Consider the following 40,757-nt stretch of genomic DNA (forward strand, 5'->3'; position numbering starts at 1 on the left):
TCTCTGACTGTGACTGTGGCGCACTACCTCGTCCTGCGCCTCTGTCTTCTGTTGTATGCTGCTGCTACGTCCCCTCTCTTCCCTCTTTTTTTTTTTGAGTTCGTCGGCAGCGTCAGATGTGTATAAGAGACAGTCCCCCTCCTCCGCCGCCTCCCCTGCCCCATAAACCAGATCCAGCGCGAGAAACCAGATTCCGCATGAGAAACCAGCGCAGCGGTGGGTTCTCACGCAGGAAGAGGTTTCTCACGCACGAAGGGGTTTCTGCTTCGGCCGCACTCACCCTGCACAGCCAGCGCTTCCGTCCGAATGCTCCACAGATCGCCGGATTCGTCTGCGCGGCCAGAGCCAACCAGGCATCCTCGAGTCGTATGACCATCACCCTCGACCACCGAGCGATCAATCAGTCGCCACTCGCTCTTCTGACGGCGTCGGAGGCGCGGATGCTCGGCATCGGCCTCGGCGTGCGACAGTACGCACGCGTGCGCGCCGGGATCTACGTCGCACGCGCGGCGTACGAGAAGCTTCCCGGTTGGCAGCGATACGCCGTTCGGGTCCACGCGTTCGTCCGCAAGCATCCCGACGCCGTCCTCTGCCTCGAGTCCGCCGCCGTGCTGCTCGGGCTGCCCTACTTCAACGAACCCAAAGACATCCACGTCTACGACGCGGACCGCTCGGCGTCCCGGCGCTTCGGCGACGTCGCGGTGCACACCGGCGCAGACCCGCGTGCGGTCGGCGACGTCCGCGGCGTGCTGACCACCTCTCCAGTCGACACCGCCATAGACCTGATGCGCGTGCTCCCCCTCGCGCAGGGGCTCGCGGTCGCCGACGCGGCCATCTCGCCCAAGCAGCAGGGGTTCACCAGCGTCAGGGGGATGCGGGATCTCGGGCTGTCACAACGGAACCGGCGCGGCCGCGGTCGGATGAACTGGGTACTCGACCACGCCGATGATCGTGCGGAGTCTCCGGCGGAGAGCGTGAGCCGAGCTGTCATCGGCTGGTGCGGTTTCGAGCATCCGGAGCTGCAGCGGGAGTTCCACTATGAGGGCGAAGATGACCGCGTCGACTTCCTGTTCCCCTCGGTGGGCGCCATAGGTGAAGCGGACGGGTGGGGGAAGTATGACTTCGACGACCCGAGGAAGGCGGAGCAGCACCTGCGAAACGAGAAGCGCAGAGAGGACAGGCTGCGGCGACATGGACATGCCTTCGCGCGTTGGGACCTGAGCGATGTCTGGAAGATCACGCCGCTCGTCACGGCGCTGCGTGCGGCTGGTGTGCCTCTCAAGCATCCGCGCGAGACGGCGAAGCTGGCCAGCCTCAAATCCCGGCCGCGCGAGAAACCATATCGAGCGCGAGAAACCACTTGAGACGCGGTTTCCCACGCTGGATGTGGTTTCCCACGCGAGAAGTGGTTTCTCAGCCCAGCCGGCGACGCGAAGCCGGGCCCCGAGCCGACAGGGTTCGGGGCTACGGGATGGGGACGGGGGTCACGCCGAAGGGCGCGAGGCCGGCGGCGCCGCCGTCGGGCGCGGTGAGCACCCAGATGCCGCCCTCGTGACGAGCCACGCTGTGCTCCCAGTGCGATCCGTCGGAGCCGTCGATCGTCGAGACCGTCCAGTCGTCGTCCTCGATGAACGTCGCCTCTCCCCCGGCCGTGACCATCGGCTCGATGGCGAGTACGAGTCCGGGGCGGATCTCGGCCCCGGCATCGGGGGTGCGGTAGTTGAACACGCTGGGCGCCTCGTGCATCTTGCGCCCGATGCCGTGCCCGACGTACTCGCGCAGGATGCCGTAGGTCTCTCCCGACACCTCTGAGGGTCCCTGCGCCTCGATGTAGTCCTGGATGGCCGCTCCGAGGTCGCCGAGATGGGATGCGGATGCCATGGCGGCGATGCCCGCCCACATGGACCCCTCGGTGACCCGGGAGAGCTCCTCCCGGCGCGCCACGAGCTCCGGCCGGGACGCATCGGGAACCACGAAGGTCACCGCGCTGTCGCCGTTCCAGCCCTTGAACTGGGCGCCGCAGTCGATCGAGACGATGTCGCCCGGCTCGAGCACCCGCTCACCAGGGATGCCGTGCACGACCTGCTCGTTGACCGAGATGCACGTCGTGTGGCGATACCCGCGCACGAGCTGGAAGTTCGATTCCGCACCGCGATCGAGGATGGTGCGCTCGGCCACGGCATCCAGCTCCGCGGTCGTCACCCCCGCCCGCGCCAGCGGACGGATCGCGTCGAGAGCCGCCGCGGTGATCAGCCCCGGCTCGAGCATCGAGCGCAGCTGGGCGGGTGTCTTGTAGATCGACTTGCGGAACATCGACGGGTCAGACCAGCTGCCCGATGCCGCGCGCGGCGAGGGCAGCCGAGATGCGCGCGGTGATCTCGTCGAGGGAGCCGACGCCGTCGATGCGATCGACGATGCCGCGCTCCTCGTACACCGAGATGATCGGAGCGGTCTCGTGCTCGTAGATGTCGAGACGGTGCGCGATGGCCTCCTCCGTGTCATCGGAGCGGCCCTGCTCCACAGCACGCAGGCTGAGGCGCGCGATGCTCTCCGCGCGGGGCACGTCGAGCAGGATGACCGCGTCGAGCGACGCGTCGTGCTCGCCGAGGAACGCGTCGAGGTGATGCACCTGCGCGGTGTTGCGGGGGTAGCCGTCGAGCAGGAAGCCGCCCTGCGCGTCGTCCTGCGACAGGCGGTCGCGGACGATCTCGCTGGTCAGCTCGTCGGGCACCAGGTCGCCGGCGTCGAGGATCGCGGTGACCTTCTGCCCCAGCTCGGTGCCCTCCTTGATGTTGGCGCGGAAGATGTCGCCGGTCGACACGACGGGGATGTTCAGCGCCTCGGCGACGCGGATGCCCTGGGTGCCCTTGCCGGAGCCCTGCGGGCCGACGATCAGAAGACGAGCGGAAGCGAGGTCGTCCTGAGCCTGTCGAAGTGTCATCGGAGGAGCCCTTCGTAGTGGCGCTGCTGCAGCTGCGCGTCGATCTGCTTCACCGTCTCGAGGCCGACACCCACGATGATGAGGATCGAGGCGCCACCGAACGGGAAGTTCTGGTTGGCCTGCACCGTCGCCAGCGCGATCAGCGGAATCAGCGCGACGAGGCCCAGGTAGAGCGAACCGGGGAACGTGATGCGGGTGATGACGTAGTCGAGGTACTCCGCGGTCGGACGCCCGGCGCGGATGCCGGGGATGAACCCGCCGTACTTCTTCATGTTGTCGGCGACCTCGACCGGGTTGAACGTGATCGCGACGTAGAAGTACGTGAAGCCGATGATCAGCAGGAAGTACGCGGCCATGTACAGCGGCTGGTCGCCGGATGCCATGTTCGCCAGGATCCACGCCACCCACGCGGGCGGCTCGCTGCCGTCGGCAGGGGTGTTGAACTGCGCGACGAGCATCGGCACGTACAGCAGCGACGAGGCGAAGATGATCGGGATCACACCCGCCATGTTGACCTTGATCGGGATGTACGTGTTCGTGCCCCCGTAGGTGCGGCGGCCGACCATGCGCTTGGCGTACTGCACGGGCACGCGGCGCTGCGACTGCTCGACGTACACGATCAGCGACATCACGACGATGCCGATGATCATCACCAGCAGGAACGTCTCGAAGCCCTTCGCCTCCCAGATCGCCCACATCGACGACGGGAAGGTGGCGGCGATGGAGGTGAAGATGAGCAGCGACATGCCGTTGCCGATGCCGCGCTCGGTGACGAGCTCGGCCATCCACATGATCAGACCCGTTCCCGCGGTCATCGCGATGATGATGAGCGCCTGCGCCCACCACACGTCGTTGGTCAGCAGATTGTTGCAGGCTGCGACGTCGGTCTGACCGAACAGCTGCCCGCTGCGCGCCACGGTCACCACGGTCGCGGACTGCAGCAGTGCGAGCGCGATCGTGAGGTAGCGGGTGTACTGGGTGAGCTTGCTCTGGCCCGCCTGGCCCTCCTGGTGGAGGGTCTCGAAGTGCGGGATGACGACGCGCAGCAGCTGCGTGATGATCGTCGCGGTGATGTAGGGCATCACGCCGAGGGCGAAGATCGACAGCTGCAGCAGCGCACCGCCGGAGAAGAGGTTGACCAGTCCGAGCAGTCCGTCGGTGCCGGCGTTGGCCGCGAGGCACTGCTCGACGTTCGGGAAGTTCACGAAAGGAGCCGGCACGTTCGAGCCCAGACGGTACAGAGCGATGATGCCGATGGTGAAAAGGATCTTCTGCCGCAGGTCAGGCGTGCGGAAGATTCGCGCGATGGCGCTAAACAAGGGCGTTCCTCCTGAAGGGATTGCCGAACGTGGAAGGACGGCCGAAAGTCCAGGGTAACGCAAAGGAGGGGCCGGATGATCTCCGACCCCTCCCAGCGTTCACTGCAGCCTGATCAGTTGACCGAACCGCCGGCGGCGACGATCTTCTGCTCGGCGCTGCCGGAGACCTTGTCGACCGACACGGTCAGCTTGACCGAGATGTCGCCGTCGCCGAGGACCTTGACCTTCTCGTTCTTGCGCACGGCACCCTTGGCGACCAGGTCGCTGACGGTGACATCGCCACCCTGCGGGTACAGCTCCGCGAGCTTGGCCAGGTTCACGACCTGGTACTCGACGCGGAACGGGTTCTTGAACCCGCGCAGCTTCGGGGTGCGCATGTGCAGCGGCATCTGCCCACCCTCGAAGCCGGCGCGCACGGTGTTGCGCGCCTTGGTGCCCTTGGTTCCACGACCGGCCGTCTTGCCCTTCGAGCCCTCACCGCGACCGACACGGGTCTTCGCGGTGTGAGCGCCGGGGACCGGACGCAGGTGGTGCACCTTCAGGACAGACGGACGCGCGGCCGGAGCCTCGGCATCCTTCTTGGCCGGAGCCTTCTTGTCGGCAGCCTTGGCCGGAGCGGCCTTGGCGGCAGCCGGCTTCTTGGCGGCGGACTTCGGGGCCTTCTCGGCCTCGACGGTTTCGTTCTTCTCAGCCATTAGTCGATCTCCTCAACCTTGACGAGGTGCGCGACTGCGCGGACGTAGCCGCGGGTCTGAGCGTCGTCGGGACGAACGACCGAGTCGCCGATCCGCTTGAGACCGAGCGAACGCAGCGTGTCGCGCTGGTTCTGCTTCTCGCTCACCTTGGACTTGATCTGCGTGACCTTGAGGCGCTCAGCCATCAGGCACCTACCTTCTGCGCTGCGGCGGCGGCAGCGGCCTTCGCCTCGTTGCGGATGATGATCTCCGGCACGACGGCGTCGTAGTCGAGACCACGACGGGCGGCGACGGCGCGCGGCTCCTCGAGGCCCTTGAGCGCCTCGACCGTGGCGTGCACGATGTTGATCGTGTTCGACGAGCCGAGCGACTTCGACAGGACGTCGTGGATGCCCGCGCACTCGAGCACGGCGCGAACCGGACCGCCGGCGATGACACCGGTACCGGCAGCGGCCGGACGAAGCAGCACCACACCTGCGGCGGCCTCACCCTGCACGGGGTGCGGGATGGTCGAGCCGACGCGCGGAACGCGGAAGAAGTTGCGCTTGGCCTCTTCGACGCCCTTCGAGATCGCCAGGGGGACCTCGCGGGCCTTGCCGTAGCCGACGCCGACCAGACCGTTGCCGTCACCGACGACCACGAGAGCGGTGAAGCTGAAGCGACGACCACCCTTCACGACCTTCGAGACGCGGTTGATGGTGACGACGCGCTCCAGGAACTGGTTGTCCCCGCGGTCGCGCGAGTTGCGGTCGCGGCTCTGGCCACGGTCGCGACCGCCACGGCGGTTGTCGCGCTGCTCACGCTGCGGCTCGGCCTGAGCCTCGGCAGGAGCGGTTTCGGTCACTTCGTTCTCCTTGATGTCACTCACAGTGCCAGCCCCCCTTCACGGGCGCCTTCGGCGATGGCTGCGACACGACCGGCGTAGCGGTTGCCGCCACGGTCGAACACTGCCTCGGAAACGCCGGCGGCCTTCGCGCGCTCAGCGACGAGCTCGCCGACCTTGCGGGCCTTGGCGGTCTTGTCACCGTCGAAGGAGCGCAGCTCGGTCTCGAGCGTGGAAGCGGAAGCCACCGTGTGGCCCTTGGCGTCGTCGACGAGCTGCACGAACACGTGGCGCGCGGAGCGGTTGACGACGAGACGCGGGCGGACGTCGGAGCCGACGATCTTCTTGCGAAGACGTGCGTGGCGACGCGCGCGGGCGGCGGACTTGGACTTGACAGCCATGGTTACTTACCAGCCTTTCCGGCCTTGCGACGCACGACCTCGCCGGCGTAGCGCACACCCTTGCCCTTGTACGGCTCGGGCTTGCGGATCTTGCGGATGTTGGCAGCGGCCTCGCCGACAGCCTGCTTGTCGATGCCACTCACGGTCACCTTGTTGGTGCCCTCGACCGTCAGGGTGATGCCTGCGGGCGGGTCGACCAGGACCGGGTGCGAGAAGCCGAGAGCGAACTCGATCGAGTTGCCCTTCTGCTGCACGCGGTAACCGGTGCCGACGACCTCGAGACCCTTGGTGTAGCCCTGGGTGACGCCGATGATGTTGTTGCTGATGAGGGTACGGGTCAGACCGTGCAGCGAGCGCGACTCGCGCTCGTCGTCCGGGCGGGTGACGAGAACCTGGTTCTCCTCGACCGTGACCTCGATGGGGTTGGCCAGGGTGAGCGACAGCTCGCCCTTGGGGCCCTTGACTGCGACCTCGCGGCCGTCGACCGAGACGGTCACGCCGGAGGGGATGTCGATGGGAAGTCGTCCGATTCGCGACATGTCAGATCACCACACGTAGGCGAGAACTTCTCCGCCCACGCCCTTCTGCTCAGCCTGACGGTCGGTGAGGAGACCGGAGGAGGTGGACAGGATGGCAACGCCCAGGCCGCCGAGGACCTTGGGCAGCTCGGTCGACTTCGCGTAGACGCGCAGACCGGGCTTCGACACGCGCTTGATGCCGGCGATGGAGCGCTCACGGTTGGGACCGTACTTGAGCGAGAGGGTGAGGTTGCTGCCGACGCGGGCGTCGGTGACCTCGAAGCCGGCGATGTAGCCCTCCTGCTGGAGGATCTCGGCGATGTTCGTCTTGAGCTTGCTCGACGGCATGGTCACGGAGTCGTGGTGGGCCGAGTTCGCGTTGCGCAGACGGGTCAGCATGTCTGCGACCGGGTCTGTCATCGTCATATCTGGTTTCCTTCGATCATGAGGTTCCGGCTGCCGTTACACGGCAGACGGCCTTCGATGAGAGTCGCGCCCGAGCGGACGCACAATCTTCAATTGTACGGGATGCGGGGAGGGATGCCGTGCAGCATCCCTCCCCGCATCCCGAAGCGCGCGGCGCTTCGATCAGGCGGGGGCGTCGGCGGCCTTGAACGGGAAGCCGAGCGCGCGCAGGAGTGCGCGACCCTCGTCGTCCGTCTTGGCCGTCGTGACCACGGTGATGTCGAAGCCGCGGACGCGGTCGATCTTGTCCTGGTCGATCTCGTGGAACACGCTCTGCTCCTGGAGGCCGAAGGTGTAGTTGCCGTTGCCGTCGAACTGGTCGGCCGACAGACCGCGGAAGTCGCGGATGCGCGGCAGCGCCAGGTTGACGAGGCGGTCGACGAACTCCCACGCACGGTCGCCACGGAGGGTGACGTGCGCACCGATGGCCTGGCCCTCGCGCAGCTTGAACTGCGCGATGGACTTGCGGGCCTTGGTGACGATCGGCTTCTGACCGGTGATCTTGGTGAGGTCGTCGATGGCGCCCTCGATCACCTTGGAGTCACGAGCCGCCTCACCGACACCGGTGTTGACGACGACCTTCACCAGGCCGGGGATCTGCATGACGTTCGCGTAGCCGAACTGCTCCTGCAGAGCCTTCTTGATCTCGGTGTTGTACTTCTGCTTCAGGCGAGGCTGGGTCTTGCCAGTCTCAGCAGCAGTTGCCGTTGCCATCAGAGGTCCTTACCTGACTTCTTCGCGTAGCGCACGCGGACCGTGCGCTTCACGCCGTCCTTGACCTGCTCCTCGACGCGGTGGCCGACGCGGGTCGGCTTCTTGGTCGAGGGGTCGACGAGAGCGACGTTGGAGATGTGGATCGGGGCCTCGACGGTCTCGATGCCACCGGTCTTGGTGCCGCGCTGGGTCTGGTCGACACGGCTGTGGCGGGTGACGAAGTTGACACCCTCCACGACGACGCGGTTCTGCCCGACGAGGACCTCGAGGACCTTGCCCTGCTTGCCGCGGTCGCCGCCCTTGTCCTGCTTGCGGCCGCTGATGACCTGAACCAGGTCACCCTTCTTGATTTTCGCCATGATCAGATGACCTCCGGGGCGAGCGAGACGATCTTCATGAACTTCTTGTCGCGAAGCTCACGACCGACCGGTCCGAAGATGCGGGTGCCGCGGGGCTCCCCGTCGTTCTTCAGGATCACGGCGGCGTTCTCGTCGAACTTGATGTACGAACCGTCGGGACGACGCGTCGACTTGACGGTGCGGACGATGACGGCCTTGACCACATCGCCCTTCTTGACGTTGCCGCCGGGGATCGCGTCCTTGACGGTCGCGACGATGGTGTCGCCCAGACCGGCGTAGCGGCGGCTGGAACCACCGAGAACGCGGATTGTGAGCAGCTCCTTGGCGCCGGTGTTGTCGGCGACCTTGACGCGGGACTCGGTCTGGATCACTTTGCCTTCTCCAGGATCTCCACCAGACGCCAGCGCTTGGTGGCGCTCAGCGGGCGGGTCTCGTTGATGAGAACGAGGTCGCCGATGCCGGCGGTGTTGTTCTCGTCGTGCGCCTTGACCTTCGAGGTGACGCGGATGACCTTGCCGTAAAGCGGGTGCTTCACGCGGTCCTCGACCTCGACGACGATGGTCTTGTCCATCTTGTCGCTGACGACGTAGCCACGGCGCGACTTGCGGTATCCGCGCGCGTCTGCGTCGCGGACGTCGTGCTCGCCGTGCTCGACGGCGTCAGCAGCCTTCTTCTCAGCCATTACTCGGCCTCCTCCTTCGGCGCCTCAGCCTCGTCGGCCTTCTTCGCCTTCGCCTTGGACGCCTTCTTGGCCGGAGCCTCGACCGGAGCGGGCGTCGCACGGATGCCCAGCTCGCGCTCGCGGATCACGGTGTAAAGGCGCGCGATGTCGCGCTTGACGGCGCGGATGCGGCCGTGGCTCTCCAGCTGGCCGGTGGCCGACTGGAAACGGAGGTTGAACAGCTCCTCCTTGGCCTTGCGCAGCTCCTCGACGAGGCGCTGGTCTTCGAACGTGTCGAGCTCGCTCGGTGCGAGCTCCTTGGTGCCGATCGCCATTACGCGTCGCCCTCCTCGCGCTTGATGATGCGTGCCTTGAGCGGCAGCTTGTGAATGGCCCGGGTGAGCGCCTCGCGAGCGAGTTCCTCGCTGACGCCCGCGACCTCGAAGAGGACGCGGCCCGGCTTGACGTTGGCGACCCACCACTCGGGCGAGCCCTTACCCGAACCCATGCGGGTCTCAGCGGGCTTCTTGGTGAGCGGGCGGTCGGGGTAGATGTTGATCCACACCTTTCCACCACGCTTGATGTGACGGGTCATCGCGATACGAGCGGACTCGATCTGACGGTTGGTCACGTAGGCGGGGGTCAGCGCCTGGATGCCGAACTCACCGAACGACACCTTGGTGCCACCGGTGGCCTGGCCCGAACGCTTCGGGTGGTGCTGCTTGCGGTACTTGACCTTGCGAGGGATAAGCATCAGGCAGACGCTCCTTCTGCGACGGGAGCCTCGTTGCGACGGTCACCGCGGTCGCCACGGGGGCCACGACGGTCGCCACGCTCGCGCGAAGGCTTCTGGTTGGCCTGCTCGCGAGCAAGCTCCTTGTTGGTGAGGTCGCCCTTGTAGATCCAGACCTTCACGCCGATGCGGCCGAAGGTGGTCTTCGCCTCGTAGAAGCCGTAGTCGATGTTCGCGCGCAGCGTGTGCAGCGGCACACGACCCTCGCGGTAGAACTCCGAGCGGCTCATCTCCGCGCCGCCGAGGCGGCCGGAGACCTGGATGCGGATGCCCTTGGCGCCGGCGCGCTGAGCGCCCTGCAGACCCTTGCGCATCGCGCGACGGAACGCCACACGAGCAGAGAGCTGCTCGGCGATGCCCTGCGCGACGAGCTGAGCGTCGGCTTCGGGGTTCTTGACCTCGAGGATGTTCAGCTGGATCTGCTTGCCGGTGAGCTTCTCGAGGTCACCGCGGATGCGCTCGGCCTCGGCGCCACGGCGGCCGATGACGATGCCCGGACGCGCGGTGTGGATGTCCACACGCACGCGGTCGCGGGTGCGCTCGATCTCGATGTTCGAGACGCCGGCGCGGTCGAGCTGCGTCTGCAGCAGACGACGGATCTTGATGTCCTCGGCGACGTAGTCGGCGTAACGCTGGCCCGGCTTCGTCGAGTCCGAGAACCAACGCGACACGTGGTCCGTGGTGATGCCGAGGCGGAAGCCGTACGGGTTGACCTTCTGGCCCATTACTTGCTCGCCTTCTTCGTCTTGGCCGCCGGTGCGGCCGCGTCAGCGGCCTCCGGGGTGGCTAGCACGACCGTGATGTGGCTCGTGCGCTTCTTGATCTGCGAGGCACGACCCTGAGCACGGGGGCGGAAACGCTTGAGCGTGGTGCCCTCGTCGACGTACGCGTTCTTCACGTACAGGTCCTGCTCGTCCAGGAATTCGCCGTCACGGTCGGCCTTGACCGACGCGTTGGCGATGGCGGAGTGCACGAGCTTGTAGATCGGCTCGCTGGCACCCTGCGGTGCGAACTTCAGAATGGCCAGTGCTTCCTGCGCCTGCTTGCCCTTGATGAGCGCGACGACACGACGAGCCTTCTGAGGGGTCACGCGAATGTGCTTGACGCGTGCGATGGATTCCACCATTGTTCTCCTCCTCTGTTTCTGTCCAGAGCGTCACCGCGTCAGCGGCGACGGCCCTTCTTGTCGTCCTTCTCGTGGCCGCGGAAGGTGCGGGTGGGCGCGAACTCGCCCAGCTTGTGGCCGACCATGGTCTCGGTCACGAACACAGGGATGTGCTTGCGACCGTCGTGCACGGCGATGGTGTGTCCCAGCATTGCGGGGATGATCATCGAGCGACGCGACCAGGTCTTGATGACGTTCTTCGTACCGGACTCGTTCTGTCCGACCACCTTGCGAAGCAGGTGCTCGTCGACGAAGGGGCCCTTCTTGAGACTGCGTGGCATCTTCCTCTACTCCTACTTGCGCTTCTTGCCAGCGTTGCGGCGGCGGACGATGTACTTGTCACTTTCCTTGTTGGCGTGACGGGTACGACCCTCAGCCTGACCCCACGGGGAAACCGGGTGACGACCACCGGAGGTCTTGCCCTCACCACCACCGTGCGGGTGGTCGACCGGGTTCATGGCGACACCGCGGACGGTCGGGCGGACGCCCTTCCAGCGCTTGCGGCCGGCCTTGCCCCAGTTGATGTTCGACTGCTCGGCGTTGCCGACCTCGCCGATGGTCGCGCGGCAGCGCGCATCGACGTTGCGGATCTCGCCCGAGGGCAGACGCAGCTGGGCGTAGGGGCCGTCCTTCGCGACCAGGCGCACCGAGGCGCCGGCCGAACGAGCCATCTTCGCTCCGCCGCCGGGACGCAGCTCGATGGCGTGGATCACGGTACCGGTGGGGATGTTCTTCAGCGGCAGGTTGTTGCCGGGCTTGATGTCAGCGCCGGCACCCGACTCGACGACGTCGCCCTGCTTCAGCTTGTTCGGGGCGAGGATGTAGCGCTTCTCGCCGTCGAAGTAGTGCAGCAGCGCGATGCGCGCGGTGCGGTTGGGGTCGTACTCGATGTGCGCGACCTTGGCGTTGATGCCGTCCTTGTCATTGCGACGGAAGTCGATGACACGGTACTGGCGCTTGTGGCCACCACCGATGTGACGGGTCGTGATGCGGCCCTGGTTGTTGCGACCACCGGTCTTCGAGAGCGGGCGCAGCAGCGACTTCTCAGGCGTCGATCGGGTGATCTCGGCGAAGTCAGCCACCGACGAACCGCGGCGACCCGGGGTCGTGGGCTTGTACTTGCGAATAGCCATTATCTGTCCTTATCCCCCGGTCAGCCGACTGCCGTGAAGATGTCGATGGAACCCGACTTCAGAGCCACGATCGCGCGCTTGGTGTCCTTGCGCTTGCCGGTGCCGAAGCGGGTGCGGCGGGCCTTGCCGACGCGGTTGATCGTGTTGACCGAGGCCACCTTGACGCCGAAGATCTTCTCGATGGCGAGCTTGATCTCGGTCTTCGAGGCGCGCGGGTCGACGAGGAAGGTGTACTTGCCCTCGTCGATCAGGCTGTAGCTCTTCTCGGACACGACCGGTCCGAGAATGATGTCGCGCGGGTCCTTGTTCAGGGCCGTGGCGAGAACGTTCTGCTCGGTCATGCCGAGACCTCCTCTGCGGTCGCGCCCGTCTTCGAGGCGATGAAGCCCTCGAGTGCGGCCTTGGTGAAGACGATGTCGTCGGAGACGACGACGTCGTAGGCGTTCAGCTGGTCGAAGCTGATCAGGTGAACGTTCGCGAGGTTGCGCACGCTCTTCGTGGTCAGCTCGTCGGAGCGCTCGATGACGACCAGCACGTTCTTCGACGGAGCGACGGAGGCCAGCAGGCCGGCCGCAGCCTTGGTCGAAGGAGTGCTGTCGGCGACGAAGGCCTCGACCGCGTGCAGACGCTCGCCGCGCAGACGATCGCTCAGCGCGCCACGGAGGGCGGCGGCGATCATCTTCTTGGGGGTGCGCTGCGAGTAGTCACGCGGCTGCGGGCCGTGGACCGTGCCACCACCGCGGTGCTGCGGCATGCGGATCGAGCCCTGACGGGCGTTACCCGTGCCCTTCTGCTTGAAGGGCTTGCTGCCGGAGCCGGACACGTCGCCACGAGTCTTCGTGGCGTGGGTGCCCTGACGCGCGGCGGCGAGCTGCGCGACGACGACCTGGTGGATCAGCGGGACGTTGGTCTCGACGTCGAAGATCGAGGCGGGCAGCTCGACAGAGCCGGCCTTCTTGCCGTCGACCGACAGGACGTCGATTGCCAGAGTGGAGTCAGCCATGAGATCAGGCACCCTTCACTGCGTTGCGGACGTACACGATACGACCACGCGCACCGGGGACGGCGCCCTTGACGAGCATGAGTCCCTTCTCGGCGTCGATGGCGTGCACCGTGAGGTTGAGGACGGTCACGCGCTCGCCACCCATGCGGCCGGCCATGCGCATGCCCTTGAACACGCGACTCGGGGTCGACGAGGCGCCGATCGAGCCGGGCTTGCGGTGGTTGCGGTGCGCACCGTGGGAGGCCGAGACGCCGGCGAAGTTGTGACGCTTCATGACACCGGCGGTGCCCTTGCCCTTGCTGGTGCCGACGACGTCGACCAGCTGGCCTGCCTCGAACACGCCGTCGAGCGTGAGCTCCTGGCCGAGCGAGTAGTCAGCGGCATCCGCGGTGCGGATCTCGGTGACGTGGCGACGCGGGGTGACGCCGGCTGCCTCGAAGTGGGCGGTCAGCGGCTTGTTGACCTTGCGTGGGTCGATCTGGCCGTAGGCGATCTGGATGGCGTTGTAGCCGTCCTTCTCGGGGGTGCGAACCTGGGTGACCACGTTCGGAGCCAGCTCGATGACGGTCACGGGGATGAGCTTCCCGTTCTCGTTCCACACCTGGGTCATGCCGAGCTTCGTGCCGAGCATGCCCTTGGAAATCTTTGCGTTGATGTCAACCATGGCGGACCTCAGAGCTTGATCTCGATGTTGACATCGGCGGGCAGGTCGAGACGCATCAGCGAGTCGACAGCCTTCGGCGTCGGGTCGACGATGTCGATCAGACGCTTGTGGGTGCGCATCTCGAAGTGCTCGCGGCTGTCCTTGTACTTGTGGGGCGACCGGATGACGCACACCACGTTCTTCTCGGTCGGAAGCGGCACGGGGCCGACGACGGTCGCGCCCGCACGGGTCACGGTGTCGACGATCTTTCGTGCCGACGTGTCGATGACCTCGTGGTCATACGACTTCAGGCGAATGCGGATCTTCTGTCCCGCCATTGTCTGCTCTCTCTCTATAGGCGTCGTACCATCCGGGACCGGGTGACCCTGGGGCATTGGACGCTCGATGGCGCTGATCGCGCCTTCGGCACTTGCGCACCGCTGTTCTCTTTTCACCATGAAGACGCCAGCATCGGATGCTCGCGTCTTCGAGTGGGATTCGCACGTCGTCTCGGGCATCGCCCTCGCTCAGTGCACGTTCTGCTGTCCGCGGCCTAGAACCCTGCAGCATCCTTGGGATGTCGCCGTCTATGCACTGTCGTGACAGTGATTCCGCGCATCATGAAGCGCGCAGAAATGTGGAACTTGACTATTCTGCCACGCGGATTCCGGCACCGCAAACCCGGGCGTGTCGCGCATGATCCCGCGGCTCAGGCCCCGCGCCGCGGACACGCGAAGAGGGGCCGGACCCGAAGGTCCGACCCCTCTTCCGAGAAGCAGATGCTTACGCGAGCACCTTCGTCACCGTGCCGGCGCCGACGGTGCGGCCACCCTCACGGATCGCGAAGCCGAGGCCCTCTTCCATGGCGATGGGCTGGATGAGGTCCACCTTCATGTCGGTGGTGTCACCGGGCATGACCATCTCGGTGCCCTCGGGCAGCGTGATGACGCCGGTGACGTCGGTGGTGCGGAAGTAGAACTGCGGGCGGTAGTTCGTGTAGAAGGGGTTGTGACGGCCACCCTCGTCCTTCGACAGGATGTACGCGGTGCCCTCGAACTCCGTGTGCGGGGTGATCGAGCCCGGCTTCACGACGACCTGGCCGCGCTCGACGTCCTCGCGCTTGGTGCCGCGGAGCAGCAGACCGCAGTTCTCGCCGGCCCAGGCCTCGTCGAGCTGCTTGTGGAACATCTCGATACCGGTGACCGTGGTCTTCTGCGTCGGGCGGATGCCGACGATCTCGACCTCGGAGTTGATCGCGAGGGTGCCGCGCTCGGCGCGGCCCGTGACGACCGTTCCACGACCGGTGATCGTGAAGACGTCCTCGATCGGCATGAGGAACGGCTTGTCGCGGTCACGCTCGGGGTCCGGGATGGCGTCGTCAGCGGCCTGCATGAGCTCGAGGATCGAGTCGACCCACTTCTCTTCGCCGTTGAGGGCGCCGAGAGCCGAGACCTTGATGACGGGAGCGTCGTCGCCGGGGAAGCCCTGCGACGAGAGCAGCTCGCGAACCTCGAGCTCGACGAGCTCCAGGATCTCCTCGTCGTCGACCATGTCCGACTTGTTCAGCGCGACCATCAGGTACGGCACGCCGACCTGCTTGGCGAGCAGAACGTGCTCGCGGGTCTGAGCCATCGGGCCGTCGGTGGCGGCGACCACGAGGATCGCGCCGTCCATCTGAGCAGCACCGGTGATCATGTTCTTGACGTAGTCGGCGTGGCCGGGGGCGTCGACGTGCGCGTAGTGACGCTTCGGGGTCTCGTACTCGATGTGCGAGATGTTGATGGTGATGCCGCGCTGACGCTCCTCGGGAGCCGAGTCGATCGAGGCGAAGTCACGCTGGACGTTGGTGTCCGACGGGTACTTGTCGGCGAGCACCTTCGAGATCGCGGCAGACAGGGTGGTCTTGCCGTGGTCGACGTGACCGATCGTTCCGATGTTGACGTGCGGCTTGGTCCGCTCGAACTTGGCCTTGGCCACTGGGTCCTCCTCAGGACGTTCGTGTAGAGATCGCCGGGCACTGGATTGTGACCGGCTCCCTACGGATTTCGGTTTCTCAGTTTAGTAGAGAGTGAATGTGAAGTTGTGGGGTACCGGATGCCAGGGCCGAGACCCCGGCATCCGGTGAAGGGCTTACTCGCCCTTGGCCTTCTGGATGATCTCATCCGCGACGGCGCGCGGAACCTCAGCGTAGCTGTCGAACTCCATGGAGTAGACGGCGCGGCCGGAGGTCTTCGAGCGCAGGTCGCCGATGTAGCCGAACATCTCGGACAGCGGCACCGAAGCGCGCACCACCTTGACGCCCTGTGCGTCCTCCATCGACTGGATCTGCCCGCGGCGCGAGTTCAGGTCGCCGATGACGTCGCCCATGTACTCCTCCGGAGTACGGACCTCGACGGCCATCAGCGGCTCGAGCAGCACCGGGTTGGCGCGACGTGCGGCCTCCTTGAAGCCCATCGAGCCGGCGATCTTGAACGCCATCTCCGAGGAGTCGACGTCGTGAGCGGCACCGTCGACGATGGTCGCCTTGACGCCCACCATCGGGTAGCCCGCCAGCACGCCGACGTTCATCGCGTCCTGGAAACCGGCATCGATCGAGCCGATGTACTCGCGCGGGATGCGACCGCCGGTGACGGCGTTGACGAACTCGTACGTCTTGTCGCCGTCGAGGTCGAGCGGCTCGATGTTGAACTGGATCTTCGCGAACTGGCCCGATCCACCCGTCTGCTTCTTGTGGGTGTAGTCGTGCTTCTCGACGGTCTTCTTGATCGTCTCGCGGTAGGCCACCTGGGGCTTTCCGACGTTCGCCTCGACGCGGAACTCGCGCTTCATGCGGTCGACGAGGATGTCGAGGTGCAGCTCGCCCATGCCCTTGATGGTCGTCTGACCGGTCTCGGGGTTGAGCTCGGTGCGGAACGTCGGGTCCTCCTCAGCGAGCTTCTGGATCGCGAGACCCAGCTTCTCCTGGTCGGCCTTCGTCTTCGGCTCGATGGCGACCTCGATGACCGGCTCCGGGAACGTCATCGACTCGAGCACGACCGGGGCGGCCGGGTCGGCGAGGGTGTCACCGGTGGTGGTGTCCTTCAGGCCGATGACGGCGTAGATGTTGCCCGCGGTGAGCGAGTCGACCGGGTTCTCCTTGTTGGCGTGCATCTGGAAGATCTTTCCGATGCGCTCCTTCTTGCCCTTGGTCGAGTTGACCACGGCAGAGCCCGAGTCGAGGTGTCCCGAGTACACGCGCACGTAGGTCAGGCGACCGAAGAACGGGTGCACGGCGACCTTGAAGGCGAGGGCCGAGAACGGGTCGTTGGCGTCGGGGTGACGCTCGATGACCTTCTCCTCGTCCTTCGGGTCGTGCGCCTCGATGGCACCGACGTCGAGGGGGTTCGGGAGGTAGTCGACGACAGCGTCCAGCATCGGCTGCACACCGCGGTTCTTGAACGCCGAGCCGCAGAGCACCGGGTAGATCTCGTTCGCGACGACCATCTTGCGGATCGCGCCCTTGATCTCGGCGATCGAGAGCTCCTCGCCGCCGAAGAACTTCTCGAGCAGCGCGTCGTCGGTCTCGGCGACGGTCTCGAGCAGGTGCTGGCGGTACTCCTCGGCCTTCTCCTGAAGGTCGGCGGGGATCTCCTGCACCTCGTACGAGGCGCCCATGGTCACGTCACCCTTGGAGTCACCGGGCCACACGAGCGCGCGCATCTCGATGAGGTCGACGACACCGATGAAGTCGCTCTCGGAGCCGATCGGAAGCTGCAGCACGAGCGGCTTGGCGCCCAGGCGGTTCACGATCGTGTCGACGGTGTAGTAGAAGTCGGCGCCCAGCTTGTCCATCTTGTTGACGAAGCAGATGCGGGGCACGTCGTACTTGTCGGCCTGACGCCAGACGGTCTCGGACTGGGGCTCGACGCCCTCCTTGCCGTCGAAGACGGCGACAGCGCCGTCGAGCACGCGCAGCGAGCGCTCGACCTCGACGGTGAAGTCCACGTGACCGGGGGTGTCGATGATGTTGATCTGGTTGTTGTTCCAGAAGCAGGTCACGGCGGCAGACGTGATCGTGATGCCGCGCTCCTTCTCCTGCTCCATCCAGTCCGTCGTCGACGCGCCGTCGTGGGTCTCGCCGAGCTTGTGGTTGACACCCGTGTAGAACAGGATGCGCTCGGTCGTGGTGGTCTTGCCGGCATCGATGTGCGCCATGATGCCGATGTTGCGGACCTTGCTCAGGTCGGTGAGCACTTCTTGTGCCACGGGGGTTCCTCCGGGATGGTTCAGGAACGAACAGAGAGTGGGAGCGGATGCCGCGGTGGCGGCATCCGCTCAGCCCTTTACCAGCGGTAGTGGGCGAAGGCGCGGTTCGACTCGGCCATCTTGTGGGTGTCTTCGCGGCGCTTGACCGCGGCACCCAGACCGTTCGACGCGTCGAGGATCTCGTTCTGCAGACGCTCGGTCATCGTCTTCTCACGACGGCCCTTGGCGTAGCTGACCAGCCAGCGCAGCGCGAGGGTGTTCGCACGGTGCGGCTTGACCTCGACGGGAACCTGGTAGGTCGAGCCGCCGACGCGGCGACTGCGGACCTCGAGGGTGGGGCGCACGTTGTCGAGCGCCTTCTTGAGGGTGGCGACGGCGTCCTGGCCGTTCTTCGCCTCGACACCGCGGAGGGCGCCGTAGACGATGGACTCGGCGAGCGACTTCTTGCCGTCGACGAGGATCTTGTTCACCAGCGAGGTGACGATCGGGGCGCCGTAGACCGGGTCGTTGACGACGGGGCGCTTGGGTGCGGGACCTTTACGAGGCATCTGACTCAGCCCTTCTTCGCGCCGTAGCGGGAACGAGCCTGCTTACGGTTCTTGACTGCCTGGGTGTCGAGCGCACCGCGGACGATCTTGTAGCGGACACCGGGGAGGTCCTTCACACGACCACCGCGGACGAGCACCAGCGAGTGCTCCTGGAGGTTGTGGCCCTCACCGGGGATGTAGGCGGTCACCTCGGTGCCGTTGCGCAGCTTCACACGAGCGACCTTGCGCATCGCCGAGTTCGGCTTCTTCGGGGTGGTGGTGTACACGCGGGTGCACACGCCGGCCTGCTGCGGGTTCGCCTTCAGGGCGGGCGCCTTGGTCTTGGTGACCTTGGGCGAGCGTCCCTTGCGAACCAACTGCTGAATAGTTGGCACGTTCTCTCCTCATAGTGCTGCACGGTGACAGCGTGATGGGTTTCACATCATGACCCACCGGCTCGACAGAGAAGTCGGGCTTTTGGTGTGATGGGTATGCCGTGGGGGCGAACCGACGGTGCCGGCGCCCTGCGTGCGCACAGTGATGCACACACCCGATCAAGTGTACGCGCCACGGGCGGCGGCGGTCAAATGAGCACCGGATGCTGTGCTACGGCGTGTCCGGGTCGAAGGGCGAGTCCAGTGCTTCGCTGAGCTCGGCCAGCATCGCCTCGATCTGCGGCTCGACGTACTGCGAGATCGCCGCCTGCACGTGCAGTCGGTGCCGCAGCAGCAGGCCGCAGATCTCTCGTCCGACCATGTTGGCGTACTCGTCAGCGAGCGCGACTTCCTGACGCAGCGCGGCCTTGGCCTCGTCGGAGAGCGGGGGCAGAGGCGGCAGCTGGGCAGCCGCCTCGTCGGCCAGGCCCGCGACGGTGAACAGGAACGGCGCGCCCGGAACGGGGTCGGGATCGAGCGGCATCCCCTCGTACTCGGGATCGAGACCGTCGGCCGGCCGGTAGGCGCGCGACCGGTTCCTCGCCGCCTGGTGGTCGAGCTCGGCCTGGAGCATCGGCAGGTTGCGCGCGGTGTACTCGGCGACGGCCTGGTCGACGATCGACTTGATCCGCGTCGAGAGCCCGTGCTGCACCCCGTGCGGCACGTTGCCGCCGATGCCGACGGCGGAGAGCACGGGAGAGCCGAGGCAGCGACGACAGGGCGCCACCCGGCCCCGGTGCGTGGCCGGAGCCCAGCGCGGCACCCAGCGCAGCCAGGCCTCGACGGCCTGGTCGACGAGGGATTCCAGCGACCTCTCCACGAATACAGAGTAGGGCCGGGATGCCCTCCAGGCGCGCTTTCCTGCCAGTGGCGGCGCGTCCGCCGTCACTCGTCGTCGTCGCGCTCCCACGGCCACCGCGGCGTGCCCGACCGCGAGCGGCGCAGCGCCACGGCGATCCATCCGGCGATCAGCGCGGCGACGATGATGACGACGCTGGAGCCGCGGACGACGATCTGCGATGCGGCTGCCGACGCGTGCGCGAGTCCGGAGCCCCCGGCCATGGCCGACAGCCAGACTGCCGCGAGATGCGCGAGCGCCGTGGCCAGCGCCACGAGGACCATCGCGCCGTAGGGCGGAAGCCGCCTTCGCAGCAGCGGTGCCAGCAGCAGCGCGAAGACGGCGATCGCGACCGCCATGCCCGCTACTCCCGGCCAGAGGGTGAGTCCCTCGACGGAGATGATGTCGACGTCGGCGAAGTACGACAGCATCCCCAGTCCGGGAATGGCGAAGGCGGCGAAGCAGACCCCGCCCACCACCCCGGCGAGAAACGCAGAGACCCCCTCCGGCACGGGGCCGCGGGGGTCTCTGAGGCTCATGCCGTCAGACTACGCTCATCGCAGTGCGGCAGGACCCGCTTCGAGCGTGCGCTCGTACTCCGCCTGCGCCTCGGCGTTGAGCGCCTTCTTCTTGGCTCCGCTGCGGGCGACCCAGGCGCCGAACCAGATCGTCAGCTCACGGGCGAAGATGAACGAGGCGATGGCCAGCGGTGCGAGCAGCTGCTCGTTCACCAGCTGGACCGACTCGGTGGCGGTGACACGCCAGAACGGCGCCTGGAAGAGCTGGCCGAGGATGTATCCGCCGTAGGTCGCGATGGCCACGAACAGGCCGAAGATGACCCACGTGCCCCAGCGAGCACGGTTGACGAAGGCGCCCAGCAGCCAGAACGACAGGAAGAACACGACGACCGGAACCCAGAACGACCACGTCATCAGCGTCTCGAGCGCGGCGGTGCCGACGTTCTCGAGGGTGACGTCGCCGCCCAGTGCGCCGAAGCCGAGGATCGCGGCGAGGTAGAGGATGGCGAAGGCGACCGTCGCCACCAGGCCGATGGCGCCGGCGGCGCCGCGGTTGCCCAGCTCGCGGGGCGGCTCGGGGGCCTGCACGAAGATCGGCTGCGGCGCCGCAGGGGGCGCCACCGGCTCGGCGGGCACGACCTGGGTCTCGGCGGCGGATGGGGAGTGGGGCGCATAGGCCGTATCGGCGACCGTCGGGTGGTGCTCGCGGTCGGCGTGGGTCGCGCGGTGCGCATCGGCGTCTGCGGACGCGGTGCCGGACACGGCGTGGTCTGCCGACGCCTCGCGGTGGGAATCGACGCGGTCGGCATCGGCGGCTGCGGCCTCAGCAGCGGCAGCATCGGCCACGTCTGCACGGCGGTCGGCGTCGGCTCGGGCATCGGCATCGGCATGGCGGTCGCGGTCGGCGTCGATGTGGCGGTCGGCGTCGGCCGGCTCGGATGCGCCGAAGGTACCCGGGTAGTCGCGCTCAGCAGCCGCGAACGCCTCCATGTCGGGGTCGGCGGGCTTCGCCTCGGCAGCCGGGTTCGACGCGTCCGCGCGAGCAGCGGCGGCGGCGTCGAGTCCCTCGTTGGCACGGCCGACGACGTCGTCCACGTCGTGGTGCTGCTCGTTCTTGGGAACTTCGGGGTCGCTCATGTGGTCGCCTCTCGTGATAGATGCACACCGAGGCTAGCGCCGCGCGTGATCCGCACGGCGCAGGCGTGCCGATGTGTCCCGGATATCGGGCGGCCGCCGTCTCAGGACTGACGCTGTCTCGGGCCTGTCGCTATCTCGGCACAGTCCCGTCGAGCAGCTGGCCGACCACGAACAGCAGCCCGGGGCCAGCCGGAAGCGACAGCCAGAGCAGAGCGGTCACGACACCTGCGCACAGCGCGCCGACGATCCAGCTGATCGCCAGATTGCGCCCTCCGACCCGTGCTGCCATATGCACACCGTACGCCCGGCACTCGCCCTGCTTCGGGACCCTCGGGTCGTGTCGCCGTCCGCTCCCCGCTGTCCTACTCCCAGCCGAGCCTCGCCGCCACGGCATCCGCCGCCGCGCTGGGGAACTGCGGCCAGCCGGGTTCGAGACGGCGCAGCATCCCGAACAGAGTCCTGGCCGCGTCCTCCTCGGGCGCGGCGAGCGCGTCCGCGATCTCGGCGGCCCAGTCCGGGAAGTCGTGCTCGAACCGCCGCACCGGGTCGATCGCGTCGCGCAGCGCGGTGGATCGCCCCGATTCGCGCCCTCGGATGGTTCGCACGAGCATCTGCACGGCCCATTGCCGGATGAACGACCCGCCGTTCAATCGCTCGCCGCGGCGCACCCGCCCGACCCCGATCAGCAGCTTCACGAGGACGATTCGCGCGTCGTTGGCCGGGTCGAACCGGTCGAGATCGTCCGCGCGGCGGCGCGCGGCGTCGAGCAGCATCGCCGTGGTGCCCGCCGCGTCGTCGACCACCACCGTCGCGTCGCCCGCGACAGCCCCGCCGAGTTCCGTGGCCTCGGAGAGCGCGAACTCGAACACGTGCCCGTCGTCGTACACGGCGACGAAGCCGATCTCGCCCTCCCGGGCGGTCAGCACGATCCGCTCCCGGTCCGGCAGCCAGGACAGGTCAGGCCGGACCTCGTGCCCGCGGCCCTGCTCGATGAGGGCGAAGAAGTCGTGATCCGACCACTCGTCGCGCCGGAACCGGGCCTGCTCGGAGGCCGATCCCAGCATCACCAGTCCGATCAGATCGTCGTGTCGCCGGACCCCGTCGGCGAGTCCGGCGCTGAGCGCCTCGAACCGCTCCGGTGCGGTCACGCGCGCGCCTCGCTCCGGTCAGCACCACGCGACGCGGCCGGCACGGCCACTCCGGGCAGTGCCCAGGCGGCGAAGGCGGGGCCATCCGCGGCGAGCGCCACTCCGTCATGCGTCACGGCCAGCGCCGCATCGCCGTACCGCCTCTCGGCCGACGACGCCCCCGCAACCGCGCCGGGAGCCAGCACGAGGTTTGCCCCGCCGCGGGTCGCCAGCACCAGCACGCTCTCGTCCTCACCCTCTCGCACGAACACGACGGTCTCGTCATCGACATGCAGCCAGCGCATTCCGCCGTCGCCGAGCACGGGGTGCGCGCGGCGCAGTCCCACCAGCGCCTGATAGGTCCTGAGCGTCTCAGCGGGAAGGGGATCGTCCTGCCGCGACCATGGCATCGGCGTGCGGCTGACCTCGCCGTCGGCGCCGGTGAGCCCGAACTCGTCGCCGGCGTAGACGACCGGCAGACCGGGCAGAGTCATCGACAGCCCCACGGCGACCTGCACGCTTCCCGGCGCCGCGTGCGTGGCGAAGCGGCCGGTGTCGTGCGTGTCGAGCGGCTGCATGTTGGCGATCCGGACCCGCCACGGGATGCCGGCCGTGAATCGCGTCACCGCGCCTGCGAACTCCGCTGCCGTGTACGACGGGATGCCGCCGATCGGCTGCCCGAAGAACCACGGCTCGGTGCGCTGCTCCCCCTCCGCCGTCAGATACGGCTCACGAGTCGGCGCGCTCAGCCATCCCCACAACGGGCGGGTGAACGAGGGATAGGTCATGGCTCCGTGCCATCCGTCGCCCTGCAGGTCGCTGGTGGCATCATTCGTGGATTCGGCGAGCAGGACGGCATCCGGGGCGACGCGCAGCATCGTCTCGCGCAGCAGCTGCCGCACCTCGGCGTTGAGATCGATGTCTCCGAGACGCCCGGTCATGTTCGCGACGTCGATGCGCCATCCGTCGATCGAGTAGGGCGGCTTCAGCCACTTCGCGACGACCGAGTCGTCCGCGGTGATGAACCGCTCGCGCAGCGCCGCGGAGGCCCAGTTGAACTTGGGCAGCGTGGGGGTCCCCAGCCACTTCTCGTAGTCGGTGTTGCTCTCGTCGGTGAAGTAGTAGAACGTCTCGGTGGCCGCTCCGGGACTGCCCAGGGCCTCCTGGAGCCACTCGTGGCGGTCTCCGGAGTGGTTGCTGGTGAGATCTCCGATCACCCGGATGCCGCGGGCGTGGCACTCCTCGATCAGGCGGATGTACGCGTCATCGCCGCCGAGCAGCGGATCGATCGAGTCGAAGCTCGCGGCGTCGTAGCGGTGGTTGGACCGGGCGGGGAACACCGGCGTCAAATACACGAGGTTCACCCCGAGCGACACCAGGTGGTCGAGGTGCTCGACGATGCCAGGCAGGTCGCCGCCGTAGAACTGCTGCGAGCGTCCGGGAAGCACGGGGTCGACGGGTTCGTTCCACGCGGCGGGGATCGCCCACTCCGGTGCCGGATGCTCATCGGCCTGAGCCGAGCGGGCGAACCGGTCCGGGAAGATCTGGTACATCACAGCCTCCCGCAGCCACGCGGGAGGCGCCGGGTGGGCGACGAGCGCGAAGTCCTCGGCATCCAGCGTCTCGAGTCGGTGGAGGCCGCTCTGGTTCAGCCACTCGACCCGGCCGTCCTCGTGAACCAGGACGAAGCGGTAGCCGTGTCGTCGGTTGCCGACGGTGACGGGCGCCTCCCACCAGTCCCAGCCGTCGCCGGAGCCGATGCGCACGGCATCCGTCCACACCGGCTCGTGATCGGGGTTGGAGCGCGTGCGCACGGCCGTCAGCGGGCCGTATCCGGCAGGGACGCGCAGCCGGACCGTGACGGTCTCTCCGAGCTGCGGTGCGTCGTTCGAGACGTACAGGGGCGAGCCGTCGTGATGAGGAAGCGGAAGCGACATGGGTGGGCCTTTCATGGGTGCGACGGTGCAACCCGTCGGAAGCGACGTGGTTGCACGGCCGGCTGCCATGACAGAGCCCTTGAGTTTTCAGTTCGAGAGGAATTCTCCCACGGGCGCGGCGCCCGCCGCCTGCTCTACTTCACGCTGCCGGCGGTGAGACCGCCGACGATGTACTTCTGCAGCGCGAGGAACAGTGCGACCGGCAGGATCGCGGCGAGCACCGCTCCGGCGGCGAACACGCTCCAGTTCTTCGAGAACTCGTCCGCCACGAATCGGTACAGACCGACCGCGAGGGTCTGCTTGTCGGGGTCGATGAGGATGACGCTCGCCAGCACGAACTCACTCGAGGTGCCGATGAAGCTGAGCAGGCCGACGACGGCGAGGATGGGCGCCACCAGGCGCAGGATGATCGTGAAGAAGATGCGGGCGTGACCGGCGCCGTCGATCTTCGCCGCCTCGTCGATGGATGCGGGGACGGTGTTGAAGAACCCGTACATGAGATAGGTGTTCGCGCCGAGTGCGCCACCCAGATAGACCATGATCAGGCCGATCTGCGTGTTCAGCCCGATGGCCGGGAAGATGTCGCTGATCGTCACCATGATCAGGAAGATGGCGACCATCGCCAGCATCTGCGGGAACATCTGCACGACGAGCAGCGAGGTGAGCGTGAAGCGTCGGCCCTTGAAGCGCATCCGCGAGAAGCTGTAGGCCGCCAGCGCTCCCAGCAGCACGGTCAGCACCGAAGTCGTCAGGCCGATGACCAGCGTGTTCATGAACCACGCACCGTACGGCTGCGACGGGTTCTGGAACAGCTGGATGTAGCTTCCGAAGTCCCAGCTGCTGAACAGCGAGTTGGCGGTGAGCAGGGTTCCGCCGGGATTCAGCGAGGCACTGAACACGTACAGCAGCGGGAACAGGGCGAACACGGTGGCGACGATGCCGACCAGGTGGCGCCAGCCCGTCTCGCGGAAGTACTTCCTGAACGGTCGGCGCGGTTCGGGGCTGTCGCCGCGCACGCCGGCTCCGGTGACGATCGTGCTCGTGCTCGTGGACGGCGGGGTGATCTGCGTGGTGCTCATGTCAGTTCAGATCCTCCAGGGCCTTGGTCCGCCGGAAGGCGATGACCGAGATGGTTGCGACGAGGATGAAGATGATGATCGAGAAGGCGCTGGCGAGTCCGTAGTCGGAGGTGGATCCGACGAACGCGACCTTGTACACCATGGTGATCAGGATGTCTGTGGCGCCGACGTTCACCCCGGCGGTGACATCTCGAGGACCGCCGCCGGTCAGCATGTAGATGAGGCTGAAGTTGTTGAAGTTGAACGCGAACGACGAGATCAGCAGCGGGGCGACCGCGACCAGGAGCAGCGGCAGCTTGATGGAGCGGAAGATCTGCCAGGCGCTCGCTCCGTCGACGCGTGCGGCCTCCTGCACGTCATCCGGGATCGACTGCAGCGCTCCCGTGCAGATCAGGAACATGTAGGGGAAGCCCAGCCACAGGTTGACGAGGATGATGCTGGCCTTCGCCAGCCACTCGTTCGTGAGCCACGGGATGTCGGCGCCGCCGAACACCACCACGTTCAGGAACCCGAACTCCTGGTTCATCATGCCGGCCCAGACGAGCGCGGACAGGAAACCGGGGAAGGCGTAGGGCAGGATCATCAGCACCCGGTAGTACTTCTTCGACTTCATGCGCGGGTCGTTGAACACGATCGCGAGGAAGAGGCCGAGCGCGAAGCACGTGAGCACCGACAGGATGGCGAAGGCGAAGGTCCACACGAGCACCTGCAGGAAAGGCCCGCGGATGGACTGCTCTGCGAATGCGCGCGCGAAGTTGTCGAAGCCGACGTTGATCTGCCATCCGGGCGTGAGCTCGGTGCCGTCATCCGCCGTGAATGCGCCTGTGCCGATGTCGCGATAGACGACCCCGCTGCTCGTGTCGGTCATCGTGCCGACGTTCTCGTCGTAGACGAGCCTGGAGGTGTAGACATAGGCCGACGAGCCGTCCGGCGTGCGCAGCACGCCGTCATTGGGGTCGTCGCTGAGCGGAACCGCCATGTCTGCGATCTGCTCCTGCTTCGCGACGATGTCGCCGAACTTCAGGGTGGTGTAGCCGGCGACGCCGACGGCCTCGCCGCCGTCCATCTCGGCTCCGGAGACCTCTTCGAGCGGGCGGTCCTGACCGCCGATGCTCACGTCGCCGTCGGGGTCTGTGACGAGGAACGACAGCTCGCCCAGCTGGTCGAGAACGGTGAGCCGGTAGGCCGGCGAATCGGGCACCCGCTCCTGCGCCGACAGCATGAGAGCGTTGACGGCGCTGTCCTTATCGGAGTTGTGGCCGGTGCCGTAGTTCGTGAATGCGACGTAGCCGGTGTAGAGGGCGGCGAAGACCTGGAAGATGAAGAGGAACACCAGGCCGGGCATCAGATACTTGCCCGGGAGGCGCCCGCGCCCCATGTACACCCAGACAGCGAGCAGCGCCGCCGCGACCACGACGACGGCGGGCACCCACAGGTCGGTGCGCAGGAGCACGAAGGCGGCGAAGACCGCGAGGGCGAGGATCAGTCCGAGCAGGACGATCTTCATGAGCACCAGCCCCCAGCCGCCGGCGGCGGCCTCGGCGATGCGGGCGGCGCGGCGCTGGCGCGCCGTCCGGGGAGCGACGACCCCGTGCTCGGGGTCCTGGGTGATCGTCATAATCCGTCCTCGTCGAGAATCGTCGATGCAGGGACGGGGACGGCATCCGTCGCGGGATGCCGTCCCCGTCGACTGATCACTTGCTGATGGCGCCCTGGATGTCGGCGGTCATCTTCTCCCAGAGAGCGGTCGGGTCGCCGCCCTTGTTGTTGATGAGGGCAGCCTCGGTGACGCCCCAGAACTGCCAGACCGAACCCATCTCGGGGATGCTCGGCATCGGCACGGCATTGGCGCCGACCTCGCCGAAGCCGGCGGTGATCGGGTCGTCCTTCACGGCGGACTCGAACGCGGCGGTCAGGGCGGGTGCGCGTCCTCCGACCTCGTAGAGCGCGGTCTGCACCTTCTCGGAGCCGACGTAGTTGAGCAGGAACTCGTTCGCGGCGAGCTTGTTCTTGCTCTCGGCGCTCAGGAAGAAGCCCTGCACGCCGGCGAACGGCTGCGCGTCCTCGCCACCGGCCGACGGGATCGGGTCGATCGCGATGTTCAGCCCCTTCTCGGTGGCTGCCGGAGCGTTCCACGGACCGGTGAGGAAGAACGGGGACTTGCCCGCGAGGAAGTTCTCCTTGGCCAGGTCACCGGTGATGTTGGTGTTGAACACCCCGGCCTTGCCCTGCTCGGCCAGCCATGAGGCGAACTTCTTGCCGCCGTCGTTGCCGACCTGCAGGTCTTCGGCGTTGTAGCTGCCGTCGGAGTTCTGTCCGAAGACGGGGGCGCCGAAGGAGGTCTGGAACGGGTACAGGTGGTACGGGTCGGACTGCTCAGGGTCGAGACCGACGAGGAAGGGGAACTCCGTGCCTGCCGCCTTGCCCTTCGCGATCATGTCGTCGAAGTCGGTGGGCGCCTCGGAGACCAGGTCGGTGTTGCGCATGAGGCCGATGTTCTCGATGGCGTACGGCACGCCGTAGAGCTGCCCGTCGTAGCTGAACGCGTCGCGGGCGATCTGCTGGAACTCCTCGGCGCGGTCGCCCAGTTCGACGGGGGCGACGACGCCGTTGCTGACGAGGATGCCGAGCCAGTCGTGGGCGCCGACGACGACGTCCGGACCCTTGCCCGTGGGCGCCTGCTGCACCAACTGGTCGCGGATCTCGCCGAACTCCTTCTGCACGAACGCCACCTTCACGCCCGTGTCATCGGTGAACTCCGCCGCCGCCTCCTTCATGACGTCCGCGCGGTCGGCGTCGACCCACACGGTGATCTGGCCCGAGAGCTCGGCGCTGTCACCGGAGTTGTCGTCGCCGGCGGGAGTGGATGATGAGCAGCCGGCCAGGGCCAGTGCGGAAGTTGCGGCGAGTGCGCCGAACGCGAGGATGCTCCTCTTTGTCACCTTCATTGGTGCGTGCCTCTCTGGATGCGGGTGGCCTGCGGAAACTGCAAGCGCTTACAGTATGCATCCCTCCCAGGACGGTGCGCAATGGGCGAGATCACCGAGACCAACATGTGATCCACACTCACTCCCTGGCGCTGCCATGGAAACGCTTTCAAGCTCGCCCTCTATTGCACGTCTGCCGCACATCGTCAAGGCGCAAGACGATCGGGCGCACGACACCTAGCGTGAGCAGGGTCACGGCGTCCCGAGCCGTGCCGGATTGCGGAGTTGCGATGGACACGATCGACGACGAGGCCACTGCTCCCCTCCTCGACGGCCGATACCGACTCGACGGCTGCGTGGGCAGGGGCGGAACCTCGATGGTGTACCGCGCCAACGACACCCTGCTGCGCCGCACGGTCGCGATCAAGCTGCTGCGCGCCGACGACGAGATGCCCCTGGAGTCCGAGCGGGTGCACAGTGAGACCGCGCTGCTGGCATCCCTCTCCCATCCTTCCCTCGTCGCCCTTTACGACGCGAGCCTCGACCTGCCCCACCCTCGCTACCTGGTGATGGAGTTCATCGACGGGCCGACGCTCGCCACCCGTCTCCTGCAGGGCCCCCTCAGTCGGCGCGAGACGGCCGCGATCGGTCGCGACCTCGCGGACGCGCTGCGGGTCGTGCACCGGCGCGGCATCGTGCACCGGGATGTCAAACCGTCGAACGTGCTGCTGGCGCGCTCCGACGCGAACGACGGCTGGACGGCGAAGCTCACCGACTTCGGCATCGCCTTCCACCCCGACGAGGCGCGACGCACCTCACCGGGGATCGCCATCGGCACGGCCGCGTACATGGCACCCGAGCAGGTGCGGGCCGATCCGATCACCCCTGCCGCCGACATCTACTCCCTCGGCCTGGTGCTGCTCGAATCGCTCACGGGTGAGCCGGCCTTCCCGCGCACCCGCGACGTGCAGACCGCGCTCGCGCGTCTGGTCAGCGAGCCGAGCATCCCGGATGAACTCGGCGTCGAGTGGGTGCGGCTGCTGCGTCGGATGACCCACAGCGAGCCAGACCAGCGCCCGACAGCCGCCGAGGTGGTGCACGAGGTGTCGATCATGTCGACGGATGCCCGTGATGACACCGCCGGAGTGACGACCGCCCCCACTGCGGTGACGAAGGCGCTGCCGGCGGTCGCCATCGCGACCCCGGTGGCGCCGAAGATCGCGTCGGCGACCACGCCCGATGTGCAGGAGCGTCGCCCGATGCGCCGTCGGACGATGGGACTGTTCGCCGCTTCTGCCGCCGCGGCCGCCGTGCTCGTCGGCGGATGGATGGCCTGGCCGGCCGGCTCCGACCCGACGCCGACCGTCACCCCCGCGCAGGTCGCGGAGACGCCAGCCGCTCCGGATGCCGAGCAGCCGGTCACCACGCCGATCGCCGAGACACCGGTCGAGCCCGTCGAGCCGGCTCAACCGGCTCAACCGGCTCAGACCGAGGTGAAGACCGCGGGCAGCACGGTGGCGGAGAACGCGAGCGGGAATCCGAACGCGGGCCCGGGGAACAACTCGGGAAGCTCGCCGCAGACGAACTCCGGCAAGGCCGCGGGCAAGAGCGACTCCTCGCAGGGCAAAGGAAAAGGCAAGTGATGCGGAGCCCCCGGCTGTGGGGGGCAACGCTCTATGGTGGTAGTCATGGCTGACTCTTCGTTCGACATCGTCTCCAAGGTTGATCACCAGGAGGCCGACAACGCTCTCAACCAGGCACGCAAGGAGATCGAGCAGCGCTACGACTTCAAGGGCACCGGCGCCTCGATCTCGTGGAGCGGCGAGCAGATCGTGATCGTCGCGAACTCCGAGGAGCGCGTGAACGCCGTGCTCGACGTGTTCCAGTCGAAGCTGATCAAGCGCGGCATCTCTCTGAAGAGCCTCGAGTCGGGTGAGCCGGTCGCGAGCGGCAAGGAGTACCGCCTCACGTCGAGCCTGAAGGACGGCATCTCGAGTGAGAACGCGAAGAAGATCGGCAAGATCATCCGCGACGAGGGCCCCAAGGGCGTGAAGAGCCAGATCCAGGGCGACGAGCTGCGCGTGCAGTCGAAGAGCCGCGACGACCTGCAGGCTGTGATCGCCCTGCTCAAGAGCAGCGACCTCGACATCGACCTGCAGTTCATCAACTACCGCTGACACGCTCCTGTCTCAGCCGAGAGCCGCGCTCACCGGGTGAGCGCGGCTCTTGTGCTCCCTCCCCCTGACGAGCGCCGTGCGCGTCGCCTGACGGTCGCGTCGCGACGGCGCGGACAGCGCCGCCGGAACCATGTCGGACCCGCTGAGTAGAATGCCGGTGTATGGGTTGTATGGGGCAGCCCGGGGACGCCGTGAGGCGTATTGGGGAGAGATACATGGTCGACGTCGAACGACCGCCGAGGGTCGATATCGCGGCAAGGAAGCAGCTTCTCGCCGAGGGTCTGTTCCATCTGATCGGTGAGCGCATCGTGAGCGGCGAGCTCGCCCCGGGGGCGCGGATCCGCGACAGCGAGCTGGCCGCCGAGCTGTCGGTGTCGCGCACGCCCGTGCGCGAGGCGCTGCAACGGCTCGAGCGCATCGGCCTGGTCATGATGTATCCGAGCAGATACACCGAGGTGTCGTCGGTCACGCCAGATCAGGTCGAGACGGCGCACATCTTCGCCGGTCTGCAGGCGAGTCTCATCGTGCGCCTCGCCTGCCCGCGTCTCAAGCCCGGCGAGGTGAAGACGGTCGGCCGGCTCATCCGCGCCGTGGCCGCCGACGTGTCGGATCCGGTCTCGACCTCGAGCGCACGGCGCGCCGTGATCGAGTACCTGGCCGCCCGCACGGACAACGCCCTGCAGCAGGCGGTGATCGACGAGGCCAGCCTCGCCCTCGCACGTGCGCTGAAGACGCACGAGGTGCCGGTCGAACGACGCCCGTCGGTGATCAGCGCGTGCGCAGAGCTGGAGGACGCGCTGCAACGGGGCGAAGCGGATGCCGCCGAGCAGGCGTGTCGGCGGATGTACTGGCTCGTCTGAGCGCGGCGTCGGCGTGCGCCCACCCGCGCACCCAGCGGTCGAGGCGCGCGTACGCGTCGGCGCGCGCGTCTGGGCGCGACAGGAAGACGTCGTGCAGTGCGCCATCGATCCGCTCGACGGTCACCGAGGGACCGAGCTTGAGCGCGGCTCGGGCGATGTCGTCGACCACGAGCACGCTGTCCGCCGACGTCAGCTCATCGGACCATCGGGTGGGCAGCGCCGACCGCGCCGAGAGGAGCACGCAGATCGGCGCCTCGATGTTCAGGCCCCGTGACACGGCGGCGTGCCCGGCGAGCACCGCCCGCAGCCAGGCGGCGTGCACGGTCATCGCCTGCTCCGGCCGCCACAGCGGATTCACCTCGACCGGATCGTCCGGATCCGCCACTTCGCGCTGCGCCCTCGTGTAGAAGCCGAGGTCGACCTGAGGCGCCGCCTCCATCGGACGCAGCCGGGCCTGCAGCTCGACCACCGGGGTGATCGCCGCGCGAGCAGCGCCGAGCTGGAACTCCAGCCACGGCGCATTGAGCACGACGGCGTCGACCTGACCCGGATGACGCGATGCCCACAGGCTGAGGATGAGCCCTCCTGTGGAGTGACCGAGCAGCACGAGACGCCGGCCACCGGCATCCCCCCTCGCCTCGAGCGCGGCCGCGATGTCGGCGTCGTACTCGTCGAGATCCGTCACGTATCCCGGTGTCTGCCCGGGGCGCAGGCTGCGACCGTACTTGCGCAGGTCGAGAGCGAAAAACCGGGCACCGCGATCGTTCCAGAACCGCGCGAGCCGCTTCTGGAAGAAGTAGTCCGACCACCCGTGCACGTAGAGCACGTCGACGTCGGCCAGCGGACGGCGGTCGCCACCCGGCCGCCACCACGGGACGGGACGGGGCAGAGCGCGCACGACGGTCGCGACGATCTCCCCCTCGACGTCCTCTCCCAGCGGGAGGGTGAGCTGCTGGAAGCCCTCACCGAGCACATCGGGAACCCAGTCGGCCATGCCTTCAACCTACCGGGCGCGGAGATCTCACTCCCCGCGCGAGACGCGCACCATCTCGTCGCGCGGCACGAGCTTCACCCGTGCACGCTCGTGCGGCGCGCCGAGCTCGATCTCGTGCGCGTCGAGACGGTGCCAGCCCTCGAGGTCGGTCCATGCCACGCCGCGCTCGGCGAGCAGTGCCGGGATCGCCTCGTCGGACGGATCCTCGGGCTGCCACCACGAGCCCTGGTCGTTGATCAGATGCCGCACCGTCTCCATGGCATCCGACTTGGTGTGGCCGATCAGGCCGACCGGCCCGCGCTTGATCCAGCCTGTCGCGTAGATGCCGGGCACGCGCTGGTTCGACTTCGTCTCGAGCACCTGTCCCTCGCGGTTGGGGATCACGCCGTGCTTCTTGTCGAACGGCACTCCGGGCAGCGGCGAGCCGAAGTACCCGATCGCGCGGTAGAGCGCCTGCATCGGCACCTCGCGCATCTCGCCGGTGCCGACCGCACCGCCGGCGCCGTCGGACGTCGTGCGCTCGTAGACGAGCGCCGCGACGCGGCCGTTCTCGTCCTTCCTGACCTCGACCGGGCGAGCCCAGAAGTGCAGGTGCAGGCGACGGGATGCCGTGCCACCCGCGTTGTTCACCGAGTCGAGCTTGCGCCACGACTGCATGATGCGATCCATCACCATGACCTGCTTGTTGCTGGTGACGGCCTGGCGTGACGCCTCGTCGTAGTCGAAGTCCTCGTCGTACACGACCATGTCGACATCGCGCAGCTCCCCCAGCTCGCGCAGCTCGAGCGGCGTGAACTTCACCTGGGCCGGGCCGCGGCGACCGAACACGTGCACGTCCGTGATGCGGCTGGCCTTCAGACCCTGGTAGACGTTGTCGGGCACCTCGGTGACGAGCAGATCGTCAGCGTGCTTGGCGAGCATGCGCGCGACGTCGAGCGCGACGTTGCCGTTGCCGATGACGCCGACCGACTCGGCATCCAGACTCCACTCGCGGGGCACATCCGGATGCCCGTCGAACCAGCTCACGTACTCGGCCGCGCCGAACGAGTGGTCGGCGTCGATGCCCGGGATGTCGAGCGACGAATCGCGCACGGCGCCGGTGGCGAAGATCACCGCGTTGTAGTGGCGCTTGAGGTCGTCGATGGTGATGTCGGTACCGAAGCGCACGTTGCCGAACAGGCGGATGTCACCGCGGTCGAGCACGTCGCGCAGCGCCGTGATGATGCCCTTGATGCGCGGGTGATCGGGGGCGACGCCGTAGCGGACCAGACCGTAGGGCGCGGGCAGCTGCTCGAACAGGTCGATGGAGACATCGAACTTGCGCTCGGCCTTGAGCAGGAGGTCGGCGGCGTAGATGCCTGCCGGTCCCGCCCCGACGATGGCCAGCTTGAGCTTCGTCATGGGGTTCCTTCCGTCAGCTGCTGCGATCAGCGAGAGTCTCCGCGAACCGGGTCAGCGCGTCGCGCACGGTGCCCTTGGGCAGTGGCGCGAGCGCGGCGACGGCGTCGGCCGTCCAGGTGCGGGCGAGAGTCAGAGTCTGTGCAGTGGCATCGTTGTCACGCAGCTCGGCGAGCGGTCCGTCGAGCACCGACGAGTCTGCACCCTCGGCGATGCGGGCGACGCCCTCATCGATACGGCGGGCGAGGTCGACGTCGTCGGGTGCGGTGCTCGTCTTGAGCAGCAGCGACGGCATGGTCGGCACACCGGCGCGCAGGTCGGTGCCCGGCACCTTGCCGGTCTCCTCTGCGTCGGCCGAGAGGTCGAGCACGTCGTCGAGCAGCTGGAAGGCGACACCCACCTTCTCGCCGTAGACGCGCAGCGGCTCTTCGAACTCGGCCGGGGCGTTCGAGAAGATCGCACCGCCCTGTGTCGCCGCGGCGATCAGCGAGCCGGTCTTGTCGGCCAGAACCTGGATGTAGAAGTCGATCGGGTCATCACCGGGCTGCGCGCCGACGGTCTCGCGAAGCTGGCCGAGCACGAGCCGCTCGAACGTGTCGGCCTGCAGGCGCATCGCGCGATCGCCGTACCGCGACATGATCTGACTCGCCCGCGAGAACAGGATGTCGCCGGTGAGGATGGCGACGTTGTTGCCCCAGACCGCGTGCGCTGCGGGGACGCCGCGGCGGGTGTCGGCGCCGTCCATCACGTCGTCGTGGTACAGCGAGCCGAGGTGGGTGAGCTCGAGCGCCTTGGCGACGTCGATGACCGCGGCGGTGCCGCCGTCGCCGAGCTGGGCGGTGAGCAGGGTGAGCACCGGCCGGATGCGCTTGCCGCCGGCCTCGTAGAGGTAGCGGGCCGCGGCATCCGCGATGGAATCAGCCACCTTGACCTCTTCGGCGATGCCCGCCTCGACCAGGTCGAGACCGGCCTCGATGCGCGAGGCGACCCGCCGCGCACCGGGGCCGAGGAAGATGCGGTCGCTGAAGCCGAGTCGGCTCGCCAGTCGCGTGCCCGGGGTCGCGGGGCCTGAAGTCACGTAGTCAACCCTACCTTCGCCACAGAGGACGACGGCACGACGGGCGCCCAGAAGCCGCTCACGCGAGCGCGTCGACGAGCGGCCGGAATTTCACGCGCGTCTCCAGCAGCTCCGACTCCGGCTCGCTGCCCGCGACGATGCCCGCGCCGGCGTACGCCGTGACGCGCCTCGCGCCGGATGCCGCACCGGGCACGTCGCCGAACTGCGCGCAGCGCAGCGCGATCGCCCACTCGCCGTCCCCGGCTGCGTCGATCCAGCCCATCGGCCCGGCGTAGCGCCCCCTGTCGAAGGGCTCGATGCGCCGGATCGCGGCGATCGCGGCATCCGTCGGCGTGCCCGCGACAGCGGCGGTGGGATGCATCGCCCCGACCAGATCGAGCGATGAGGCGCCGTCGCTGAGTCGCCCCGCGACGTCGGTCGCGAGGTGGAAGAGATTGGGCAGCTCGAGCACGAACGGCTCGGTGTCGGCGTCGAGCGCACTGGTATGCGGGCCGAGTGCGGCGAGAACGCTGTGCACGGCGTACCGGTGCTCGTCGAGGTCCTTCCCGCTCGCGGCGAGCGCGGCGGACGCCGCGTGGTCCTCGGACGGGTCGGCCCCGCGGCCTGCCGTGCCGGCCAGCACGCGCGCGGTGACCACCCGCTCGCGTGCGGTGACGAGGGTCTCGGGGCTCGCGCCGATGAGGCCGTCGACGGCGAATGTCCACGTGTCGGGGTACCCGATCGCCAGCGCACGCACGAGGCGGCGCAGGTCGGCGTCGCCGGGGACGGTGCCCGTCAGGTCGCGTGCGAGCACGACCTTGCTGTACGCGCCGGCGGCGATCTCGTCGAGCGCGCCGCGCACGGCATCCTGATACCCCTGCGGAGTCTGGGCGCCGGGTCCCACGCGACCGGCCCAGTGCGGACCGAGGACGACCGGGGCGGGGAGCGGGGCGAAGCCGGCATCGGATGCCGGACGGATGCGGGTGATCCAGCTGCGTCCGTCACGCAGCCCGATCACCGTCTGCGGCACGAGCAGCACGCTGTCGGACGACGAGTCCTCATCGAAGGCCAGCGCGCCGAAGCCGACCAGCCCGGTGCCCGGCAGGCGCACCTCGTCGTCGATGTCGGCCAGCGCGGTGATCTCGCGCCAGGCGTCGGCGATGACCTCGCTGCGCTTGCGGCCGCTGCCCGCGGGAGCGCGGACGACCGCGGCGATCCCGTCGCCGGCGGCCACGATGCCCTCGCCACGGCGCAGCCAGACGAGAGGCCGGACGGCGGAGGTGTGCGCCAGCAGATCCCCGACGGGTGGGATCTCGCGGGTCTCGGCGACCAGGCGGATGCTGCTCACCCGTACAGCCTATCCGCGCGGCGGGGGCGCGGGATCGGCGCGGCGGGCGTCACATTCCCCGTTTCGTCACGGGATGCGGGGGGTCAGCGGTCGAGGCCGAGGGCGATGAGGCGGTCGAGCCACGGGTCGGCGGTGGCGTCGTCGAAGGGAGCCAGCTGCGCGCGCACCTGCTGCTCCAGTTCGAGGGCGCGACCCTCGAGGTGGTCGATGACCTCGGCCGGGTATCCGTAGCGGATGCTGTGCTCGGCCCACTCATCGCGGTCGTCGACGTAGGTGCCCTGCTCGTTCAGGCGCCGCACGACGTCGAGGTCCATGTCGATCGCGGTCGACACCGGCGGGTCGTCTGTCCAGCGCAGGTCCCACGCGAGGTCGATGTAGACGCGCAGGCCGCGCGGGTGCCCGCGGTGCACGGTGAGCGCGAAGTCGGTGTGGTCGCGCGGCACGAGCGTGACGTTGGGCGACTCGGCGACGAAGTCGGCACCGGGCCGGTGGCTGCGCCAGCCGACCGGCTGGCCGACCCAGTCGCCCCACCCGTCGGCCCCCAGGTAGACGACGTGGTTGTTCCAGTGCGGCGACCCGTCCCACTTGCGCCAGGTCATGGCCATCGGCGTGCCGGGTGCGGGGCGGTTCGCGATCACGCGGCGAGTCTATGGGCGAGTGCGCGCTTTAGGATCGAAGCATGCAGCCGAACCGCGCCGATCTCGGCAAGAACCCCTCCCGTGTCAGCGGCATGTTCGACCAGGTCGCGAAGGGGTACGACCGCACGAACACGGTCATGACCCTCGGCAACGACGCCCTGTGGCGGGCGGCGACGACGCGTGCGGTCGCGCCGAGGCGCGGGGAACGGATCCTCGATCTGGCCGCCGGCACGGCATCCTCCTCCGCCTCCCTCGCCGCCGGCGGAGCGCAGGTCGTCGCCGCCGACTTCTCCCCGGGGATGCTGGCCGAGGGCCGCCGCAGGCACGGGCACCTGCACAACATCACCTTCATCGAGGCGGATGCCACGGACCTGCCCTTCGGCGACGAGGAGTTCGACGCGGTCACCATGTCGTACGGCCTGCGCAACGTGCAGGAGCCGAAGAAGGCGCTGCGCGAGCTGCTGCGCGTCACGAAACCCGGCGGCCGCATGGTGATCAACGAGTTCTCGACCCCTCCCGGGCGCTTCTTCCGCGGGTTCTACCGCTTCTACAACGCACAGGTGCTGCCGCGCATCGCGCGTCTGGCCGGCACCAACGGCGACGCCTACGACTACCTGAACGAGTCGATCCGCGACTGGCCCGACCAGCGCACCCTGGCGGGATGGATCCGCGAGGCGGGCTGGACGGATGTCGAGTACCGCAACCTGTCGTTCGGCATCGTCGCCCTGCACCGCGCCCGCAAGCCCCAGGCCTGAGCCTCCGGCTCAGCTGGCGGCGAGTCGCTTCTTCTCCGCCTCGACGTCGTAGTCGGCGGGCGGCCACTGCGGGTCGATGTCCTCCAGGGCGTCGATGAGCAGCTCCTGCACCGCGAGGCGCGCGTACCACTTGCGGTCCGCGGGCACGACGTACCACGGCGCCTCCGGTGTCGAGGTGCGGTCGAACACGGTCTGATAGGCGTCCATGTAGTCGTCCCAGAGCATCCGCTCGTCGACGTCTCCGGGGTTGTACTTCCAGTGCTTGTCGTGGCGTTCCAGCCGCTCCATCAGCCGCTCCTTCTGCTCGTCGCGCGAGATGTGCAGCATGACCTTGACGATGCGGGTTCCGGATGCCGCGACGCGGCGTTCGAAATCGACGATCGCGTCGTACCGGCGCTCGATCTCGGACTCGTCGGCCAGAGCGCGCACGCGACCGATCAGCACGTCCTCGTAGTGCGAGCGGTCGAAGACGCCGATCATCCCCGGCCGCGGCAGCCGCTTCTCGACGCGCCACAGGAAGTCGTGCGCGAGCTCCTGCTCGGTGGGCGCCTTGAACGCCGCGAAGTCGACGCCCTGTGGATCGACTCCGCCGACGACGTGACGCACGATCCCGCCCTTGCCGGCGGTGTCCATCGCCTGCAGCACGAGCAGCACCGCGTCGTGCCCGTCGCCCACGCGGCTGGCTGCGAACAGGCGCTCCTGCAGCTCGTCGAGTCGCTGCTCGCGTTCCTCGAGCAGCGCGGTGCCGCTGCTCTTGTCACCGTCGAAGCCGGGGTGCGCGTCGGCGTCGACGTCGGCGAGCGAGAATCCCTCTCGCACTCTGAGCAGCTCTGCCGGTTCGGTCGTCCACGTGTGCGTCGCCATGCAGACATCATGCCCCTGGAACGGTAATGTCGGCGCCCTGGTTCACAATCGGATGCATGGACACCGTTCTCGTCGTCGTCATCGCGGTGATCGCCGCCGCCCTCGCTGGAGCGCTCGGATTCGCGGTCGGCGCTCAGCGCGGCCGGTCGGCCGATGCCGACCAGCGTGCCGAGGCCGCTGCGGCGGTGCTGCGCGTCGCCGCCCTCGAGCGGGAGGCCGAGGCGCTGCGCGCCGAGACCGCCGCCCGGGTGCAGGACGAGCGGGCGCTGGCCGACCGTCGCGTGGCCGAGGGCAGGGAGCTGGCTGAGACCGCGCTGGCGGATGCCCGACGCGAGGCGCAGGAGCGGCTCGCGCACGAGCGTGCCGAGCATGCCCGTCGCCTGGCCGAGGTGCGCGACGAAGCCGACGCGGACGTGCTCGCGGAGCGTCTACGCGCGGCGGAGCGCCTTGACGAGCTGAAAGCCGATCAGAAGCGCCTCGCCGACGAGTTCGACGCGCTCAGCCGCAGGGCGCTGGAGGCCAACACGAAGGCGTTCCTGCAGCAGGCCGAGGAGCGGCTCAAGCGCAGCCAGAGCGAAGGTGCCGCCGAGCTGCAGAAGCGACAGGATGCCGTGCAGCAGCTCATCGAGCCGATCCAGAAGACGCTCGACACCGTGAAGTCGGAGATGACGACCGCCGAGAAGGCACGGCTGGAGGCGCACGCCGCGCTCGCCGAGCAGCTGCAGATGATGCGCCAGTCGTCGGAGACGCTCGGCTCCGAGACCCGCAATCTCGTCAACGCGCTGCGCGCGCCGCAGGTGCGAGGCCGCTGGGGCGAGCTGCAGCTGCGACGCGTGGTCGAGGCCTCGGGCATGGTGAACCACGTCGACTTCGACGAGCAGCTGCACCATTCGACCGACGACGGTGCCCTGCGCCCCGACCTCGTGGTGCACCTTGCCGGCGACAAGCGCGTCGTCGTCGACTCGAAGGTCGCGTTCAGCGGGTATCTCGAGGCGATGGAGGCCACCGACGACACCGTCCGCACACAGCGCCTGCAGGCCCACGCGCGTCATCTGCGCAAACACATCGACGACCTGAGCACCAAGCAGTACTGGGATGTCGTGGCCGGGTCTCCCGAGTTCGTCGTGATGTTCGTGCCCGCCGAGCCGTTCCTGGCTGCCGCCCTCGATCAGGACGCCACGCTCTACGAGTACGCCTTCGAGCGGAACGTCGTGATCGCGACGCCGTCGACGCTCATCGCCCTGCTGCGCACCGTGGGGCACGCGTGGCGGCAGGACCAGCTGGCCCAGGAGGCGCAGCAGATCTTCACGGTGGGCAAAGAGCTGCACAAGCGGCTCGGCACCCTCGGTCAGCATCTGGCGAAGCTGGGCCGCAGTCTCAACTCGACAGTCGACGCGTACAACCGGTTCGCCGGGTCCCTCGACCGCAACGTCGTCACGCAGGCCCGCCGCTTCAGCGCCCTGCAGGGGCTCGACGACGTGCTCACCGAGACGCAGCCGGTGGAGGCCCAGGCGGTCGCTCCGCAGAAGAGCGACCTGTACGAGATCGAGGCGGCCGGCGCAGACGCTTCCGACGAGCGCTTCGCGAGCGCCGACCTGGGCGAGATCGCGCAGCGCCTGGACTGACCAGGCACTGGCCGGCGTGGTCCGCGCCGCAGCCGTCGGGCTCAGCGCTCGAGCGGCACCTCGATGATCTGCGGTCCTGTGATGGCGGAGGTCAGCGTCTGATCGAGCGCGGAGCGCGTCGTCACCCGCTCGTACTGCCACCCGTAGGCGGTGGCGAGCTCGGCCAGCTGCGCCCGGTGCGGCGTGTAGAACGCGCGATCGAGGTCGTCCTGCGCTGCGGATGCGGCGACCTCGAGCCCGTCGAAGATCGTGCCGCCCCCGTCGTTGCCGACGATCACCTGGATGCGCGGCGCCGGCTCGTCGCCCGGCAGCAGCAGCGCGCCGACATCGTGCAGGAAGGCGAGGTCGCCGAGCAGCACCCGGGTCACGCCCGGTGCCCCATCGGCCTGGCTGGCCAGGGCGATGCCGATGCTCGTCGCGACCGTGCCGTCGATGCCCGCCAGCCCCCGGTTCGCGTGCACCGGAACCTTCTTGCCGCCGAGCACCTGATCCGCCACGCGCACGAGACGCGACGACCCGAACACGAGCCGATCGTGCGGCCAGGTGGCGCGCCAGACGGCATCCACCAGGATCTGCCGGTCGACGCGCTTGCGCACCGCATCGAGCTCGGCGCGCACCGCGTCGAGGCGTTCGGCGCTG

49 protein-coding genes are annotated in these 40,757 nt (G+C 68.0%); 6 read left to right on the forward strand and 43 right to left on the reverse strand.

Annotated features, from left to right (window positions below):
• The first annotated feature begins 368 nt into the window (after positions 1-368).
• Positions 369-1,364: a hypothetical protein gene (locus tag BFN01_RS00005; RefSeq protein ID WP_071640245.1), complete on the forward strand. Its 996-nt coding sequence runs from the start codon at positions 369-371 to the stop codon at positions 1,362-1,364.
• A gap of 100 nt (positions 1,365-1,464) precedes the next feature.
• Here the strand turns inward: BFN01_RS00005 and map are convergent, their stop codons facing one another.
• The 36 genes from map to BFN01_RS00180 all read right to left on the reverse strand — a co-directional run bounded on the left by map (position 1,465) and on the right by BFN01_RS00180 (position 28,423).
• On the reverse strand, positions 1,465-2,313 hold the full coding sequence (map, locus tag BFN01_RS00010) for a type I methionyl aminopeptidase (protein ID WP_071640247.1): 849 nt from the start codon (positions 2,311-2,313) through the stop codon (positions 1,465-1,467).
• Positions 2,314-2,320: 7 nt separating this feature from the next.
• Entirely contained in the window at positions 2,321-2,941 is a 621-nt protein-coding gene (locus BFN01_RS00015; RefSeq protein ID WP_071640249.1) for an adenylate kinase, read from the reverse strand.
• Positions 2,938-4,260, reverse strand: coding sequence for a preprotein translocase subunit SecY (secY, locus tag BFN01_RS00020; RefSeq protein WP_071640251.1), 1,323 nt, complete (start codon positions 4,258-4,260; stop codon positions 2,938-2,940). Before secY ends, BFN01_RS00015 begins: the two co-directional genes overlap by 4 nt.
• Positions 4,261-4,373: 113 nt before the next feature.
• Entirely contained in the window at positions 4,374-4,955 is a 582-nt protein-coding gene (gene rplO / locus BFN01_RS00025; protein ID WP_083428546.1) for a 50S ribosomal protein L15, read from the reverse strand.
• Positions 4,955-5,140, reverse strand: a complete 186-nt coding sequence (gene rpmD / locus BFN01_RS00030; protein WP_071640253.1) for a 50S ribosomal protein L30 — start codon at positions 5,138-5,140, stop codon at positions 4,955-4,957. Before rpmD ends, rplO begins: the two co-directional genes overlap by 1 nt.
• Positions 5,140-5,823 carry a 30S ribosomal protein S5 gene (gene rpsE / locus BFN01_RS00035; protein ID WP_071640255.1) on the reverse strand — a complete coding sequence of 228 codons (684 nt, stop codon included), beginning with the start codon at positions 5,821-5,823 and terminating at the stop codon, positions 5,140-5,142. The genes rpmD and rpsE overlap by 1 nt, the downstream gene beginning before the upstream one ends.
• Entirely contained in the window at positions 5,820-6,179 is a 360-nt protein-coding gene (gene rplR / locus BFN01_RS00040; protein ID WP_071640257.1) for a 50S ribosomal protein L18, read from the reverse strand. Before rplR ends, rpsE begins: the two co-directional genes overlap by 4 nt.
• 2 nt (positions 6,180-6,181) lie before the next feature.
• Positions 6,182-6,718 (reverse strand): 50S ribosomal protein L6, encoded by a 537-nt coding sequence (rplF, locus tag BFN01_RS00045; protein WP_071640259.1) that lies wholly within the window; start codon positions 6,716-6,718, stop codon positions 6,182-6,184.
• 6 nt (positions 6,719-6,724) lie between these two features.
• Positions 6,725-7,123, reverse strand: coding sequence for a 30S ribosomal protein S8 (gene rpsH, locus BFN01_RS00050; protein WP_071640261.1), 399 nt, complete (start codon positions 7,121-7,123; stop codon positions 6,725-6,727).
• A gap of 162 nt (positions 7,124-7,285) precedes the next feature.
• Positions 7,286-7,876 (reverse strand): 50S ribosomal protein L5, encoded by a 591-nt coding sequence (gene rplE, locus BFN01_RS00055; RefSeq protein ID WP_071640263.1) that lies wholly within the window; start codon positions 7,874-7,876, stop codon positions 7,286-7,288.
• Positions 7,876-8,235 (reverse strand): 50S ribosomal protein L24, encoded by a 360-nt coding sequence (gene rplX, locus BFN01_RS00060; RefSeq protein WP_071640265.1) that lies wholly within the window; start codon positions 8,233-8,235, stop codon positions 7,876-7,878. The genes rplE and rplX overlap by 1 nt, the downstream gene beginning before the upstream one ends.
• A 2-nt stretch (positions 8,236-8,237) precedes the next feature.
• Complete coding sequence (gene rplN / locus BFN01_RS00065; RefSeq protein ID WP_071640267.1) at positions 8,238-8,606, reverse strand: 50S ribosomal protein L14; 369 nt, start codon at positions 8,604-8,606, stop codon at positions 8,238-8,240.
• Entirely contained in the window at positions 8,603-8,917 is a 315-nt protein-coding gene (gene rpsQ, locus BFN01_RS00070; protein ID WP_071640270.1) for a 30S ribosomal protein S17, read from the reverse strand. Before rpsQ ends, rplN begins: the two co-directional genes overlap by 4 nt.
• The gene (rpmC, locus tag BFN01_RS00075; protein ID WP_071640272.1) at positions 8,917-9,231 is read right to left on the reverse strand and encodes a 50S ribosomal protein L29; all 315 of its coding nucleotides are present in this window, start codon (positions 9,229-9,231) and stop codon (positions 8,917-8,919) included. Before rpmC ends, rpsQ begins: the two co-directional genes overlap by 1 nt.
• Entirely contained in the window at positions 9,231-9,650 is a 420-nt protein-coding gene (gene rplP / locus BFN01_RS00080) for a 50S ribosomal protein L16 (RefSeq protein WP_071640274.1), read from the reverse strand. The genes rpmC and rplP overlap by 1 nt, the downstream gene beginning before the upstream one ends.
• Entirely contained in the window at positions 9,650-10,414 is a 765-nt protein-coding gene (rpsC, locus tag BFN01_RS00085; RefSeq protein ID WP_071640276.1) for a 30S ribosomal protein S3, read from the reverse strand. The genes rplP and rpsC overlap by 1 nt, the downstream gene beginning before the upstream one ends.
• Complete coding sequence (rplV, locus tag BFN01_RS00090; RefSeq protein WP_071640278.1) at positions 10,414-10,815, reverse strand: 50S ribosomal protein L22; 402 nt, start codon at positions 10,813-10,815, stop codon at positions 10,414-10,416. Before rplV ends, rpsC begins: the two co-directional genes overlap by 1 nt.
• A gap of 38 nt (positions 10,816-10,853) precedes the next feature.
• A complete protein-coding gene (rpsS, locus tag BFN01_RS00095; RefSeq protein ID WP_071640280.1) occupies positions 10,854-11,135 on the reverse strand; it encodes a 30S ribosomal protein S19 in 282 nt (93 codons plus the stop codon).
• Between the two features lie 12 nt (positions 11,136-11,147).
• A complete protein-coding gene (gene rplB / locus BFN01_RS00100; RefSeq protein WP_071640282.1) occupies positions 11,148-11,987 on the reverse strand; it encodes a 50S ribosomal protein L2 in 840 nt (279 codons plus the stop codon).
• 20 nt (positions 11,988-12,007) lie between these two features.
• Positions 12,008-12,328: a 50S ribosomal protein L23 gene (gene rplW, locus BFN01_RS00105; protein ID WP_071640284.1), complete on the reverse strand. Its 321-nt coding sequence runs from the start codon at positions 12,326-12,328 to the stop codon at positions 12,008-12,010.
• Positions 12,325-12,990, reverse strand: a complete 666-nt coding sequence (rplD, locus tag BFN01_RS00110) for a 50S ribosomal protein L4 (protein ID WP_071640286.1) — start codon at positions 12,988-12,990, stop codon at positions 12,325-12,327. The genes rplW and rplD overlap by 4 nt, the downstream gene beginning before the upstream one ends.
• A 4-nt stretch (positions 12,991-12,994) precedes the next feature.
• The gene (rplC, locus tag BFN01_RS00115) at positions 12,995-13,654 is read right to left on the reverse strand and encodes a 50S ribosomal protein L3 (RefSeq protein ID WP_071640288.1); all 660 of its coding nucleotides are present in this window, start codon (positions 13,652-13,654) and stop codon (positions 12,995-12,997) included.
• An 8-nt stretch (positions 13,655-13,662) separates the two neighbouring features.
• A complete protein-coding gene (gene rpsJ / locus BFN01_RS00120) occupies positions 13,663-13,971 on the reverse strand; it encodes a 30S ribosomal protein S10 (protein WP_017201594.1) in 309 nt (102 codons plus the stop codon).
• Between the two features lie 445 nt (positions 13,972-14,416).
• Positions 14,417-15,610, reverse strand: a complete 1,194-nt coding sequence (tuf, locus tag BFN01_RS00125; RefSeq protein ID WP_071640290.1) for an elongation factor Tu — start codon at positions 15,608-15,610, stop codon at positions 14,417-14,419.
• Between the two features lie 153 nt (positions 15,611-15,763).
• Positions 15,764-17,878, reverse strand: a complete 2,115-nt coding sequence (gene fusA / locus BFN01_RS00130) for an elongation factor G (RefSeq protein ID WP_071640292.1) — start codon at positions 17,876-17,878, stop codon at positions 15,764-15,766.
• A 77-nt stretch (positions 17,879-17,955) separates the two neighbouring features.
• Positions 17,956-18,426, reverse strand: coding sequence for a 30S ribosomal protein S7 (rpsG, locus tag BFN01_RS00135; RefSeq protein WP_017201608.1), 471 nt, complete (start codon positions 18,424-18,426; stop codon positions 17,956-17,958).
• A gap of 5 nt (positions 18,427-18,431) precedes the next feature.
• Positions 18,432-18,800 carry a 30S ribosomal protein S12 gene (gene rpsL, locus BFN01_RS00140; RefSeq protein ID WP_018187369.1) on the reverse strand — a complete coding sequence of 123 codons (369 nt, stop codon included), beginning with the start codon at positions 18,798-18,800 and terminating at the stop codon, positions 18,432-18,434.
• Between the two features lie 211 nt (positions 18,801-19,011).
• Positions 19,012-19,659: a spermidine/putrescine ABC transporter substrate-binding protein gene (locus BFN01_RS00145; RefSeq protein WP_071640295.1), complete on the reverse strand. Its 648-nt coding sequence runs from the start codon at positions 19,657-19,659 to the stop codon at positions 19,012-19,014.
• Between the two features lie 65 nt (positions 19,660-19,724).
• A complete protein-coding gene (locus BFN01_RS00150) occupies positions 19,725-20,216 on the reverse strand; it encodes a hypothetical protein (protein ID WP_071640297.1) in 492 nt (163 codons plus the stop codon).
• Positions 20,217-20,231: 15 nt separating this feature from the next.
• Positions 20,232-21,332, reverse strand: a complete 1,101-nt coding sequence (locus tag BFN01_RS00155) for an ABC transporter (RefSeq protein ID WP_071640299.1) — start codon at positions 21,330-21,332, stop codon at positions 20,232-20,234.
• 130 nt (positions 21,333-21,462) lie between these two features.
• A complete protein-coding gene (locus tag BFN01_RS15270) occupies positions 21,463-21,621 on the reverse strand; it encodes a hypothetical protein (protein WP_177243762.1) in 159 nt (52 codons plus the stop codon).
• 73 nt (positions 21,622-21,694) lie between these two features.
• Positions 21,695-22,480: a hypothetical protein gene (locus BFN01_RS00160; RefSeq protein ID WP_071640301.1), complete on the reverse strand. Its 786-nt coding sequence runs from the start codon at positions 22,478-22,480 to the stop codon at positions 21,695-21,697.
• Entirely contained in the window at positions 22,477-24,396 is a 1,920-nt protein-coding gene (locus BFN01_RS00165; RefSeq protein WP_071640303.1) for a glycoside hydrolase family 13 protein, read from the reverse strand. Before BFN01_RS00165 ends, BFN01_RS00160 begins: the two co-directional genes overlap by 4 nt.
• 134 nt (positions 24,397-24,530) lie before the next feature.
• Entirely contained in the window at positions 24,531-25,475 is a 945-nt protein-coding gene (locus tag BFN01_RS00170; RefSeq protein WP_071640305.1) for a sugar ABC transporter permease, read from the reverse strand.
• A gap of 1 nt (position 25,476) precedes the next feature.
• Positions 25,477-27,093, reverse strand: a complete 1,617-nt coding sequence (locus BFN01_RS00175; protein WP_071640307.1) for an ABC transporter permease subunit — start codon at positions 27,091-27,093, stop codon at positions 25,477-25,479.
• A 76-nt stretch (positions 27,094-27,169) separates the two neighbouring features.
• Positions 27,170-28,423: a maltose ABC transporter substrate-binding protein gene (locus tag BFN01_RS00180; protein WP_071640309.1), complete on the reverse strand. Its 1,254-nt coding sequence runs from the start codon at positions 28,421-28,423 to the stop codon at positions 27,170-27,172.
• Positions 28,424-28,692: 269 nt separating this feature from the next.
• Here BFN01_RS00180 and BFN01_RS00185 point away from each other — a divergent pair, with 269 nt between their 5' ends.
• The 3 genes from BFN01_RS00185 (at position 28,693) to BFN01_RS15275 (ending at position 31,439) form a co-directional block, all read left to right on the forward strand.
• A complete protein-coding gene (locus BFN01_RS00185) occupies positions 28,693-30,045 on the forward strand; it encodes a serine/threonine-protein kinase (protein WP_071640311.1) in 1,353 nt (450 codons plus the stop codon).
• 45 nt (positions 30,046-30,090) lie between these two features.
• Positions 30,091-30,579, forward strand: a complete 489-nt coding sequence (locus BFN01_RS00190; RefSeq protein WP_071640312.1) for a YajQ family cyclic di-GMP-binding protein — start codon at positions 30,091-30,093, stop codon at positions 30,577-30,579.
• Between the two features lie 215 nt (positions 30,580-30,794).
• Positions 30,795-31,439 (forward strand): GntR family transcriptional regulator, encoded by a 645-nt coding sequence (locus BFN01_RS15275; protein WP_071640314.1) that lies wholly within the window; start codon positions 30,795-30,797, stop codon positions 31,437-31,439.
• On the opposite strand, the gene BFN01_RS00200 is transcribed toward BFN01_RS15275, so the two are convergent.
• The 5 genes from BFN01_RS00200 to BFN01_RS00220 form a co-directional block, all read right to left on the reverse strand.
• Positions 31,348-32,433, reverse strand: a complete 1,086-nt coding sequence (locus BFN01_RS00200) for an alpha/beta hydrolase (RefSeq protein ID WP_083428550.1) — start codon at positions 32,431-32,433, stop codon at positions 31,348-31,350. The genes BFN01_RS15275 and BFN01_RS00200 overlap by 92 nt on opposite strands.
• 27 nt (positions 32,434-32,460) lie before the next feature.
• Positions 32,461-33,834 (reverse strand): FAD-dependent oxidoreductase, encoded by a 1,374-nt coding sequence (locus BFN01_RS00205; RefSeq protein WP_071640316.1) that lies wholly within the window; start codon positions 33,832-33,834, stop codon positions 32,461-32,463.
• Between the two features lie 13 nt (positions 33,835-33,847).
• Positions 33,848-34,909, reverse strand: a complete 1,062-nt coding sequence (locus BFN01_RS00210) for a polyprenyl synthetase family protein (protein ID WP_071640318.1) — start codon at positions 34,907-34,909, stop codon at positions 33,848-33,850.
• Between the two features lie 58 nt (positions 34,910-34,967).
• A complete protein-coding gene (locus tag BFN01_RS00215; RefSeq protein WP_071640322.1) occupies positions 34,968-36,236 on the reverse strand; it encodes an isochorismate synthase MenF in 1,269 nt (422 codons plus the stop codon).
• A gap of 83 nt (positions 36,237-36,319) precedes the next feature.
• Positions 36,320-36,874 carry a DUF402 domain-containing protein gene (locus tag BFN01_RS00220; RefSeq protein ID WP_143187101.1) on the reverse strand — a complete coding sequence of 185 codons (555 nt, stop codon included), beginning with the start codon at positions 36,872-36,874 and terminating at the stop codon, positions 36,320-36,322.
• Positions 36,875-36,915: 41 nt separating this feature from the next.
• Here BFN01_RS00220 and BFN01_RS00225 point away from each other — a divergent pair, with 41 nt between their 5' ends.
• Positions 36,916-37,629, forward strand: a complete 714-nt coding sequence (locus BFN01_RS00225) for a class I SAM-dependent methyltransferase (RefSeq protein WP_071640324.1) — start codon at positions 36,916-36,918, stop codon at positions 37,627-37,629.
• Between the two features lie 9 nt (positions 37,630-37,638).
• Here BFN01_RS00225 and BFN01_RS00230 read toward each other — a convergent pair whose 3' ends face one another.
• The gene (locus BFN01_RS00230) at positions 37,639-38,493 is read right to left on the reverse strand and encodes a polyphosphate kinase 2 family protein (RefSeq protein ID WP_071640326.1); all 855 of its coding nucleotides are present in this window, start codon (positions 38,491-38,493) and stop codon (positions 37,639-37,641) included.
• 56 nt (positions 38,494-38,549) lie between these two features.
• Between BFN01_RS00230 and rmuC the strand changes: the two genes are divergently transcribed.
• Positions 38,550-40,118 carry a DNA recombination protein RmuC gene (rmuC, locus tag BFN01_RS00235; protein ID WP_071640328.1) on the forward strand — a complete coding sequence of 523 codons (1,569 nt, stop codon included), beginning with the start codon at positions 38,550-38,552 and terminating at the stop codon, positions 40,116-40,118.
• 41 nt (positions 40,119-40,159) lie between these two features.
• On the opposite strand, the gene BFN01_RS00240 is transcribed toward rmuC, so the two are convergent.
• A partial coding sequence (locus BFN01_RS00240) for a thiamine pyrophosphate-binding protein (protein ID WP_256220972.1) occupies positions 40,160-40,757 on the reverse strand: 598 nt, incomplete at its 5' end.

This window comes from Microbacterium sp. AR7-10, assembly GCF_001878835.1.
GTDB lineage: Bacteria > Actinomycetota > Actinomycetes > Actinomycetales > Microbacteriaceae > Microbacterium > Microbacterium commune.

What these genes read in the sequence shown, in the direction of transcription:
- rplX (WP_071640265.1), bottom strand. Translation starts at nt 8,235, where the DNA reads ATGGCGAAAATCAAGAAGGGTGACCTGGTTCAGGTCATCAGCGGCCGC.
- BFN01_RS00225 (WP_071640324.1), top strand. Translation starts at nt 36,916, where the DNA reads ATGCAGCCGAACCGCGCCGATCTCGGCAAGAACCCCTCCCGTGTCAGC.
- rpsG (WP_017201608.1), bottom strand. Translation starts at nt 18,426, where the DNA reads ATGCCTCGTAAAGGTCCCGCACCCAAGCGCCCCGTCGTCAACGACCCG.
- rpsJ (WP_017201594.1), bottom strand. Translation starts at nt 13,971, where the DNA reads ATGGCGGGACAGAAGATCCGCATTCGCCTGAAGTCGTATGACCACGAG.
- BFN01_RS00175 (WP_071640307.1), bottom strand. Translation starts at nt 27,093, where the DNA reads ATGACGATCACCCAGGACCCCGAGCACGGGGTCGTCGCTCCCCGGACG.
- rplV (WP_071640278.1), bottom strand. Translation starts at nt 10,815, where the DNA reads ATGGTGGAATCCATCGCACGCGTCAAGCACATTCGCGTGACCCCTCAG.
- BFN01_RS15270 (WP_177243762.1), bottom strand. Translation starts at nt 21,621, where the DNA reads ATGGCAGCACGGGTCGGAGGGCGCAATCTGGCGATCAGCTGGATCGTC.
- BFN01_RS00150 (WP_071640297.1), bottom strand. Translation starts at nt 20,216, where the DNA reads ATGAGCCTCAGAGACCCCCGCGGCCCCGTGCCGGAGGGGGTCTCTGCG.
- BFN01_RS00205 (WP_071640316.1), bottom strand. Translation starts at nt 33,834, where the DNA reads ATGACGAAGCTCAAGCTGGCCATCGTCGGGGCGGGACCGGCAGGCATC.
- rpmD (WP_071640253.1), bottom strand. Translation starts at nt 5,140, where the DNA reads ATGGCTGAGCGCCTCAAGGTCACGCAGATCAAGTCCAAGGTGAGCGAG.
- map (WP_071640247.1), bottom strand. Translation starts at nt 2,313, where the DNA reads ATGTTCCGCAAGTCGATCTACAAGACACCCGCCCAGCTGCGCTCGATG.
- BFN01_RS00015 (WP_071640249.1), bottom strand. Translation starts at nt 2,941, where the DNA reads ATGACACTTCGACAGGCTCAGGACGACCTCGCTTCCGCTCGTCTTCTG.
- BFN01_RS15275 (WP_071640314.1), top strand. Translation starts at nt 30,795, where the DNA reads ATGGTCGACGTCGAACGACCGCCGAGGGTCGATATCGCGGCAAGGAAG.
- BFN01_RS00230 (WP_071640326.1), bottom strand. Translation starts at nt 38,493, where the DNA reads ATGGCGACGCACACGTGGACGACCGAACCGGCAGAGCTGCTCAGAGTG.
- BFN01_RS00155 (WP_071640299.1), bottom strand. Translation starts at nt 21,332, where the DNA reads ATGAGCGACCCCGAAGTTCCCAAGAACGAGCAGCACCACGACGTGGAC.
- rplE (WP_071640263.1), bottom strand. Translation starts at nt 7,876, where the DNA reads ATGGCAACGGCAACTGCTGCTGAGACTGGCAAGACCCAGCCTCGCCTG.
- rplB (WP_071640282.1), bottom strand. Translation starts at nt 11,987, where the DNA reads ATGGCTATTCGCAAGTACAAGCCCACGACCCCGGGTCGCCGCGGTTCG.
- rpsH (WP_071640261.1), bottom strand. Translation starts at nt 7,123, where the DNA reads ATGACGATGACAGACCCGGTCGCAGACATGCTGACCCGTCTGCGCAAC.
- rplW (WP_071640284.1), bottom strand. Translation starts at nt 12,328, where the DNA reads ATGACCGAGCAGAACGTTCTCGCCACGGCCCTGAACAAGGACCCGCGC.
- BFN01_RS00200 (WP_083428550.1), bottom strand. Translation starts at nt 32,433, where the DNA reads ATGGCCGACTGGGTTCCCGATGTGCTCGGTGAGGGCTTCCAGCAGCTC.
- rplO (WP_083428546.1), bottom strand. Translation starts at nt 4,955, where the DNA reads ATGGCTGAGAAGAACGAAACCGTCGAGGCCGAGAAGGCCCCGAAGTCC.
- BFN01_RS00170 (WP_071640305.1), bottom strand. Translation starts at nt 25,475, where the DNA reads ATGAGCACCACGCAGATCACCCCGCCGTCCACGAGCACGAGCACGATC.
- rpsS (WP_071640280.1), bottom strand. Translation starts at nt 11,135, where the DNA reads ATGCCACGCAGTCTCAAGAAGGGCCCCTTCGTCGACGAGCACCTGCTT.
- BFN01_RS00190 (WP_071640312.1), top strand. Translation starts at nt 30,091, where the DNA reads ATGGCTGACTCTTCGTTCGACATCGTCTCCAAGGTTGATCACCAGGAG.
- rplF (WP_071640259.1), bottom strand. Translation starts at nt 6,718, where the DNA reads ATGTCGCGAATCGGACGACTTCCCATCGACATCCCCTCCGGCGTGACC.
- BFN01_RS00180 (WP_071640309.1), bottom strand. Translation starts at nt 28,423, where the DNA reads ATGAAGGTGACAAAGAGGAGCATCCTCGCGTTCGGCGCACTCGCCGCA.
- rpmC (WP_071640272.1), bottom strand. Translation starts at nt 9,231, where the DNA reads ATGGCGATCGGCACCAAGGAGCTCGCACCGAGCGAGCTCGACACGTTC.
- rmuC (WP_071640328.1), top strand. Translation starts at nt 38,550, where the DNA reads ATGGACACCGTTCTCGTCGTCGTCATCGCGGTGATCGCCGCCGCCCTC.
- rpsC (WP_071640276.1), bottom strand. Translation starts at nt 10,414, where the DNA reads ATGGGCCAGAAGGTCAACCCGTACGGCTTCCGCCTCGGCATCACCACG.
- rplD (WP_071640286.1), bottom strand. Translation starts at nt 12,990, where the DNA reads ATGGCTGACTCCACTCTGGCAATCGACGTCCTGTCGGTCGACGGCAAG.
- BFN01_RS00165 (WP_071640303.1), bottom strand. Translation starts at nt 24,396, where the DNA reads ATGTCGCTTCCGCTTCCTCATCACGACGGCTCGCCCCTGTACGTCTCG.
- rplR (WP_071640257.1), bottom strand. Translation starts at nt 6,179, where the DNA reads ATGGCTGTCAAGTCCAAGTCCGCCGCCCGCGCGCGTCGCCACGCACGT.
- BFN01_RS00185 (WP_071640311.1), top strand. Translation starts at nt 28,693, where the DNA reads ATGGACACGATCGACGACGAGGCCACTGCTCCCCTCCTCGACGGCCGA.
- BFN01_RS00005 (WP_071640245.1), top strand. Translation starts at nt 369, where the DNA reads ATGACCATCACCCTCGACCACCGAGCGATCAATCAGTCGCCACTCGCT.
- rplC (WP_071640288.1), bottom strand. Translation starts at nt 13,654, where the DNA reads ATGGTTGACATCAACGCAAAGATTTCCAAGGGCATGCTCGGCACGAAG.
- rpsQ (WP_071640270.1), bottom strand. Translation starts at nt 8,917, where the DNA reads ATGGCTGAGAAGAAGGCTGCTGACGCCGTCGAGCACGGCGAGCACGAC.
- rplP (WP_071640274.1), bottom strand. Translation starts at nt 9,650, where the DNA reads ATGCTTATCCCTCGCAAGGTCAAGTACCGCAAGCAGCACCACCCGAAG.